This is a genomic window from Streptomyces sp. NPDC048461, assembly GCF_055587105.1.
Window position 1 is genome coordinate 168082 of the sequence record NZ_JBVJGW010000011.1, and the last position, 57671, is coordinate 225752.

A 57671-nucleotide genomic window follows, 5' to 3' on the forward strand; every position below is an offset into this window, starting at 1 on the left:
GTAGTGGACGTCGAGGGCCGGGCCGTCGGGGGAGAGGAGGCCGGGGTCGGCGACGCCGGTCTCGTACTGGAAGCGGGTGCCCTCCGCGGTGAACAGGCCGCGGACGCGCTCCTCGTCGCCCGGGACCTCGCGGCGCAGGCCGGCGAAGCCGCGGGCCGCGTCCGAGAGGCCCTCCTCGTAGGCGTTGCCGTTCTGCACGATCAGGCCCGTCACCCGCTCCGGCCGCCGGGCGGCGACCCGGAGGCCGACGGGCGCGCCGAAGTCGAAGACGTACAGGGCGAACCGGTCCAGGCCGAGGGCGTCGGCGAAGCCCTCCACGACGTCGGCGAGCCGGTCGAAGGAGTACGTGAAACCGGCCGGGGCCTCGGTGCGGCCGGAGCCGGGGTAGTCGGGTGCGATCAGCCGGTGGGGGGTGTCGCCGAGGGCGTCCATCAGGCGGGCGAACTGGTGGGAGGAGGTGGGGAACCCGTGCAGGAGCAGCAGGACCGGGCCGTCGGCGGGGCCGCTCTCGCGGTAGGCGACGCGGACGCCGTCCACCTCGACGGTGCGGTGCCGGACGGACGGAACGGCGGTGCGGAGTGCGGTGCGAAGTGCGGTCATCACATGGCTCCTCGGGTCTTGTTCCCATTAGTCTCGCCCGCTTCCTGCTAATGGGTCAAGGGGGAGGGGTAGCATTAGTCGGGTGACAGTGACCTTCCCGCTCACCGGTGAGCCCCTCGCGCTGGACCTCCTCAACACCCGCACCGCGCAGGACGACCTCGTCGCGGGGCCCTCCGCTCTCGCCGCCTGGCTGGCGGCGCAGGCCGGGCGGCTGACCCCGGTCGCCGCCGTGGGCCCGGCCGAGGTGGCCGCCGTGGCGGGCGTGCGGGAGGCCGCCCGCCCGGCGCTGGAGGCCGTGCGCCACGGCGGGCGTCCGCCGGCCGGAGCCCTGCGCGCGCTGAACGCCGCCCTGGCGGCCGCCCCGGTCCGCCGCGAGCTGCTCTGGGACGCGGAGGCGGGCCCGGCGGCGGTGTCGCGCCGGGACGCCGCGCCGGCCCTGCGGCTCGCCGCCGAGCTGGCCGAGGCGGTCGCCGAACTGCTGACCGACCCCCGGGTGGCGGCGGTGCGGGCGTGCGAGGCCCCGGACTGCGTGCTGCTGTTCCTGCCCGCGCATCCGCGCCGGCGCTGGTGCGTGGCGGCGGCGTGCGGCAACCGGGCCCGGGTGGCCCGCTATTACGCCCGCCACAAGTAGCCGCCGCGCGGGGCCGCGGCCGCCCGCGGAGGGGCACCCCTAGGGAGCCGGGGCGGCCTGCGCCGGAGTCCCCTCGTAGCAGTACGGGTCGCTGCGCAGGCCGCGGGCCGTGACGACCACCGTGAACGGCGCCGCCGCGGCGCCCGGGAGCGGAGCCGTCAGGGCGCCCGTCAGCGGGTCCGCCGCCGCCGGGAGCACGGTGTCGTCCACCGTGACCCGGGTCGCCTGGCCCGCCGGGCCGGGGGCGAAGCCGCCGCCCTCGACGGTGAGCAGCCCGTCGTGGACGCGCACGTCGGTGATCACCGGAGTGGCCCGGGTGGCCAGCTTGTTCACCAGGTACGCCCCCGCGGGTGCGCCGGTCAGCGCCCAGATCTCGTGGGGCAGGCGCGGCAGTCCGCCGCCGACGTCGGAGAGGAAGAAGAGCACCACGTAGAGCATGGTGACGGCGCTGAGCGCGACGTACTGCAGGTCGACGAGGTCGGTGCGACCGCTGTCGTTCGCGATGAGCTCCCGCAGCGGGCGCCGTCCCGACGCGATCGGCTTGGGGGCCGGCTTGGCCATGGTGCCGTTCTCCACGCGCAGGCCCACGACCGTCTTCGCGGCGATCATCGCCACGTACGGGCCGCCGAGCAGCGGCAGGTACACCGACGTCAGGGTGGACAGCGGGCCGTGCTCGCCCTGGAACCAGCCGATGCCGCCGCCCGCCGTGAGCCCGTACGCGAGGAGGGCGAGGAGCAGCCAGAGCAGGATCACCGTCCAGGCCAGGGCCAGCACGGTGGAGGTGGAGAGCCGGCCGTCGCGGCCGGTGACGAAGCCCGGACTGCGGCGCAGCCGCAGGGCGAGCGGCCCGGCGAGCGCGACGAGCAGCGCAAGGGCGAAGAGTGCGGAAGCCATGTGATCCCCCCGGAAAACGGTCCTGGGCACGAGGGTCACCCATCGGATCGGTTCATGACAACCCGCACCGCCGTGCGCCGGCCCCTTCAGTCCTCCGGGAGGACGGGGAACCTCCGCGGGGCCGCCAGCAGCAGGATCAGCAGCGCGACGAGGGCGGCCACGGCCGCCCCGAGGAAGATGTGGTCGACGGCGGCGGCCACGGCCGCGCGCAGCTCGCCGGCGGCGGCCGGGGGGAGCAGCTCCGGCCGCTCCAGCGCCTTCGCCACGTCGTCCAGGCCGTCCGGCAGCCCGGGGGCGGAGGCGTCCGCCAGCCGGGACGCGAGGGTGGCGTTGGCGACGGCCGCGAGCAGGGCCGCCCCGACGCTCTGGCCGACCTGCCGGCAGAACAGCACCGAGGCGGTGGTGGTGCCCCGCTCCGCCCAGCCCACGGTGGCCTGCACCCCGATCATCAGCGGCAGTTGGAAGAGCCCGAGGGCCGCCCCCAGCACCAGCATGACCAGCGCGGGCTGCCAGGGGCGGGCGGGGTGCGGGAGCAGGGTGAAGGAGTACAGGATCACGGCGGCCAGGGAGATCCCCACGGCGGCGGTGTTCCGGAACCCGATGCGCCGGTACACGTGCTGGCTCAGGGCGGCGGACAGCGGCCAGCTCAGGGTCATCACGGACATCACGAACCCGGCGGCGATCGGGCCGAGCCCCAGCACGGACTGGGCGTACGTCGGCATGAACACCATCGGGGCGACCATCAGCAGCCCGAACACCGCCATCGCCAGGTTCACGGCGGCGATCGTGCGCCGCCGCCACACCCAGCCGGGCAGGATCGGCTCCGCCGCCCGGCGCTCCACCCACACCACCACCGCGGCCAGCACCGCGCTCCCGGCCAGCAGGCCCAGCGAGGGCGCGGACAGCCAGGGCCAGGCCACCCCGCCCTGGACCAGCGCGAAGAGCAGCACCCCGCCGCAGGCGAACACGGCGAGCGCCCCGGCCCAGTCGACCGGGCCCCGGCGCCCGGGGGACCGTACGGGCTCCACCAGGTGGCGGGCGACCATCCACAGGGCGAGCGCGGCCAGCGGCAGGTTGAGCAGGAAGATCCAGCGCCAGTGGGCGTACGCGGCGAGCAGCCCGCCGACCGCCGGCCCGGCCACGGAGGAGGCGGCCCACACGGTGGACATGCGGGCCTGGATCCGCGGCCGGTCCTTCAGCGGGTAGAGGTCGGCGGCCAGGGTCTGGACGGTGCCCTGGAGGGCTCCGCCGCCCAGCCCCTGGACGATCCGGAAGGCGATCAGGGCGCCCATGTTCCAGGCGAGCCCGCACAGCAGCGAGCCGGCGAGGAAGAGGCCGATCCCGAAGAGCAGCACCGGCTTGCGGCCGAAGGTGTCCGCCAGCTTCCCGTACACCGGCAGGGTGACGGTGACCGCCAGCAGGTAGCCGGAGAACAGCCAGGAGAAGACGGAGAAGCCGCCGAGGTCGCCGACGATCTGCGGGACGGCGGTCGCGACGATGGTGCTGTCCAGGGCGACCAGGGACATGCACAGCATCAGCGAGGCGACCACCGCCGACGGCGGCCGGCCCGCGGCCGTCCCCGCCGACGCCCCGCCCGCGGCCGTCCCCGCCGCGGCGGCGGCCGCGCGCTCCCCTGACCCCACCGGATTCCTTCCCCCTGCACACAGTTGCGGGGAACACCTTCTCACCGGCGGCGTACCGGGCGGTATCCCCCAGACTCCCTCCGCCGCAGGGCGGAGAACCCCTAGGGGGCGCTCCGCAGAAGGGGCCAGGGGTCTTTCGTCCCGGCGGATGAGGTCCGGGTCCCCGCAGCGTCCTTAACTGGTTCACATGGGCCGGGAGCCCCGGGGGGTGGGGTTAACCCCCGGGCGGATACGGCAACGGGCACCAGCGCGCCGCACCCCCGGCCCCACCAGACTTCACGACGGCGACGCAGTATGCGGACGACGCACATCTACCGAGGAGAAACACCGTGACAACGGCTATGACCGAGACCAGGCACGGGGGCACTGGAGGGCATGAAGCCGTCGCGGCCCGGGCGCGGAAGGTCGTCAAGGCCTACGGCTCCGGCGAGACGCGCGTCGTCGCCCTCGACGAGGTGGACGTCGACATCCGCCGCGGCCAGTTCACCGCGATCATGGGCCCCTCGGGGTCCGGCAAGTCCACGCTGATGCACTGCCTCGCCGGACTCGACACGGTGACCAGCGGTCAGATCCACCTCGACGACACCGAGATCACCGGCCTCAAGGACAAGAAGCTCACGCAGCTGCGGCGCGACCGGATCGGCTTCATCTTCCAGGCCTTCAACCTGCTGCCCACGCTGAACGCCCTGGAGAACATCACCCTCCCCATGGACATCGCGGGACGCCGTCCCGACGCGGAGTGGCTGAACCGGGTCGTGGAGACCGTGGGGCTCGCCGGGCGGCTGAAGCACCGGCCCACCGAGCTCTCCGGCGGCCAGCAGCAGCGCGTGGCCGTCGCCCGCGCCCTCGCCGCCCGGCCGCAGATCATCTTCGGCGACGAGCCGACCGGAAACCTGGACTCCCGGGCCGGCGCCGAGGTCCTCGGCTTCCTGCGCCGCTCGGTCGACGAGCTCGGCCAGACCATCGTCATGGTCACGCACGACCCGGTCGCCGCCTCCTACGCGGACCGCGTCGTCTTCCTCGCCGACGGCCGCATCGTCGACGAGATGTACGGGCCCACCGCCGAGCAGGTCCTCGACCGCATGAAGGACTTCGACGCGCGCGGGCGGACCTCATGAGCGGCATGGTCCTGAAGACCTCGCGGCGCAACTTCGTCGCGCACAAGGGGCGGATGGCGCTCTCCGCCGTCGCGGTCCTGCTGTCCGTCGCCTTCGTCTGCGGCACGCTGGTGTTCACCGACACGATGAACACCACCTTCGACAAGCTCTTCGCCGTCACCAACTCCGACGTGACCGTCAGCCCGAAGTCGGCCGTCGACGGGGAGGAGACCCCCGACCGCGGCAAGCCCGAGGTGCTGGACGGCGCGGTCGTCGGGAAGGTCGCCGCGGCCGAGGGCGTCGAGAGCGCCGAGGGCGGCGTCCTGTCGATGTCCGTCACGGTGGTCAACTCCAAGAACGAGAACATGGGCTCGACCACCGGCGCCCCGACCATCGCGGGCAACTGGAACGACAACGAGCTCAAGTCCATGAAGATCACCGCCGGTCACGCGCCGCGCGGCCCCACCGAGGTGATGGTCGACGCCGACACCGCGAAGAAGCACGGCCTGGGGATCGGCGACGAGCTGCGCACCATCGCCGTCACCGGTGACGTCCGCGCCACCATCACCGGCCTCGCCGCCTTCACCGTCACCAACCCCGGTGCGGCCGTCGTCTACTTCGACACCGCCACCGCGCAGCAGCAGCTGCTCGGCGCCGCCGGCGCCTTCACCCACGTCAACGTCACCGCGAAGGACGGGGTGAGCGACGAGCAGCTCAAGGCGAACGTCGCCGCCGCCGTCGGCGCGGACACCTACAAGCTGCAGACCTCCCAGGAGGCCGCGGACGCCAACCGCAAGGACGTCGGCGCCTTCCTCGACGTCATGAAGTACGTGATGCTCGGCTTCGCCGGGATCGCCTTCCTCGTCGGCATCTTCCTCATCTTCAACACCTTCTCGATGCTGGTCGCCCAGCGGACCCGCGAGATCGGGCTGATGCGCGCCATCGGCGCCGACAGCGGACAGGTCCTCAAGTCCGTCGTGGTCGAGGCCTTCCTCCTCGGCGTCGTGGGCTCCGTCCTGGGCGTCGGCGCGGGCGTGGGCCTGGCCGTCGGACTCATGAAGCTCATGGGCCAGATGGGCATGCACCTGTCCACCGACGACCTGACCGTCGCCTGGACCACCCCGGCCATCGGCGTCTTCCTCGGCGTCGTCGTCACCGTCGTCGCCGCCTTCGTCCCGGCCCGCCGGGCCGGCAAGGTCTCCCCGATGGCCGCCCTGCGCGAGTCCGGCACCCCCGGCGACCGCAAGGCCGGCATCGTCCGGGCCGTCCTCGGCCTGACCCTCACCGGCATCGGCGGCGCCGCGCTGTACCTCACCACCGCCGCCGACGAGGCCGGACCCGGATCGATGTGGCTCGGCCTGGGCGTCGTCCTCACCCTCGTCGGCTTCATCGTCATCGGACCGCTCCTCGCCGCCGGCGTGGTGCGGGTGCTCTCCGGCGCCGTCCTGCGGCCCTTCGGCTCCGTGGGCCGCCTCGCCGAGCGCAACGCCCTGCGCAACCCGCGCCGCACCGGCGCCACCGCCGCCGCGCTGATGATCGGCCTGGCCCTGGTCGCCTGCCTGTCGGTGGTCGGCTCCTCGATGGTGGCCTCCGCCACCGACGAACTCGACAAGTCGGTCGGCGCGGACTACGTCGTCAACTCCATGACCGGGCAGCCCGTCATGCCCCAGGCCGAAGCGGCGCTGCGCGCCGCCCCGGGCCTGGACCACGTCACCGCCTACCGCGAGGTCGAGGCCGCGGTCACCGCCCCGGACGGCACCACCGAGACGGACGGGCTCGGCGCCACCGACCCGGCGTACGCCCGGGACATCCGGCGCACGATGGTCGCCGGCGAGCACGCGGCGGCGTACGGCAAGGACTCCATGTCGGTCGGCTCGGAGTACGCCACCGCGCACGGGATCCGGCTCGGCGACGCGCTGACGGTCGCCTTCACCGGCGGGAGCACCGTCACGCTCAAGGTCGCCGCGATCACCAGCGACGAGGGCAACCTCGACAAGGGCATGAAGTACATCAGCACCGCCGTCGCCGAGGCCAACGTCCCGGCCGACCGGATGCCGCGCCCCTTCATGCTGCTCGCCAGCGCCAAGGACGGGCAGTCCGACGCGGCCGCCTACAAGGAGGTCAAGGCGGCGCTCGCGCAGTACCCGCAGTACGAGGTGCTCAACCAGGCCGACTACAAGCAGGCCCTGAAGGACCAGGTCGGCCAGCTGCTGAACATGGTCTACGGGCTGCTCGGCCTCGCCATCGTCGTCGCCGTCCTCGGCGTCGTGAACACCCTCGCCCTGTCGGTCGTCGAGCGGACCCGCGAGATCGGCCTGATGCGCGCCATCGGCCTCTCCCGCCGCCAGCTGCGCCGCATGATCCGCCTGGAGTCCGTCGTCATCGCCCTCTTCGGCGCCCTGCTGGGCCTCGGACTGGGCATGGGCTGGGGGGCCAGTGCGCAGCAGCTGCTCGCGCTGGAGGGCCTGAACGTGCTGGAGATCCCCTGGCCGACGATCCTCGGCGTGTTCGCCGCCTCGGCCCTCGTGGGCCTGTTCGCCGCGCTGGTGCCGGCCTTCCGGGCCGGGCGGATGAACGTACTGAACGCGATCGCGAGCGAGTAACACCGCCGCGCGGTCGTACGGGGGAGACAACGGGGGACGGCCCCGGACCCGCCCGCGAGGGCCGGTCCGGGGCCGCGCCGCGTCCGGGCCGGCTCACCGTCCGGGCCCCGCCCGCCCGTCCCGGACGGTGCGCCGGGCGGCCGCGCCGTCAGCCGCGGCGCATCAGGACGACGCCCTCCGCCTCGCCCACGACGGTGAACCGCTCGCCGGGGTGCAGCTGGGCGGCGTAGACGGTCGGGTCCTCGCCGGCCCACTTGGAGGCGTTGTCGATGGTGATCCAGTCCGGGACCACGCCCCGGGTGCCGCCGATCCAGAACACGCGGCAGCGGGAGGTCAGCCGGGTCAGCGGCGTGGTGTCCGCCTCGACGCTCGCCCCGTCGGGGATCCGCTCCAGGAGCCGCTCGATCGCGCCGACGCGGGCCGGCCGCTCGTACGTACGGCCCTCCATCAGCTTGGCGGTGGGCATGCTGGTCGCGGCCAGGGCCAGGCCGGCGGCGAGCACGGCGGTCGGCAGCTGGAGCGCGTACGCCCGCAGCCACGGGCGCTCGCCGCGCCGGACGGTGTCGACGGCGTCGACGAGGGCCAGGGTCACCACGGGCATCAGCACGGCGCTGTAGTGCCAGTCGGTGGACCAGTAGTGGTCGTCCCCGGACAGGAAGCGCCAGCCGAGGGTGGGGGCGGCGACCAGCAGCAGCGGCGAGCGCAGCGCGAGCAGTCCGGCGGTGGGGATCAGGACCCAGCCCAGGGTGGCGAGCTTCGTGCCGAGACCCGCCAGCGGACCGGCGCCGTCGATCTTGTCCCAGTAGCCGTAGCCCGCGGTGGCGAAGGCCGGGACGATGACGGTGAACACCAGGACCGCGAAGACCACGGCCCCCGCGGCGACGCCGAGCGCCAGGCGCACGGCCCGCCGGTCGGTGGGCCGTGCCCGCCAGGCCACCACCACGGCCAGGGCGGCCAGCGTGAACCCGAGGTCCTCCTTCACCAGGACCAGCGGCAGCCCCCACAGCAGGGCGGCCCGCCAGCGCCGCGCCAGGACCGCCTCCAGGGCGAAGGCGATCATCGGCACGGCGAAGGCGATCTCGTGGAAGTCGAACTCGACGGCCCGCTGGACGCCCCAGGACAGCCCGTACGCCACCCCGAGCGCGACCCCGCGCGGCCGGCCCAGCAGCCGCCCCGCGGCCCGGGTGACCGGTACGGCGGAGAGCGCGAACAGCGCGGCCTGCACGACGAGCAGGGTCACGGGCCCGGGGAAGACCCGGTAGACGGGGGCGACGAGCGCGATGACCGGGCTGAAGTGGTCCCCGAGGATGTTGGCCCCGGGCCCCTTCAGGTCGGCGACGGGCTCCTGGAGGTGGGCGTAGGCGCGGATGGCCTGCTCGAAGATCCCCAGGTCCCAGGAGGCCCAGTCCATCCGGCGGAACCGCCCGACGGACAGGATCAGGTAGACGGGGAACAGCCCGGCGGCGACCGCGTACGGACCGGCCCACCCGGCCCTGACCTGCCCCACCGCGGCCGGGGCCGCGGGTGCAGGTCGGGTTATCGCGTCGCTCGTCACGGTCTCGTGCTCCTCGGCCGGGCGGCGTGAACTCTGCGGACGGTGGCGCGGCGAGCTCAGACGGTCAATGCGGTCGTTACGGGGACATCGTAGAGCGGCGGCCCGCCGGCCCGGATCCCCCGTGCACCCCCGCACGGGGGCGTCCGCGCGCCACTCCCGCGGCGTCCTGAATCCCCCGCGCACGGGGACGGCACGCGTCGTAGGGTGGGAACCCCCGGCCCGTTCGACGTGTCGGGCCCTTCGCGTTGCGCCCCTGACGCCCTCCACCGGACGGAAAGCCCTTTCCCATGAGCCTGCACGGACTGCTCGACGCCGTCACCCGGGACCCCGCCCTCGCCGAGGCGGTCACCGCGGCCGGGGACGGCAACCGCATGTACGTGGACCTCGTCGGCCCGCCCGCCGCGCGGCCGTTCGCGATCGCCGCGCTGGCCCGGCGGACCGAGCGGACCGTCCTCGCGGTCACCGCCACCGGCCGCGAGGCCGAGGACCTGGCGGCCGCCCTGCGCTCGCTGCTGCCGCCCGACGAGGTCGTGGACTACCCGTCCTGGGAGACGCTGCCGCACGAACGGCTCAGCCCGCGCAGCGACACCGTGGGGCGCCGCATCGCCGTCCTGCGCCGGCTCGCGCACCCCAGCAAGGACGACCCCGCCGCGGGTCCCGTCAGCGTCGTGGTCGCCCCCATCCGCTCCGTGCTCCAGCCGCAGGTCAAGGGGCTCGGGGACCTCGTGCCGGTGAGCCTGCGCCAGGGGCAGAGCGCCGACCTCGGCGCGATCACCTCCGCCCTGGCGGCGGCCGCGTACGCGCGCGTGGAGCTGGTCGAGAAGCGCGGCGAGTTCGCCGTGCGCGGCGGCATCCTCGACGTGTTCCCGCCCACCGAGGAGCACCCGCTGCGCGTGGAGTTCTGGGGCGACGACGTCGAGGAGATCCGCTACTTCAAGGTCGCCGACCAGCGGTCCCTGGAGATCGCCGAGCACGGGCTGTGGGCCCCGCCCTGCCGCGAGCTGCTGCTGACCGACGAGGTCCGGGAGCGGGCCGCGGCCCTCGCCGAGGCCCACCCCGAGCTCGGCGAGCTGCTGAACAAGATCGCCGAGGGGATCGCCGTCGAGGGCATGGAGTCCCTCGCGCCGGTCCTCGTCGACGACATGGAACTGCTGATCGACGTGCTGCCCGCCGGGGCGATGGCCGTGGTCTGCGACCCCGAGCGGGTCCGCACCCGCGCCTCCGACCTGGTGGCGACCTCGCAGGAGTTCCTGATGGCCTCCTGGGCGGCCACCGCCGGCGGCGGCGAGGCCCCCATCGACGTCGGCGCGGCCTCCCTGCGCGGGATCGCGGACGTCCGCGAGCACGCCCGCGAGCTCGGCATGATGTGGTGGTCGGTGTCCCCCTTCGCCGCCGACGAGGACGTATCCGGCTCGGACACCCTCAAGCTCGGCATGCACGCCCCGGAGGCCTACCGCGGCGACACCCCCCGGGCGCTCGCCGACACCAAGGCGTGGATCGCCGACGGCTGGCACACCGTCTACCTCACCGAGGGCCACGGACCGGCCGCGCGCACCGTCGAGGTCCTCGGCGGCGAGGGCATCCCGGCCCGGCTGGAGGCGGACCTGCGCGTCCTGGAGCCCTCGCTCGTCCACGTCGCCTGCGGCTCGATCGTGGGCGGCTTCGTCGACCCGGCGCTGAAACTGGCCGTGCTGACCGAGACCGACCTGACCGGGCAGCGCACCGCCACCAAGGACCTCGGCCGGATGCCGACCCGGCGCCGCAAGTCGGTCGACCCGCTGACCCTGGAGGCCGGCGACTACATCGTCCACGAGCAGCACGGCGTCGGCCGCTACATCGAGATGGTGCAGCGCACCGTCCAGGGCGCCACCCGCGAGTACCTGCTCGTCGAGTACGCCCCCGCCAAGCGCGGCCAGCCCGGCGACCGGCTCTACATCCCGACCGACCAGCTGGAGCAGGTCACCAAGTACGTCGGCGGCGAGTCCCCGACCCTGCACCGGCTCGGCGGCGCCGACTGGACCAAGACCAAGGCGCGCGCGAAGAAGGCGGTCAAGGAGATCGCCGCCGACCTCATCAAGCTCTACAGCGCCCGCATGGCGGCCCCCGGGCACACCTTCGGCCCGGACACCCCCTGGCAGCGCGAGCTGGAGGACGCCTTCCCGTACGCGGAGACGCCCGACCAGCTCACCACCATCGCCGAGGTCAAGGAGGACATGGAGAAGTCCGTCCCGATGGACCGGCTGATCTGCGGCGACGTCGGCTACGGCAAGACCGAGATCGCGGTCCGCGCCGCGTTCAAGGCGGTCCAGGACGGCAAGCAGGTCGCCGTCCTCGTCCCGACGACCCTCCTGGTCCAGCAGCACTTCGGCACCTTCTCCGAGCGCTACAGCCAGTTCCCCGTCAACGTGCGGGCGCTCTCCCGCTTCCAGAGCGAGACCGAGTCCAAGGCCACCCTGGAGGGCCTGCGCGAGGGCACGGTCGACCTGGTCATCGGCACCCACCGGCTGTTCTCGCAGGAGACGAAGTTCAAGGACCTGGGCCTGGTCATCGTCGACGAGGAGCAGCGGTTCGGCGTCGAGCACAAGGAGCAGCTGAAGAAGCTCCGCGCCAACGTCGACGTGCTCACCATGTCCGCGACGCCCATCCCGCGCACCCTGGAGATGGCGGTGACCGGCATCCGCGAGATGTCGACGATCACCACCCCGCCGGAGGAGCGGCACCCGGTGCTCACGTTCGTCGGCCCGTACGAGGAGAAGCAGATCGGCGCGGCCGTCCGCCGCGAGCTGCTGCGCGAGGGCCAGTGCTTCTACATCCACAACCGGGTCGAGTCGATCGACCGGGCGGCCGCCAGGCTGCGGGAGATCGTGCCCGAGGCGCGGATCGCGACCGCCCACGGCCAGATGTCCGAACAGGCCCTGGAACAGGTCGTCGTGGACTTCTGGGAGAAGAAGTTCGACGTGCTGGTGTCGACCACGATCGTCGAGTCCGGCATCGACATCTCCAACGCCAACACGCTGATCGTGGAACGCGGCGACACCTTCGGCCTCTCCCAGCTGCACCAGCTCCGCGGCCGCGTGGGCCGAGGCCGCGAGCGCGGGTACTCCTACTTCCTGTACCCGCCGGAGAAGCCGCTGACGGAGACCGCGCACGAGCGGCTCGCGACGATCGCCCAGCACACCGAGATGGGCGCCGGCATGTACGTGGCCATGAAGGACCTGGAGATCCGCGGCGCCGGCAACCTGCTCGGCGGCGAGCAGTCCGGCCACATCGCGGGCGTCGGCTTCGACCTGTACATCCGCATGGTCGGCGCCGCCGTCGCCGACTACCGGGCGGCCGTCGAGGGCGGGGCGGAGGAGGAGCCCGCACTGGACGTCAAGATCGAGCTGCCCGTCGACGCGCACGTCCCGCACGACTACGCGCCCGGCGAGCGGCTGCGCCTGCAGGCCTACCGGTCGATCGCGGCCGCCGCCTCCGAGGCCGACATCAAGGCCGTCCGGGAGGAGCTGACCGACCGCTACGGCAAGCTGCCGGAACCGGTGGAGAACCTGCTCATGGTGGCCGGGCTCCGGATGCTCGCGCGCGCCTGCGGCGTCGGCGACATCACCCTCCAGGGCCCCAACATCCGCTTCGGACCGGTGGAGTTGCGCGAGTCGCAGGAGCTGCGGCTGAAGCGGCTGTACCCGGGGGCGGTCCTCAAGCCGGCCACCTCGCAGGTGCTGATCCCGCGCCCGAAGACCGCCAGGGTCGGCGGGAAGCCGCTGGTCGGACGGGAACTGCTGGCCTGGACGGGGGAGTTCCTCACCACCATCCTCGGCTCCTGAGCACGGCGGAGGCCGGCAGTCCGCCCGGGCTGCCGGCCTCCGCCGCGTGCCGGGCCCCGGGACGGGGCCGTCCGGCTGTGAACCGGGTCAACACGTACCGGGCGTGTTCTCGCGTCAACACCGCGAACGCGACTCCGGGCGGTACACGGGTATGCTCCCCGGCATGTCCGAGGAGAGCGCCGCCGGCGCAGAGGTCACCGCCGCCGAGGTCGCCCGCCTGGCCGGCGTCGGCCGCGCCGCCGTGAGCAACTGGCGGCGCCGCCACGCCGACTTCCCCAAGCCCGCCGCCGGCACCGAGACCAGCCCCTCCTTCGCCCTCGCCGAAGTCGAGGACTGGCTCCGGGCCCAGGGCAAGCTCGTCGAGGTCCCGCTGCGCGAACGGGTCTGGCAGCACGTCTGCGCCCACCCCGGCGGGGCCGTGCCCGCGCTCGTCGAAGCCGGCGCCGCGCTGCTCGTCGTACGCGACCGGCCCACCGACTGGCTGGAGCTGACCGCCGTCTCCGACGCGCGGATGGCCGTACTGCTGCGGCCCGTCCTCGGCCAGGTGCTCACCGCACGGCTCGGCGCCGGCCACCCGCTCGCCGCCGCGGCGCCCCCGCCGGCCGCGATGCCGCTGCTGCGCGCCGCCGCCCGGCTCGCCGCCGAACTCGGCGCCCGCAAGGCCTTCGAGTTCCTGCTCCGCCGCCACCTCGACGCCGCCACCCGCCCGTACCCGCTCACCCCCGACGGCCTGGCCGAGCTCATGGCCGCCCTCGCCGGACCCGGCGCCCGCACCGTGCTCGACCCCGCCTGCGGCACCGGCACCCTGCTGCGGGCCGTCCCCGGCGCCACCGCCCTGTACGCGCAGGACTCCTCGCCCGAACTCGCCGCCCTGGCCGCGCTGCGCCTCGCCCTGCACGGCCCCGCCCAGGTCCGCGCCACCGCCGCCGACAGCCTGCGCGACGGCGCGCACCCGCGGCCGCCCGTCGACGCCGTGCTCTGCCACCCGCCGTTCAACGAACGCAACTGGGGCCACGAGGAGCTGGCCTACGACCCCCGCTGGGAGTACGGCTTCCCGGCCCGCACCGAATCGGAACTCGCCTGGGTCCAGCACACCCTGGCCCACCTTCGCGAGGGCGGCACCGCCGTGCTCCTCCTGCCGCCCGCCGTCGCCGCCCGCCGCTCGGGCCGCCGCATCCGCGCCGACCTGCTGCGCCGCGGGGCGCTGCGGGCGGTCGTCGCGCTCCCCGCCGGCGCGGCCCCGCCGTACGGCATCCCCCTGCACCTGTGGGTGCTGCGCCGCCCCGCCCCGGTCGCGGCGCCCCCCGCCGGGCTGCTGCTCGTCGACACCGCCGCGGCCGCCGCTGCCGCGGCCGACGGTGGCTCCCGGACCGCGTGGCCCGCCGTGCACGGCGCGGCGGAGGCCGCCTGGTCCGCGTACGAGCGCACCGGCACGGTCGAGGAGGTGCCGGGCGTCAGCCGCGTCGTGCCCGTCATCGAGCTGCTGGACGACGACGTGGACCTCACCCCCGCCCGCCACCTCCCGCCGCCCGCGGCCGGCGGCGGAGCGGCCGGACTCGGCGCCGTGCGCGGCCGGCTCGACGAGACCCTGGCCCGCGCGGTGCGGCTCGCCCCGCCGCCCGCCGACCCGCCCGCCGGGGCGGCCGGCCGGCCGCCGCTGACCACCGTCGGTGAACTCGCCCGCGCCGGAGCCCTGTCGGTGCACACCGGCACCGGCAGCGGCACCGGGACGGCTCCCGTCCTCACCGCGCAGGACGTGTACGCCGGACGCGGCCCCTCCGGCACCCTGGCCGCCGGCGCCGACGCGCCCCTGCTGACCGCCCCCGGCGACGTCCTCGTCCCCGTCGCCGGCGGAGCCCGCGTCGTCCGCGTCGTGGACGCGGCCACCGCCGGCGCGGTGCCCGGCCGGGGCCTGCACCTGCTGCGCCCCGACCCCGGGGAGCTCGACCCCTGGTTCCTGGCCGGATTCCTGCGCGGCACCGCCAACCACCGCCGGGCCAGCAGCCACGCCTCCACGGCCACCCGCCTCGACGTCCGCCGGCTCCGGCTGCCCCGGCTGCCGCCGGCGCAGCAGCAGCGCTACGGCGACCGCTTCCGGGCGCTCGCCGAGTTCGAGGACGCGCTGCGCGAGGCCGGGCGGCTCGGGGAGCAACTCGTCCAGGGCCTCTACGACGGCCTCTCGGACGGCACTGTCACGCTGTAGCACCCGCTGTGCGGCGACCCTGCAACGGTTGGGGCCATCCCCTCACCGGTGGCAGGCAAGGCTGTATACCCTTCGATCCGAATCTTCTTCCGCACGGCCCGTCAGGAGCAGCGATGCACGGCCCCGGCCTCCCGCCGCAGCACGGTCACCAACCCAGTTCCGGGGGTGTCGTGACGCTGCGCGTGCTGTTCGCGCTGCTGCCCGTCCTGAGCTGCGGTTTTCTCGCCTGGGGGTCGATGCTGCGGCTCGCGCTGGTCACCCGCAAGCCCCGCGACTGGGTGCTGCTGCTCGTCAGCGGCGGCCTCGCCGTGCTCTGGATGACGCTGATCGGACTCGACCCCACCCCCGAGACCAACGGCTGGCAGGGCAACCTCGGCGCCGGCGGCTCCATCTTCACCGGCTTCGCGATCTGCGTGTACTTCCTCGTCGCCGACATCAAGCACTACGAGGCGAAGGCGGCGGACCGGTCCGCGCACTGGTACGGGGCGCAGTCGGCGCCCTACCTGCCGCCGCAGCCCCAGCAGACCCAGGGCTACGGCTACCCGCACCAGACCCCGGTCCCCCGCACGACCCGGCCTCAGCACCCCGCGCAGCCCCAGCAGCCGCCGCACGCCACCCCGCCGCCGCGGATCGGGCAGGTGCGGGCCGAACTCGACGAGCTCAGTGAGCTCCTGCGCAACCAGCCGCCCCGCGACGAGGATCCGACCAGGTGACAGAACGGCTCATCGGAGACCGCTACCAGCTCGCGACCATCCTGGGCCAGGGCGGCATGGGACAGGTCTGGACGGCCTACGACCAGACCCTGGACCGGCGGGTCGCCGTCAAACTGCTGCGCCCCGACAAGGTGGCCGGCCCCGGCACGGTCGCCGAGGAGCTGCGCCGCCGCTTCGTGCGCGAGTGCCGGGTCACGGCGCAGGTGGACCACCCCGGCCTGGTCACCGTGCACGACGCGGGCAGCGACGGCGACGAGCTCTTCCTGGTCATGGGCTACGTCGAGGGCGCCGACCTCGCCGACCACCTCGCGGAGCACGACCCGTACCCCTGGCCGTGGGCCGTCGCGATCGTCGCGCAGCTGTGCGCCGTCCTGTCGGCCGTGCACGCGGTGCCGATCGTCCACCGCGACCTGAAGCCGCGCAACGTCATGGTCCGGCCCGACGGCACCGTCCTGGTCCTGGACCTCGGCGTCGCCTCGGTGATGGACACCGACACCACCCGCCTCACCAGCACCGGAACGCCCATCGGCAGCCCCGCCTACATGGCCCCCGAGCAGGCGATGGGCGGCGCGGTCGGCCCGTACACCGACCTCTACGCCCTCGGCGTGCTGCTGTACGAACTCCTCAGCGGGAACGTCCCCTTCGCCGGGTCCACCGCGCTCGGCGTCCTGCACCGCCACCTGTACGAGCCCCCGCTCCCGGTCCGCCAGCTCCGCCCGGAGGTCCCGCCGGAGCTGGAGGCCGTGCTGCTGCACCTGCTCGCCAAGGACCCCCAGGACCGCCCCGCCTCCGCCCAGGAGGTGTACGAGGCCCTGGTGCCGCTGCTGCCCGCGCGCGGCAGCGCCGCCCCCTCCGGCCCGCTCGACCCCACGCGCCCGTTCCTGCGCCCCCACGCGCCCTGGCCGGACCGGGCCACGGTGATCCCGCCGCGGCCCGCCGACCCGCCGACGCCCCCGCGCCCGGACATCCCCGGCGCGGTGGACGAGGCCCGCAAGCTCCTGGACCAGGGGCAGCTGACCCAGGCCGTGGACATCCTCGGCGGCATCCTCCCGGCGGCCGTGGCCCAGCACGGCGAGCACTCCCCGGTGGTCCGCTCCCTGCGCAAGCAGTACGCGGCCACGCTGATGGACGACGGCCAGTACCGCCGGGCCCTGCCCGAACTGCGCCGCCTCGCCGACCAGTTCCCCGCCGGGGACCCCCAGTCCCTGCGCTTCCGCTACGACTCGGCGCAGTGCCTGGAGCAACTCGGCGAACCGGCCGCCGCCCTGGCGGAGTACCGCTCCCTGCTGCCCCTGTTCGAGAACCACTACGCCAACCCGGACCCCGGCCTCCCCCTGGAGGTCCGCCGCCGGATAGCGCACCTGCTGCTCTCCCTCGGCGACCGGCCCGCGGCCCACGCCACCCTGGTCCGGCTGCTGTTCGACGCGGACCGGCTGCACGGCCCGGCCCACCCCTTCCCGACGGAGGTCCGCCGCACCCTGCACTGGCTCGGTCAGGTCCGCTGACGGAGCCGGGCCCGGCGCACCCCGGCGAGCCCCGCCACCACCAGGGCCGCGGCCCCCGCGAGGGCCAGACCCGGGGCGAGGCCCGGCGGGCGGAAGGAACAGGCCACGGACCCCGTGCCGCCGTCGAGCGGTACGGCCACCAGGCCCAGGTACGCCGCCGCCGGGCGGCCGTTGCAGCTCCAGCCCGCGACCGCCGGGACGGAGAGGACCGCCGTGCCCGTGCTCCCCGGGGGCAGCTGTGCCCGGACGTCCGCGGAGCCCGCCCGCACCGACACCGCCCCCGAGGCCCGCAGGGCGGCCACCGCCGGCGCGAGCCGGGACCGGTCCAGGCAGGACAGCGCCCACCGGGCGGGCGGGGCCGCGTCGAAGACCAGCGCCGAGACGGCCCCCCGGGAGACGCCCAGCGGCTGCACGGCCGCCCGGTTGCGGGGGGCCGCGCCGTTCAGCCGGAACGGGGGCCCGTCCGCGCGCCGGGCCGTCGCGTCGTACTCCGGGGCCCACAGGAAGGCCTCGGTGCCCGCGCGGCACACCCCCGGCGCGACCGGGTCCTCGTACACCCGCGCGCCCAGCAGCGCCTCCTGGTTGGCGAACGGCGAGTCCCCGTACACCGGCACGGGGCCCGGCGGACGCACGGTGACCAGCGGCGGGACCTCGGCCCGGCCGACCGTGCCGTCCGGCCGCAGCCGCGCGCCGACGGCGAAGACCGCGTCCGTGACCGGGTTGTCGATGCTCTGGACGTTGCGCCCGCGCGAGGTCCAGCCCGCCCCGAGCGCCGCCATCGTGTCCGTGAACACCTTCGGCGTGTGGCTGCTGTAGTACGCGCCGCCCTCCCCGCCCAGCAGCATCGGGTCGTTGCCCGACAGGGCGGGCCGCCCCGCGTCGGTGCGGTACGCCGGCCAGCCCTCCGCGGCCGACAGCGCCGCGGCCCGCGCGGTGTGCGCCGCGCCCCACACGGGGTAGTCGTCCAGCCCGCCGAGCTTGCCCCGGTGGCCCTGGGCCCCCGTCGCGGCCGCCTGCGCGAGGAGCACGCCCGCCAGCAGCCCGGCGGCCGGCAGCAGCAGCCGCGGCCGCCGCAGCGCCCACCAGGCGAGGGCCGCCACCGCCAGCCCGCCGCAGAACAGCCCGTACCCCCAGGCCGTCGTCAGGGCGCTGCCGCGCGCCCACAGCGCCGCCGCCGCCAGCAGCCCGGCCCCGGCCGCGAGCGCCCGCGGGGACGGGGGACCCGCGGCCAGCCCGGTCCAGGCGGCGATCACGGCGATCCCGGCCAGCACGAAGGTCTGCCGGTACGGGCTCCCGTTGGGGGTCGCGAACAGGTGCCAGGCGAGGTGCGCCGGCGCCCACTGGAGGGACAGCGCCACCGCGACCGTCAGCCCCGCCCACCCCCACCGGGCCCGCGCGGGCACCCGCCGGTGGAACGGCAGCGCGGCGACCAGCAGCAGCGTGCCGGTGCCGACGAAGACCGCGGGGGAGGAGAAGGAGTAGGTGGCGGGCAGCAGCCGCGCGAAGACGTCCGCCCACGGCACCGGCCGGAACTCCCGCGACCACCCCGGGTACGCCTGCCCGGAGCTGAGGAACAGCGGGACCAGCACCGGCGCCGCCAGCGCCAGGCCCGCCGCGGCGCTCGCGGCGGCCCGCCCCGCCACCCGCAGCCGGGGCCCCGCGCCCTCCCGCGTCAGCACCACCCGTACGGCCAGGACCAGCACCGCGCCCAGGGTCGCCATGTACGCGGTGTAGAAGTTCGCCGTCCAGCACACCGCGACCACCAGCACCCCGAGGACGGGCCGGCGCCCCCGCAGGGCCCATTCACCCGTCAGACACAGGAGCGGGAAGGCGATCAGCCCGTCCAGCCACATCGGGTTGTACGAGGCCTCGACCACCGACCAGCCGCACAGCCCGTACGAGGCGCCCAGCAGCCCCGCCGCCCACCACGGGCCGCGGGCCTGCGTGCGCAGCAGCCAGGCCATCGCCGCCGCGGCCGCGGCCGTCTTCAGGAGGGTGAGCGCGTACACCGCGAGGTCGATGCGGTCGCGCGGGAAGACCCCGACGAGGAGGGCGAACGGACTGGTCAGGTAGGTACCGAGGTCGGGCAGGAAGCTCGTCCCGTACCCCGACTGCCAGTTGACCAGCAGCCCGCCCCGGGCCCGGCCGTGCAGCAGGTCCCACAGGTGCGCGTGGAAGGGGACGAACTGGTTGCCGAGGTCGTTGACGCTGCGGTGGCGCGGCCCGTACGGGAAGACGCGGGCGACGGCGTCCCCCGCGGCCACGGCCACCGCCGTGAGCAGGGCGGCGGCGGCCGAGCCGAGCAGGCTCCGGCGGCGCGGAGAGCGGTGCGGTGTCGACATGGTGGGCCGACCCTGGCAGCGCCGGAGGTCCGAAGGGTGGCCACCGGGTGAACACGCACCCCAACACCCCGGGAATCGTTGGTCGAACCGGTGGCCCGGACCACCCTGACTGCATACCATCGATCACCGCAAGGCTTGTGCACCGAAGCACAATCTCCCGGCCCTGGAGGCTCCTTTGCACCGTCGCGCAGCGCTCTCCGTCTCCGTCGCCCTGCTCCTGGCGGCCCCCCTGCTGTCCGCCTGTTCGGGTGGACAGCCCCACGCGGGCACCGCGGCCGTCGTGGGCGGGGAGCGGATCACCACCTCCGCGCTCCAGGCCCAGGTGAACGACGTGCGCGCCGCGCAGAACCGTTCCGGGCAGGCCGCCGCCGAACTCATCGCGGCGACCCCCAACCTGGAGCGGCTCAAGCTCGGCTCGATGCTCCAGAGCCGCATCATCGACAAGATGGCCGACTCCGCCGGCCTCGCGGCCACCACCAAGGAGATCGAGGCGGAGCGCAAGGCGTTCGCCGAGGGCAACGGCGGCGCCGCCCAGTTCGAGGCGCTGCTCCTGCAGAAGGCCGCGACCGCCCCCGGCCAGTCGGACCGGTTCCTCACCGACCGGGTGCTCCTCGCGAAGCTGAACGCCAAGTACGGCAACGGCAAGCTCGCCGCGCCCGCCGCGGCCGCCGCGAAGGCGCTCGACATCGAGGTGAACCCGCGCTACGGGGCGTGGGACGCCGCGCAGGTCCAGCTCGGCGAGGCGCAGACCCCCTGGATCACCCAGAAGACCCGTCCCGAGCAGGCCCCCGCCGGAGCCTGACCCCGGCCGCCGGGGGTAGGTTCGCCGGGTGACCGACCACGTACCCGCCGAGCCCGCCCCCGCCGAGCCCACCGGCCGCATCGTCCTGCTGACCACGAGCCACCGGGTCGCCCCCGGCGTGCTGTCCTGGCCCGCCTGGCAGGTCCTGCACGCCGCGGACCGGGTGCTGTGCGCCGATCCGGCCCACCCGCAGCTGCCGTACCTGCGGGACGCGGGCGTCGAGGTCGAGCATGCGGCCCCGGACGCGCAGGCGCTGGTCGAGGCCTGCGCCGGCGGGCGGACCGTCGTGGTGCTCCCGGGCGGCGAGGGCGACCGGCGGCTGACCGACGGCCTGGCCCGGCTCGCGGGTTCGGGCCGGGTCTCCATGCCGGACCTGGAACTGCTGCCGGGCTCGTACGACCTGCCGGGCGCGCGCCTGCTCGACCTGGTCCAGGTGATGGACCGGATCCGGCGCGACTGCCCGTGGTCCTCCCGCCAGACGCACCGGGGCCTGGCGAAGTACGGGATCGAGGAGGCGTACGAGCTCGTCGAGGCCATCGAGGACGGGGACCGGACGGAGCTGCGCGAGGAACTCGGCGACGTGCTCCTCCAGGTCGTCTTCCACGCGCGCATCGCCGAGGAGTACCGCGCGGACGCGGACCCGGACGGCGAGGACGGCCAGGACGGCGACGGGGAAGAGGCCGGGGAAGAGGACGTCCAGGGGCCGTTCTCCATCGACGACGTCGCCGCGACCCTCGTGGAGAAGCTGGTCCGCCGCCACCCGCACGTCTTCGGCGACGCGACGGCGGACACCCCGGAAGAGGTCAAGGCGCACTGGCTGCGGACCAAGGCGGTCGAGAAGCAGCGGGAGTCGCTCACCGACGGGATCCCGCTCGGGCAGCCCGGCCTGGCGCTCGCGGCCAAGCTCGCCGGACGGGTCCGGACGGCCGGGCTGGCCGTGCAGCCGCCCCGCGGCGAGGGCATCGGGTACGAGCTGCTGGAACTGGCGGCGCGCGCCGAGGCGGCGGGGACCGACCCCGAGACCGCCCTGCGCGCGGCGGCCCGCGCCTACCGGGACGCGATCCGGGCCGCCGAGGGCGTCGCACCGTAGACCGGTCGGGACCGCGGGAGCATCCTCACGGGCGCGGTGCGCGGCCCGAGGGGTTGTGCCAGTGCGGCGCCGGGCGGTTCAGGAACCACTCGCCGAAGCCCAGCGGGCGGCCGCCGGGGCCGTTGCCCCGGCCCGCGCCGGGCACCCTGTCGTGGAAGATCCGGCCGGGCCGGGCGCCCAGCTCCTCCAGCAGGTACGCGGTCTCCTCTATGAACGGGGCCGGTCCGCTGAGGTAGACGTCCTGGTCGGGCCAGAGCGCGCGGTTGCCGAGCGCGGTGGCCAGCCGGTCGGTGGCCTGGTTGCGGTGCTGCCCGGGGGCGGGCGTGATGTAGGTGACGCCGAGCCAGTCGCACGCCCCCGCGTACGCGTCGATGAGCGGCCGGTCGTAGAGGTGCGCGGAGTCCCGGGCGACGACGAAGAGGCGTACGTCCTGATCGGGCGGATGCTCCACGAGCTCCTCCAACAGGGCCCGGACCGGCGCCCAGCCGGTGCCGGCGGCGATGAGGCTGACGGGGCGGTCCTCGCGGCGCAGGACGAGCTGCCCTCCGGCGGCGCCGAGGCGCAGCACGTCGCCGGGCCGCGTGTCGCGGACCAGGGCGGTGCTGAGGCGGCCGTCCTCGATCCGGCTGACGTGGAGGTCGACGGTGCCGTCGGGGCGCGGGGCGTTGCCGAGGGAGTACGTGCGCCAGGTCGTCGGCACCCGCTCGCTGCTCACGCTCGCGTACTGGCCGGGGAGGTAGGGGAAGGGGAGCAGCGGCTTGAGGGTGACGACGCCGATGTCCTGCCCGTACCGGAGGTGGCGGACGACCTCCGCGTCCCACCAGGGCGGGTCGTCCCCGGCGTCGGCGCCCTCGGCCATGGCGTCGGCGATCATCTGGTACGCCTCGGTCCACGCCTTCTCCGCCCGCGGCGTCCAGGCGCTGCCGGAGGTCTCGGCGAGCGCGGCGACGAGGCTGGCGCCGACGGCCGCGTAGTGCTCGGGGCCGGCCAGGAACTTGCGGTGGTCGCGTCCGAGGTCGCGGAGGTAGGGGAGGAGGGCCTCGCTCTCCAGCTCGGCGACGACGTGCGTGAGGGCGGCGAAGAGCCGGTCCCGCTGGCGTTCCATGTCCTCGGCGGACGCGGGGAAGAGCGCGCGGATCCCGGGGTTGTGCCAGAACAGGTGGGAGTAGAAGAACTTGACCGCGTGCTCGGCCCTTCTCTCCACCACCGCGAAACTGCTCTTCAAGATCCTCACGTCCACAGAACCGAAAGTAGGAGGGGCCGCGCACCTGACGTCAAGTGATGGCTGATCTGCGGACAGCCGCGACGAAGCACCCATATGGGGTGGGGGGTCGGCGCCGGGATACGGTCGTCGGGTGCACGAGCAGACCCCCGCAACGCCAGCCGAGACCCCGTCCGCCCAGGGCCCGACCCTGTTCGACTGGGAGTTCGCGACCGATCCGTACCCGGCCTACGCATGGCTGCGCGAGCACTCCCCGGTGCACCGCACCACGCTTCCCAGCGGAGTCGAGGCCTGGCTGGTCACCCGCTACGCCGACGCCCGCCAGGCCCTCGCCGACCAGCGGCTCAGCAAGAACCCGGCGCACCACGCGGAGTCCCCTCACGCCAAGGGCAAGACGGGCATTCCGGGCGAGCGCAAGGCCGAGCTGATGACGCACCTGCTCAACATCGACCCGCCGGACCACACCCGGCTGCGGCGGCTGGTGTCGAAGGCGTTCACCCCGCGCAGGGTGGCCGAGTTCGCCCCGCGCGTGCAGGAGCTCACCGACCACCTCATCGACCGGATCGTGGAGAAGTCCCGGGGTGCGGCGACGGGGGAGGCCGACCTGATCCACGAGTTCGCCTTCCCGCTCCCCATCTACGCCATCTGCGAGATGCTCGGCGTCCCGCGCGAGGACCAGGACGACTTCCGCGACTGGGCCGGGATGATGATCCGGCACGGCGGGGGTCCGCGCGGCGGCGTGGGGCGCGCGGTCAAGCAGATGCGCACGTACCTCGGCGAGCTCATCCATCGAAAAAGGGACGATCTGGGCGACGACCTGATCTCCGACCTGATCCGGGCGAGCGACCACGGGGACCACCTGACGGAGGGTGAGGCCACCGCGATGGCGTTCATCCTGCTGTTCGCCGGGTTCGAGACGACCGTGAACCTGATCGGCAACGGCGTCCACTCCCTCTTCGCGAACCCGGACCAGCGCGAGCGCCTCCAGCGCTCCCTCGCCGCCGGGGAGCGCGGTCTGCTGGAGACCGGCGTCGAGGAGCTGCTGCGCTACGACGGGCCCGTGGAGCTGGCCACCTGGCGGTTCGCCACCGAGGCGCTGACCCTCGGCGGCCGGTCGGTGGAGGCGGGGGACCCGGTGCTCGTCGTCCTGGCGGCCGCCGACCGGGACCCCGACCGCTTCGCCGACCCGGACGCGCTCGACCTCTCGCGCACCGACAACCAGCACCTCGGATACGGCCACGGCATCCACTACTGCCTGGGTGCTCCGCTCGCCCGGCTGGAGGGTCAGACCGCGCTTGCGACTTTGCTGACGCGTCTGCCGGACCTGGAACTCGCCGTTCCGCCCGAGGAGCTGCGCTGGCGCGGCGGACTGATCATGCGTGGCCTGCGCACGCTTCCCGTCCGCTTCGCAGCCCCAAACATCGGAGGAACACCTGACGCTTAGTCGACTGCGGTCGGAACTTGTGACAATCGCTCAAAGGCCGCTAAGTTCTGCCGTTACCCCGCCGTTATGCGAAAGGTGCACCTACATGCGTTCCGGGAACGGCCGCCACAGACGCCCCCGCCAGGTCCCCGCGCTGGTAGTCACAGCCGGAGTCACTGGCTCAGCGCTGGCCCTGCCGCTGCTTGCAGCCACCAACGCCACGGCCGCCGACACCTCCACGTGGGACAGGGTCGCCGAGTGCGAGAGCGGCGGGAGCTGGAGCGCCAACTTCGGCAGCGGCGCGTACGGCGGGCTGCAGTTCACCCAGGACCAGTGGCGCGGCGCCGGCGGGCTCGACTTCGCCGAGCGGCCCGACCTCGCCAGCCGCTCGCAGCAGATCGCCGTCGCCGAACGGGTGCTGGCCTCCCAGGGCCCCCAGGCGTGGCCGCTGTGCGCGGCGTCCGCCGGGCTGGCCCAGCAGAGCCCCGCCGCGGAGGTGGACCCGGGCCTGCCCGGCCCCGCCGGGAGCGCGTCGCCGACGCCGAACCGGCCCGACGCCGAGGTGCCCGTCCACGGGTCCGACCCCGCCAGGGACTTCGGGGCGCCGACCCCGACCCCCTCCGACACCCCGGCGTTCGCCATCCCCGACGGCCCGCTCGCGCCGCCCGGCGGACTTCCCGTCATGCCGGCGCCGGACGACCCGTCGACGGCCCCGGCCGACCCGACGGCCCCCGTGACGCCCGGCGGCCCGGGAACGGCCCCCGCCGACCCGACGGCCCCTGTGGACCCCACGGCCCCCGCCGACCCCACCGCGCCGACCACCCCGGCCGACCCGACGGCGCCGGCGGGCCCGGGTGTGCCCACGGGCTCCGCTCCCGGCCCGTCCACGGGCCCGACGCCCCAGACGACTCCGGGCGCCTCCACCGACCCGTCGGTCCCGCCCGCCCTGCCGGTGGAGGGCAGCGGCAAGCACCGCGGAACGCCCGCCGTCGAGGCGCCCGGCGCGTCTGACGCCGCGTCGGAGCCCTCGTACACCGTGAAGTCGGGCGACAGCCTGACCGCCATCGCGGACGCCAACGGACTCAAGGGCGGCTGGAACGCGCTCTACGCCGCCAACGAGCAGGTCATCGGCGAAGACGCCAACCTGATCAAGCCCGGCCAGAACCTGGATCTAACCGCGAAATAGGGGCACTTCGGGCACCCTTTAAAGGGTTGATTGTCCGTTTTCTGTAAGTGAGACATGTGTCTCTTCGGGTCAACTGGCGTGTCCCGCCCCGGAGCTCGCGCAAACCCCGTCCTCACCTGCGCAAACGCTCCCGGGAAGGGCGCAAGTAGGGGCGTTTCTCCCCGATGTGGCGCGTTGAACATCGGGGAGGGAGCCGTCTACCTTCTGAATCGCTCGCCACCGCGGGCTCCTTCGACCGCATCGCCGAATCCTGCCGGCGGACGGGGGGAACAGTCGTCGCGCAAGCGCCGAAGGCAGGAGCGGGGGAACCAAGGTAGGCGCCGGGAGCGGCCGTTGAGAGACGGTCACGCCACCGGCTAGGGGTTAAGACGTGCGCAAGGTCGCACGGCCGGGCAACTCACTCGCCCGAACCCGACAGCTCACCTCGTAGGCGTCGGTGAGGAGAAACTCCATGCTGCTTTCCGGCAAGGGCAAGCACCGCCGCGGTTCCAAGGCCGTCCGCATCGTCACGCTCGCCGGTGTCGCCGGTGTGGCCGTGGCCGCCCCCCTGATGGCCGCCGGCTCCGCCAGCGCCGCCACCGCGTCCGAGTGGGACAAGGTCGCGCAGTGCGAGGCGGGCGGCAACTGGGCCATCAACACGGGCAACGGCTACTACGGCGGACTGCAGTTCTCGTCCTCCACGTGGGCCGCGTTCGGTGGCAAGTCGTACGCCGCCCAGGCCAACCAGGCCACGAAGTCGCAGCAGATAGCCATCGCGGAGAAGGTCCTCAAGGGCCAGGGCAAGGGCGCCTGGCCGTCCTGCGGCGTGGGCCTGTCGAACTCCTCCTACACGGGTGGCGGCTCGACGGAGACCCCGAAGCAGACCAAGAAGACCGAGACCAAGAAGACCGCGCCGAAGACCGAGGTCAAGAAGACCGCGCCGAAGGTCGAGACCAAGCGGTCCCAGGCCCCGACGACGCGCTCCGAGCGCTCCGAGGCCCCGGCCCCGGCCGCCAAGCCGAAGGCCCAGGCCCCGAAGACCGGCACCGGCTCGTACGAGGTCAAGTCCGGTGACACGCTGGGCACCATCGCCGAGGCCAACAACGTCCAGGGCGGCTGGGAGAAGGTCTTCGAGCTCAACAAGGACATCGTCTCGGACGCCGACCTGATCTTCCCGGGTCAGAAGCTCGACCTCAGCTGAACCCCGCGGCAACCGCCGCCGGAGCCCCCGCGCTCCGCCCGCTGAATCACGCAGGGTCCCACCGCCCGGCGCGCCTCCCCCCGCGCGCCGGGCGGTGGCGTGTGCGCCCACGGCGCGCGGATTCAAGAGACCTATGTCCTGGAAGAGGGGTATTCGGGCCCTTTTTCGTCCCAGGACCCGGGCGGTCGTCCGGCCCCGCGCCCGGAGCCGGTTAGGCTCTAGGCGGCAAGGCCATCCCACGGCCTGACACGCCACCGCACACCCAGCGTCACATCCCAGAAGGAGATGCTCGTGCCGTCCATCGACGTCGTCGTAGCCCGGGAAATCCTGGACTCCCGAGGCAACCCCACGGTCGAGGTCGAGGTGGGCCTCGACGATGGCAGCACCGGCCGTGCTGCCGTCCCGTCCGGCGCCTCCACCGGTGCATTCGAGGCCATCGAGCTCCGTGACGGTGACCCCAACCGTTACTTCGGCAAGGGTGTCGAGAAGGCCGTCCTCGCCGTCATCGAGCAGATCGGCCCGGAGCTCGTCGGCTACGACGCCACCGAGCAGCGCCTGATCGACCAGGCCATGTTCGACCTGGACGCCACCGACAACAAGGGCTCCCTCGGCGCCAACGCCATCCTCGGCGTGTCCCTCGCCGTCGCGCACGCCGCGTCCGAAGCCTCGGACCTGCCGCTCTTCCGCTACCTCGGCGGTCCGAACGCGCACCTGCTGCCCGTCCCGATGATGAACATCCTCAACGGTGGGTCGCACGCCGACTCCAACGTGGACATCCAGGAGTTCATGATCGCCCCGATCGGCGCGGAGTCCTTCTCCGAGGCGCTGCGCTGGGGCGCCGAGGTCTACCACACCCTCAAGAAGGTGCTCCACACCAAGGGCCTGTCCACCGGCCTCGGTGACGAGGGCGGCTTCGCCCCGAACCTGGAGTCCAACCGCGCCGCGCTCGACCTCATCGTCGAGGCCATCAAGCAGGCCGGCTACGTCCCGGGCAAGGACATCGCGCTCGCGCTCGACGTCGCCGCGTCCGAGTTCTACAAGGACGGCAAGTACGAGTTCGAGGGCCAGTCCCGCTCGGCCGCCGAGATGACCGAGTACTACGAGGAGCTCGTCTCCGCGTACCCGATGGTCTCCATCGAGGACCCGCTGTACGAGGACGACTGGGCCGGCTGGAAGACCCTCACCGACCGCCTGGGCTCCAAGGTCCAGATCGTCGGCGACGACCTCTTCGTCACCAACCCGGAGCGCCTGGCCCGCGGCATCGAGGAGGGCTCCGCGAACGCCCTGCTCGTGAAGGTGAACCAGATCGGTTCGCTGACCGAGACCCTCGACGCCGTCGAGATGGCCCAGCGCAACGGCTTCAAGTGCATGATGTCGCACCGCTCCGGCGAGACCGAGGACGTCACCATCGCCGACCTCGCCGTCGCCGTGAACTGCGGCCAGATCAAGACCGGCGCCCCGGCCCGCTCGGACCGCGTCGCCAAGTACAACCAGCTGCTGCGCATCGAGGAGATCCTCGACGACGCCGCCGTGTACGCGGGCCGCTCCGCCTTCCCGCGCTTCCGCCCCGGGAACTGATCCCGCGCGGCCGGGGCCGGCCGCCGCCCCCGCTTTTTGCGGCGCCCGCCTCCGTACGTCCCCGCACTCGGTCCCGTACCGTGTGCGGGGACGTATTGCGTAGTGCGTATATAGGGGAGGCGGGATCAATGGCCGGGAACCGGGATCGGTTCTCCACCTTCTCCACCGCGACCAGGCTCAAGCAGCTCGGCGAACGGACCGCGGCCCACGTCTACCGCTCGCAGTCGCGCCGCCAGGTCCGCCGCAGCCGGCTCACCGGCCGGGCCGCACTGCTGGTGCTGGTCCTCTGTACCCTGGTCGTCGCCCTCGCGTATCCGATGCGCCAGTACGTGTCCCAGCGCTCGGAGATCGCGGAGCAGCAGAAGGCGGCCGTCTCCGCGCGGCTCCGCCTGGAGCGGCTCCGCGACGAGAAGGCCCGCTGGCAGGACGACGCGTACGCGGTGCAGCAGGCGCGCAAGCACCTGCACTTCCTGCGCCCGGGGGAGATCGGCTACATCATGAGCGACCCCGGCGCCGCGGGCCGCGAACGGCCCCGGACCGGGCAGGCAGGCTCCGACCGGCCCTGGTACTCGAACGTCTGGGACGGCGTCGACAAGGCCGACCGACCCGGCGACTGACCGACCAGCACCACCCGTCAACGAACCGCGAACGAAGAGACTTCCTCCAGGCATGCAGACGCCCCCGCCCCAGACCGACCGGACCGAGCCGACCGACGCGGACATCGAGGCGTTCGAGCAGCAGCTCGGCCGCCCGCCGCGCGGGCTGCGCGCCATCGCGCACCGCTGCCCCTGCGGCCAGCCGGACGTGGTGGAGACCGCCCCGCGGCTCCCCGACGGCACCCCCTTCCCGACGCTGTACTACCTGACGTGCCCGCGCGCGGCCTCCGCGATCGGCACGCTGGAGGCCAACGGCGTCATGAAGGAGATGCAGGCCCGGCTCGCGGAGGACCCGGAGCTCGCCGCCGCCTACCAGGCCGCGCACGAGGACTACATCCGCCGCCGCGACGCCATCGACGTGCTCCAGGGCTTCCCGAGCGCCGGCGGGATGCCGGACCGCGTGAAATGCCTGCACGTCCTGGTCGGGCACTCGCTGGCCGCCGGCCCGGGCGTGAACCCGTTCGGCGACGAGGCCCTCGCGATGCTGCCGGAGTGGTGGGCCAAGGGTGCCTGCGTCACCCCGTGCGGGGAGCGGAAGGCCGGGGAGGAGTCCCGGTGACCCGGGTCGCGGCCGTCGACTGCGGTACGAACTCCATCCGCCTGCTGGTCGCCGACGTCGACCCGGCCACCGGCGAGCTGGCCGAGCTGGACCGGCGGATGACCGTCGTCCGGCTCGGGCAGGGCGTGGACCGGACCGGGCGCCTCGCCCCCGAGGCCCTGGAGCGCACCTTCGCGGCCTGCCGCGAGTACGCCGCGGTCATCAAGGAGCTCGGGGCGGAGCGCGTGCGCTTCGTGGCCACCTCGGCCTCCCGGGACGCCGAGAACCGGGACGACTTCGTCCGGGGCGTACTGGAGACCATCGGCGTCGAGCCCGAGGTGATCTCCGGCGACCAGGAGGCGGAGTTCTCCTTCACCGGAGCCACGAAGGAGCTCACCGGGCGCGACGACCTGCCCACGCCGTACCTGGTGGTGGACATCGGCGGCGGCTCGACCGAGTTCGTGGTCGGCGACGACCGGGTGCGGGCCGCCCGTTCCGTGGACGTCGGCTGCGTCCGGATGACCGAACGTCACCTGGTCGTGGACGGCGTGGTCACCGACCCGCCGACGCGGGAGCAGGTGGCGGCGGTGCGGGCCGACATCGAGGCGGCGCTGGACCAGGCCGCCGGGACGGTCCCGCTGGAGGAGGCGCGCACGCTGGTGGGCCTGGCCGGGTCGGTGACCACGGTCGCCGCGATCGCGCTCGGGCTGCCGGAGTACGACTCGGCGGCGATCCACCACTCCCGGATCTCCTACGACCGGGTCCGCGAGATCAGCGAGCGCATGCTGACGTCGACGCACGCCGAGCGCGCCGCGATCCCCTCCATGCACCCGGGCCGGGTCGACGTGATCGGGGCGGGCGCGCTCGTCCTGCTGGCGATCATGGAGCGGACCGGCGCCCGGGAGGTCGTGGTCTCGGAGCACGACATCCTCGACGGCATCGCGGTCAAGACCGCGGAAGAGGCCGAGGCCGGCGAGCCGCGGTCCTGACGCGGCGCCTCTGTCGCAGGCGGTGTCCCGGTCCGCCGACCGGGACACCGCCTTCGTCGTCCGCTGCCGCGTGGACCTCACGGCGGTCGCCACCGCCCGCCGCGGGGCGCTCAGGTGAGCGGGAGGTGCGCCCTTTGAATCCTTCGCGTACGCGGGCGACTTCAGAGGAAAGGGCGGACGCAGGGGCGCGGTCCGCCACCCGACAGGGGTTCTCTCACGGGTTCGGGGAAGGCATTCGGGGGTCTTTCGGCCCGTGATCCACACGAAGTTCGTGAAGTTCTTCACAAGGAAAAGACGCCCGATGCTCCAACCGGAGTGCCCCGAACGGCTTCCGGGGGCCCCTCGGGCCCCCTTCCGCGCCTGTTCGTACGAATGGCGGACCTGGTCGGTTCCGGCTCGGAGCATCGGACGAAGCCCGGTGGTCCAGTCCGGTTCGGGGCCTACGGGCCAGTTCAGGACGGGTGAACAACGATTCCCGTTGCGCGCTGGTTCCCGTCGCGGGCCATGACCTCGGTCACGTGGGCGGCGGAGTGTAGCAGAGGGCCCCGGACACCTTGTGAAGGGGCTCACGAGCGTCACCCCTGGGGGTGCTGGATACTCGTTCCATGAGCACCACGGAGCGTCCCAGGATCCTCGTTGTAGGAGGTGGGTACGTAGGCCTGTACGCAGCCAAGCGCATCATGAAGAAGATGCGCTACGGCGAGGCGACCGTCACGGTCGTCGACCCGCGCTCGTACATGACCTACCAGCCCTTCCTCCCCGAAGTGGCCGCAGGCAGCATCTCGCCTCGGCACGTCGTCGTCCCGCTGCGACGCGTGCTGCCCAAGGCAGAGGTCCTCACCGGCCGGGTCACGACCATCGACCAGGACCGCAAGGTCGCCGTCGTCACGCCGCTGGTCGGCGAGGCGTACGAGCTGCCCTTCGACTACCTGGTGATTGCGCTCGGAGCCGTTTCCCGCACCTTCCCGATCCCCGGCCTCGCCGAACAGGGCATCGGCATGAAGGGCGTCGAAGAGGGCATCGGCCTGCGCAACCACGTCCTCGAGCAGCTGGACAAGGCCGAGTCCACGACGGACGAGGACGTCCGCCGCAAGGCCCTCACCTTCGTCTTCGTCGGCGGCGGCTTCGCCGGCGCGGAGACCATCGGCGAGGTCGAGGACATGGCCCGCGACGCCGCGAAGTACTACTCCAGCATCAAGCGCGAGGACATGCGCTTCGTGCTGGTCGACGCGGCCGACAAGATCCTTCCCGAGGTCGGGCCCAAGCTCGGCACCTGGGGCAAGGAGCACCTCGAGTCCCGCGGCATCGAGATCTACCTCAACACCTCCATGGACTCCTGCGTGGACGGCCACGTGGTGCTGAAGAACGGCCTCGAGGTCGACTCCAACACCATCGTGTGGACCGCGGGCGTCAAGCCGAACCCGGCGCTGGCCCGCTACGGCCTGCCGCTGGGCCCTCGCGGCCACGTCGACGCCGAGCCGACCCTCCAGGTCAAGGGCACCGACTACATCTGGACCGCCGGCGACAACGCCCAGGTGCCGGACCTCGCCGCCCGCAAGGCCGGCGTGGAGAACGCCTGGTGCCCGCCGAACGCCCAGCACGCGCTGCGCCAGGCCAAGGTCCTCGGCGACAACGTCATCTCGGGCATGCGGGGCTTCCCCCAGTCTGAGTACTCGCACTCCAACAAGGGTGCGGTGGCGGGCCTCGGCCTCCACAAGGGCGTCGCGATGATCGTCATGGGCAAGATGAAGATCAAGCTCAAGGGCCGGCTCGCCTGGTACATGCACCGTGGCTACCACGGCATGGCCATGCCGACCTGGAACCGCAAGATCCGCGTCTTCGCCGACTGGACCCTCGGCATGTTCCTCAAGCGCGAGGTCGTCTCCCTCGGTGCGCTGGAGACCCCCCGCGAGGAGTTCTACGAGGCCGCCAAGCCGGCTCCGGCCGCCGCCGTCACGGCTCCGGCCCAGAAGGCCAAGGCGTCCTGACCCGGCACGCCGGGTGAGGCCCTGAGCCCGACCCGCAATACCCGTACGACCCGAAGGGGCCGTCCGCCATCCGTGGTGCGGACGGCCCCTTCGGCGTGCCCGGCCGCTTACTCGGGGTCCGGGTTGGGTAGACCGGGGGGTCGGAGCTTTGTGGAGGTGCGCCATGACCGACGCCGCGCCGCGGCTGGCCGCTGTTGCCGAGACCCTGTTGGGCACCCCCCTGCCGGTGCGCGTGCGCGCGTGGGACGGCAGCGAAGCGGGCCCGCCGGGGACCCCGATCCTCGTCGTCCACACCCGTCGGGCGCTGCGCCGCGTGCTCTGGAAGCCCGGCGAGATGGGCCTGGCCCGCGCCTGGGTGGCGGGGGAACTGACGGTCGACGGCGACCTGTTCGAACTGCTGGACCGGGTGGGGGGCGTGCTCTGGGAACGGGCGCCCGTGTCCGGACCCCCGCCGGGCACCGTCCCGCCGCGGGGGCCGGTCGCGCACCGCCCGCGGCGGCCCGACCGGCTCACCCGGGCCGCCGGCACCGCCGCCCTGCTGCGCGACCCGCGGGCGCGGGCCGCCGTACGGGAACTGGCCGCCCTGGCCCGGCCCTGGCCAGCTCCCGCCGCGCCCCCGGAGGAGGCGCACCGCCGCGACGGTGCGCGCCACACCAAGGGCAGCGACCGGCAGGCCGTCAGCCACCACTACGACGTCGGCAACGACTTCTACGAGCGGGTCCTCGGGCCCTCCATGGTCTACTCGTGCGCCTACTGGAGCCCCGGCGGGACCCTGGAGGAGGCCCAGCACGACAAGCTCGACCTCGTCTGCCGCAAGCTGGCCCTCAGACCCGGCGACCGGCTCCTCGACGTCGGCTGCGGCTGGGGCTCCATGGCCCTGCACGCCGCCCGCGAGTACGGCGTCAGGGTCACCGGCGTGACCCTCTCGCGCGAACAGGCGGCCTACGCCCGCAAGCGGGTCGCGGAGGAGGGCCTCGCCGACCTGGTCGAGATCCGGATCCAGGACTACCGGGACGTGGACGACGGCCCGTACGACGCCGTGTCCTCCATCGGGATGGCCGAGCACGTCGGCGCCGACCGCTACCGGGACTACGCCCGCGCCCTGTACGCCCTGCTGCGGCCCGGCGGACGGCTGCTGAACCACCAGATCGCCCGCCGGCCGGAGCCCGACGAAGAGGCGTACCGGATCGACGAGTTCATCGACGCGTACGTCTTCCCCGACGGGGAGCTGTCGCCGCTCGGCAGCACCGTGGGCGAGCTGGAACGGGCCGGCTTCGAGGTCCGGGACGTGGAGGCGCTGCGCGAGCACTACGCGCTCACCCTGCGGGCCTGGGTGGCGCGGCTGGAGGCCCACTGGGACGAGGCGGTCCGGCTGACCTCGCCGGGACGGGCCCGCGTCTGGCAGCTGTACATGGCGGCCTCGGCGCTCGCCTTCGAGCACGGCCGGCTCGGCGTCAACCAGGTGCTGGCCGTGAAGTCCGGGGCGGGTGGCGGCGCGGGGCTGCCGCTGCGGCTGCGCACCTGGGGCGGGGGGCCCTCGTAAGGTCCCGTCCGGGTACGGCGGAAGGGCCCTGGCAGACCGTCCGGTCTGCCAGGGCCCTTCCTTGTCCCGTGCTCCGTGTACCCGGCGCGGGGCCGGCTATTCGGTCTTGATGGCGGTGAGCATGTTCAGCCGGGCGGCGCTGCGGGCCGGCCACATGGCGGCGAGGACGCCGACCACTCCGGCGAGCAGGAGGAAGACGCCGATCCGGTCGAACGGCAGGACCAGTGCGTAGTCCGGGACCGTCTTGGAGACGGTGGTGCCGACGGCCCAGGCGAGGAAGACGCCGATGACGATGCCGAGGACCGCGCCGAAGAGCGAGATCACCACGGCCTCCAGACGGATCATGTTCTTCACCCGGCTGCGGTCGAGACCGATGGCGCGCAGCATCCCGATCTCCTGGGTCCGCTCGAAGACGGACATCGCCAGCGTGTTGACCACGCCGAGCACCGAGATGATGAGCGCCATGCCGAGCAGGCCGTACATGATGTTCAGCGCCATGTTGATCATGCCGCCCATCTCGTCCCGCATGTCCTGCCGGGTGGCGACGGTCATCGCCGGGTTCTTGCCGAGGGCGTCGACCACGGTCTGCTGGGCGGCCTTGGAGGCGCCGCCGTCGACGTTGACGTAGACCTCGCTGATGAACGGCTCGTCGGAGTGGGCGTTCAGGATCTTCTCGTCGATCACGTACGGGGAGAGCAGGCCCTCCAGGTCCTTGTAGACCGCCCCGACCTTCAGCGAGCCCTTCGAACCGTCGTCGTACTGGACCTGGAGCGGGGAGCCGACCGCGAGCTTCTGCGCCGTGGCCGTCTTCTCCGCCACGGCCACCTCGCCCTTGCCGAGGCTGTCGAGCGAGCCGCTGAGGACCTCGATGTTCAGCAGCTGCCCGATGGCACCCGGCGTGACGCCCGAGGCCGAGGCGAACTCGCCGCCGATCCGCAGCGAGCCCGCGACCTGCGGCGAGACCGCCTTGATGCCGGGGGCCTTGGCCAGCGCCTCGGGCACCGACTTGTCCAGGTAGCCCATGCCGCCGGACATGGAGACCTTGTAGTCGGCCTTGAGCTTGTCCGTGCTCATCCGGTCGACGGCCTGGCCCATGGTGACGCCGAGCACCGACAGGGTGGTGACCAGGGTCAGTCCGATGGCCAGCGAGGCGGCGGTGACGGCGGTGCGGCGCGGGTTGCGCACCGCGTTCTGCGCGGCCAGCTTGCCGGGGACCCCGAAGAGCTTCTGCAGGGCCGGGCGGATGGAGGCGATGACCGGCTTGGAGAGCAGCGGCAGCAGCACGATCATGCCGATGAGCATGAAGAACGCGCCGGCACCGATGACCATGCGGCCGTCGCCGCCCATGGACACGCCGAGCAGGACCACGCCGATGCCGAGGAGGCTGATGACGGAGCCGAGCACGTTGCGCAGGACCAGGGACTTGGAGCTGGCCGGCAGGTGGGCGCTGCCCATGGCGGCGACCGGGGCGATCCGGCCGGTGCGCCAGGCGGGGAGCACGGCGGCCAGGGTGGTGACCAGGATGCCGATGACCAGGGCCGCGACGACGGTGCCCGGGGCGATGACGAGGTCGCCGCCCGGGAGCTTGGCGCCGAAGGAGCCCATCACGGACCGCATGCCGACGGCCAGGCCGATGCCGCTGACCAGGCCGATGGCGGCGGACAGGGCGCCGACGACGAGGGCCTCGGCGAGGACCGAGCGCATGACCTGGCCGCGGTTGGCGCCGACGGCGCGCAGCAGGGCCAGCTCCTTGGTGCGCTGGGTGACCAGCATGGTGAAGGTGTTGTAGATGAGGAAGACGCCGACGAAGAGGGCGATGCCGGCGAAGGCGAGCAGCATGGTGCTCATGCCGCCCAGTTCCCGCTCGATGTCCTTGGCCTGCTCCCGGGCGAGCTCGGCGCCGGTCTGGGCCTTGGTGTGCTCGCCGCCGACGAGCGGCTTGATCTCGGCGAGCAGTTGGTCGGCGGAGGCGCCGGCCTTGGCGGACACCGAGAGCTCCTGGAAGAAGCCGGGCTTGAGGTAGAGCTCCTGGGCGACCTTGGTGTCGAAGAGCACCAGGCTGCCGCCGGCCTGGACGGCGCCGTCCTCGGTGGTGAAGACACCGGCGAGGGAGTACTCCTTGACGGGGCCGTTCGTGGCGACGCGGACCTTGTCGCCCACCGCGTACCCGCCCGCGTCCGCGGTCGCCCGGTCGAGGGCGATCTCGTCGGCCTTGGCCGGGCCGGCGCCGGTGGTGAAGGCGTAGCGGGGGTCCTTGCCGTCCTTGACGGGGGCGTAGTTGGAGCCCTTGTTGGACCAGCCGGAGCCGATCAGCTTGCCGTTCTCGTCGCCGACGCCGGCGAAGCCCTGGACGCGGCCGGAGACGGCGTCGACGCCGCCCAGGCCGCGGACCTTGTCGAGGGTCGCCTGGCTGATGCCCGGCTCGCCCTCCGGACGGCCCTCGTCGTCGCGGCCCTGGCCGTAGGAGGTGACGGAGACGGCGATGCCGTCGTAGCTCTTGGCGGACTGGCCGGAGAGGGACTTCTTGAGGGTGTCGGTGAAGACGAGGGTGCCGGAGACGAAGGCGACGCCGAGGGTGACGGCGAGCACCGTCATCAGCAGCCGGGCCTTGTGCGCGAGGACGTTGCGCAGGGCGGTACGGAACATGAGGGAAAGTCCAGGGGTTCGGTTGCGGTCAGCGGAGGCCGGGCGGGGGAGGCGGCCGCCTCAGCTGGTGCGGCCCTTGGCGTCGAACGCCTTCATGCGGTCCAGTACGCCGTCCGCGGTGGGCGCCGTCATCTGGTCGACGATGCTGCCGTCGGCGAGGAAGACGACCCGGTCCGCGTAGGCCGCGGCGACCGGGTCGTGGGTGACCATCACGACCGTCTGGCCGAGCTCGCGCACCGAGTTGCGCAGGAAGCCCAGGACCTCGGCGCCGGAGCGCGAGTCGAGGTTTCCGGTGGGCTCGTCGCCGAAGATGATCTCGGGGCGGGAGGCCAGGGCGCGGGCCACGGCCACGCGCTGCTGCTGGCCGCCGGAGAGCTGCGTCGGGCGGTGGCCGAGGCGGTCGGAGAGGCCCACCATGGCGATCACGGTGTCCAGCCACTGCTTGTCGGGCTTGCGCCCGGCGATGTCCATGGGGAGCGTGATGTTCTCCAGGGCCGTCAGGGTCGGCAGCAGGTTGAAGGCCTGGAAGATGAAGCCGATCTTGTCCCGGCGCAGCTGCGTGAGCTGCTTGTCCTTCAGGGAGCCCAGCTCGGTGTCGCCGATGCGCACGGAGCCGGAGGAGAAGGTGTCCAGTCCGGCGACGCAGTGCATCAGCGTGGACTTGCCGGAGCCCGAGGGGCCCATGATCGCGGTGAACTCGCCCTGGTTGAAGTCCACGCTGACGTTGTCCAGGGCGACCACCCGGGTCTCGCCCTGGCCGTACACCTTGGAGAGGCCGGTGGCGCGGGCGGCCACGGCCTGGGTGGTGTGCGGGGCGTAGTTCATGGTGGTCACGGGAGCGACTCCTGGGGCTGCGGACCGGCTGCGGTCTACGGATCGGAGGGACGTTCCCATCCTCACCGGGCGCACCCCCGCTCCGGATCAGCCGTGGTGCCCGTTCCCTGGCCCACCGCAGGTTGACCACGGGGCCGTCCGACTCCTCCTCTGGTATGACGGGAGTGCCCGCCGCGCGACGGACCCGCGGCGTGCGGCCCGGCCCCGGTGCGGGGTGGTCCGGGGGTGGCGGGGGGTGGCGCGCGGGGTGGCGGATGCCATCGAAATCCCGTCATTCCCACACGGGCCGCAACGGCCTTCCGGAAGGTGCCCACCGTGCGTTCTGGGGTCTGACGACCCCTCAAGCGCCAATAAAATCAGACAACATCGGATAGAGGCCCCGTTGGCGTCGATCGTCTTCCGGATAGGCTCGGCGCAGCGTTCAAGGCTTTTTCACGGGGCCGCCGCGCCTTGCCCGGATGGTGGAATGCAGACACGGCGAGCTTAAACCTCGCTGGCCCTCGGGCCGTGCCGGTTCAAGTCCGGCTCCGGGCACTCCGCGCTGCAGCGAAGCCCCGCCGGTATATCCCCTGCGCTTCGCCATGCCGTCTCCTAAGATCCTCCTCCAGCAGTAGGGTGCTTTCTTTGCGAGCGCATTACTCTTGAGTCAAGGCCGCGCTCGGTGGCCACGGAGGAGTGAGATGAGGAGCAGTAACCCGGTCTTCTCGCGACGGGGGTTCAGCCGCGACAACGGTGGCCATGCGGGCTTCGACGCCCAGCAGCAGCACCAGCAGGCCGGGGCCGCGACCAACCCGTACGCGACGAACCCGTATGCGACCGACCCGGCCACGGGTATGCCGCAGGCGCCGGCCCGCACCAATGTGATGACCATCGACGACGTCGTGAGCCGTACGGCCATGACGCTCGGCACGGTCATCCTGACGGCGACGCTCGCCTGGGTCCTGCTGCCCGTCGACCCGGCCAACATCGGCACGTCCTACGGCATCGCGATCGGCGCGGCCCTGGTCGCGTTCGTCCTGGCCATGGTCCAGTCGTTCAAGCAGAAGGCCTCGCCGCCGGTCATCCTGGCCTACGCGGCCTTCGAGGGCGTCTTCCTCGGCGTGATCAGCGCGGCCGTCAGCACCTACCTGGGCGCCGGCGTCGTCGTGCAGGCCGTGATGGGCACGATGTGCGTCTTCGCCGCCGTGCTCTTCGCGTACAAGATGCGCTGGATCCGCGTGAACCGGCGCTTCACCGGTTTCGTGATGGCCGCCGCCATGGGCTTCATGCTGCTCATGCTGGCGAACCTGCTGTTCTCGGTCTTCGCCGGCGGTGACGGCCTCGGCTTCCGCAGCGGCGGCCTCGGCATCCTGTTCGGCGTCATCGGCGTCATCCTGGGCGCCTGCTTCCTCGCCCTGGACTTCAAGCAGGTCGAGGACGGCGTGGCGTACGGCGCCCCGCGCGAGGAGGCGTGGCTGGCGGCCTTCGGCCTCACCATGACCCTCGTGTGGATCTACCTGGAGATGCTCCGCCTCTTCTCGATCCTCTCGGGCGACGACTAGCAGGACCGGCAGCCGTCCCGGCTGTCCACGACGCAGGGGGAAGGCCCCGCGAGCACTGCGCTCGCGGGGCCTTCCCGCGTTCGTAGGGGACAGGGGTCGGGAACGGGATCCTCAGGGCTCAGCCGAAGCGGCGCGCGGCCCTGCGCAGGTCGTACTCGTGGATGATCGCCTTGGCCTGGCCGTACGACAGCTCGTGCGCGCCGCGCAGCCAGCCGACCTTCTCCTCGAACCGGACGAGGGAGGGGCCCTCGTCGACGGTGCGGAGCCAGTCGGAGAGTTCACGACCGGTGGTCTGGGGGATTCTGTCGATCATGTTGCGGTGGGTCTGCTCGGAGAACTCTACGGACATATGGGCGCCTCCGGAGGTATCGCCGTGCTGTTCTCTTCACGACACCGTGCCGCAGAGTCCGCCCGTTGGCAATGGCGCCCGGGCGGCGCGTAAGGTCGGCCGGGTGCTTGATACTTCGCCCCTGACCGCCGCCGTGGAACGCTTCGCCGACCGGCTGCGGGCCGCTCCGCAGAGCCGTCTGCAGCAGGGCGCGGCCGCCGTGGCCCTCGAACTGGCCCGCGAGCTCTCCGTCCGGGCGCAGCGCCTGGAGGGGGCGTCCGGGCCGGAGCGGGAGATGCCGGACGCGGGGATCTTCGTCGTCGGCGATCAGGTGGCCGTGGCCGGGCTGGACCTCGCCGAGGCACTGCGCGGCGCGGCGGGATCCGCGACGGGGACGAGGGACGGCACGAAGGCCCCGTCCGTGGTGCTGGACGAGGCCGTGCGGCTGGTGGAGCGGGCGGACGTCAGAGCGAGGCGATGACGCGGTCCGCGAGGATGTAGACGTTGCTGTCGGCGTCCTCGGCGTCGCCGCAGGAGAAGGTCAGGGCGTACGCCCCGGAGATGCCCGAGCCGCCCAGCAGGACCGGCGCGGTGCCCGAGCGCAGGGCCTCGGCGAGGCGCTCCGCGGTCTCCCGGTGGCCGGGGGTCATGCAGAGCGTGGTGCCGTCGGTGAAGACGTACACGTCGAGCGTGCCCAGGGGGCCCGGGCGGACGTCCGCGAGGGCCGTACGGGCCTCCGCGAGCTCCTCCAGGCGGCTGACGGTGCGCTCGTGGTCGGCGCCCGGGTGCGAGGCCTGGGCCGGTACGAAGTCGGGGTGCGAGGGGTGGCGCCGGCGGGCGGCGGCCAGCTCGGCCGAATCCTCCGGGTAGCCGGTGTACTCCTCGTAGGACTCCTCGCCGAGCACCGCCTCCAGGCCCACCAGGTCGGCCTGCCGGGGCAGGAAGACCGGGCTGTCGTCGCCGAGCCCGGGCAGCCCGCCCAGCAGCGACGGGGCGTCGGCGGCGTCGCGGGCCTCCTGCGCGGCCCAGAAGGCCCGCGCCTCGGCCAGCTCGCGCTCGCGCTCCTCTGCGAGGGCCTCGGCGACGGCGGCTCGTATTTCCGCGGCGGGGGACTCCACGGCGCTGCGGGCGTGCGGCACGGTCGCACCACGGAGGTGGGCCGGGGCCGACAGCTCACTGCGCAGGGCCGTGACCTGCTTGCGCAGGCCGTGGACGGCGTGCAGCGCAGCAGCGCCCACGGCCGTGGCAGCGGCCGTGGTCAGCAGCAGGGCAAGAGACATGGCGCTCACTGGCTAACTCCCGATTGTTTCGATCCCCCGACTTCCTACATCAGAGTGTCCCGACCTGGGAATGGCGTGCAGTGCATTACGTCACGAATTGGACAGGGCTTTCGTCCCGAGGGCCCCGATCGCACACCAGCTGACCTGGGCATATGGCGATCCCCCAGGACAAAGGTCACATCCTGGGGGAGATTCGGTCACAGGTCGGCCGCGACGGGGTTAGAACCGGCGTCAGTACGGGACGCGTGACCGCGCCGGATCCCTTGCGGCGCCCGGGCTCCGCGCGGTCGGGGCCGCTCCCCGCCGCGATCCCACCCGATCGGCCGAGCGACGCTCCCCCTACCCTCCGCTACGACCCGACCGGGACGTCATAGCCCGGTTTCGGGGTGCCGGGGGGCCGCCCCTCGTTCCTCGGGGCGACCCCTACCCTCCGCTGCGGCTCAGCTCAGCCGCTCCGCTCTCGTGGTCGCGCTGAGCTTCGCCTCCGCTGCGGGCAGGCGCCGCCCCTCGTTCCTCGGGGCGACCCCTACCCTCCGCTGCGGCTCAGCTCAGCCGCTCGATGACCATGGCCATGCCCTGGCCGCCGCCGACGCACATCGTCTCCAGGCCGAACTGCTTGTCGTGGAACTGCAGGCCGTTGATCAGGGTGCCGGTGATCCGGGCACCGGTCATCCCGAACGGGTGACCGACGGCGATGGCCCCGCCGTTGACGTTCAGCTTGTCCAGCGGGATCTCCAGGTCCCGGTAGGACGGGATGACCTGCGCCGCGAAGGCCTCGTTGATCTCGAACAGGTCGATGTCCCCGACGGTCAGGCCGGCCCGCTTCAGGGCCTGCTTGGACGCCTCGACCGGGCCGAGGCCCATGATCTCCGGGGAGAGGCCGGTGACGCCGGTGGAGACGATCCGCGCCAGCGGCGTCAGGCCCAGGTCCCGCGCCTTGGTGTCGCTCATGATGACCAGCGCGGCGGCGCCGTCGTTGAGCGGGCAGCAGTTGGCGGCCGTGATCAGGCCGTCGGGGCGGAACACGGGCTTGAGGCCCTGGACGCCCTCCAGGGTCACGCCCGCGCGCGGGCCGTCGTCGGCGGAGACGACCGTCCCGTCCGGCGTCGTGACCGGGGTGATCTCGCGCTCCCAGAAGCCGTTCTTGATCGCGGCCTCGGCCAGGTTCTGCGAGCGGACGCCGAACTCGTCCATGTCCTGGCGGGTCACGCCCTTCAGGCGGGCCAGGTTCTCGGCGGTCTGGCCCATCGAGATGTACGCGTCCGGGACCAGGCCGTCCTCGCGCGGGTCGTGCCAGGAGGCGCCCTCGCTCTGCGCGACGGCGGCCGTACGGGCCTCCGCGTCGGCGAAGAACGGGTTGTGGGTGCCCGGCATGCCGTCCGAGGAGCCGTTGGCGAACCGGGAGACGGTCTCGACGCCCGCCGAGATGAAGACGTCGCCCTCGCCCGCCTTGATGGCGTGCAGGGCCATCCGGGAGGTCTGCAGGGACGAGGAGCAGTAGCGGGTGACCGTCAGGCCCGGCAGGTGGTCCATGCCCATCTGCACGGCCACGATGCGGCCCAGGTTGTGGCCCTGCTCGCCGCCCGGGAGGCCGCAGCCGAGCATCAGGTCGTCGATCTCGCGCGGGTCCAGCCCGGGCACCTTGGCGAGCGCGGCCTGGATGATCTGCGCGGTCAGGTCGTCCGGGCGGACGTCCTTGAGCGACCCCTTGCCGGCGCGCCCGATGGGAGAACGGGCGGTGGAAACGATGACGGCTTCGGGCATCGGGACTCCAAGGGGTGCGTCGTTGCGGGACCGCATGCGAAGTTACCGCCCCGTACGGTCGAGGTCACCGGCCTTGCGGTGTGATGCCGGTCGCTCCCGCGCGGGCGCCGGCTCACGGCCGGGGTGCCGGAGGCCGCGGGCCCGCCGCCCGGGGGAGCCGGGTCCGCGGGGGCGGGAGCGGGCCGCCGGCCGGTTCCCCTCCCGCTCCCTTCCCGGGCGCCCGGCGCTCAAGCGGTACCGGAGACCGCCTCGGCGTCCGGCGTGCCCGTGGAGCCCGTCCCGGCGCGGGCGGACGGCTCCGGCTCCTCGCCCGGGACCCGCCGGCGGCGGCGGTGCTTGAGCAGGGCCCAGGGCCCGCGGGCCGCGGTGACCTCCGTGCCCGCCTCGCCGGCGGCCGCCGACGCGGCCTTGGCCACCGGGAGCATGTCCTCGTCCCGGGACATGTCCAGCCGGTCCGACTCGGGCCACACGCCGAGCGCCGCGCACAGCGTGGGGAGGACCGCCATCGCGGCCGTCGCGTACCCCTCCGCCGACGGGTGGTAGGAGTCCGGGCCGAACATCTCGCGCGGATTCGCGGCGAACTCGGGGCCCAGCAGGTCCCCCATGGAGACCGTACGGGCGCCCAGTGCGACCACCCCTATGGTCTGGGCCGCCGCCAGCTGGCGCGAGACCCGCCGGGCCACCCACCGCAGCGGCTGGTACACCGGCTCGATCGTGCCCAGGTCCGGGCAGGTGCCCACGACGACCTCGGCGCCCGCCAGCCGCAGCCGCCGTACGGCCGAGGTCAGGCACCGCACCGAGTGGGTCGGCGGCATCCGCCGGGTCACGTCGTTCGCGCCGATCATGATCACGCAGACGTCCGGCGGGGGCACCTCCTGCCCCTCCGGCCCGTCGAGCAGCAGGCCCACCTGCCGGTCCAGGTCGTCCGACATCGCCCCCGACAGGGCCACGTTGCGCAGCTCCACCGGCCGCTCGGCCACCGCCGCCAGCCCGGACGCCAGCAGCGCCGCCGGCGTCTGCCGGGCCCGCCGCACGCCCAGGCCCGCGGCCGTGGAGTCGCCCAGCATGCCCAGCCGCAGCGGCCCCGGGCTCAGCTCGGGTCCGCCGAACTCGCTCCCGTACAGCCCGTCCGCGCGCGGCGGATCCGGCAGCCCGGTCCCCACCGTCCGCTTCGCGAACTGGACCTCCGCCAGCACCAGGCCCACCGTCGCGGCCCCGACCAGCCCGAGGCCGCCTCCGCCGTACGCCGCTCCCGCCGCGATCCGGCGGGCCGTTCTCGCCCTCGACACGCTTCAGGCCACCTCCTCGTCCCTTCGACGACCTACCTGCCCCGTACGTACGGTCGTCCAATCCCTTTCGGCATACCCTGGCCGGACCTCCCGGAGAACCCGTGGAGTCCCCTCCTTGGAGAACATGGTGCAATTCCACGACTCGATGATCAGCCTCGTCGGCAACACCCCGCTGGTGAAGCTCAACCGTGTGACCGAAGGCCTGCAGGCCACCGTCCTTGCGAAGGTCGAGTACTTCAACCCCGGCGGGTCGGTGAAGGACCGCATCGCCGTACGGATGATCGAGGCCGCCGAGCAGAGCGGAGCCCTCAAGCCCGGTGGCACCATCGTGGAGCCCACCAGCGGCAACACCGGTGTAGGACTCGCCATCGTGGCCCAGCAGAAGGGCTACAAGTGCATCTTCGTCTGTCCTGACAAGGTGTCCATGGACAAGATCAACGTCATGCGCGCGTACGGTGCCGAGGTCGTGGTCTGCCCGACCGCCGTCGACCCCGAGCACCCGGACTCGTACTACAACGTGTCCGACCGCCTCGCACGCGAGCCCGGCGCCTGGAAGCCCGACCAGTACAGCAACCCGAACAACCCCCGTTCGCACTACGAGACCACCGGTCCCGAGCTCTGGGAGCAGACGGACGGGAAGATCACCCACTTCGTCGCGGGCGTCGGCACGGGCGGCACGATCTCGGGCACGGGCAACTACCTCAAGGAGGTGTCCGGCGGGAAGGTCAAGGTCATCGGCGCCGACCCCGAGGGCTCGGTCTACTCCGGCGGCTCCGGCCGCCCCTACCTCGTCGAGGGTGTCGGCGAGGACTTCTGGCCGACCGCCTACGACCCGGACGTGACGGACGAGATCATCGCGGTGTCCGACAAGGACTCCTTCCAGATGACCCGCCGCCTCGCCAAGGAGGAGGGCCTGCTCGTCGGCGGCTCCTGCGGCATGGCGGTCGTGGCGGCCCTGCGCGCCGCCGAGGGCCTGGGACCGGACGACGTCGTCGTCGTCCTGCTGCCGGACAGCGGCCGCGGCTACCTCAGCAAGATCTTCAGTGACGAGTGGATGGCGGGCCACGGCTTCCTGGAGGAGGCGGGCCCCTCCGCGCGCATCGGCGACGTGCTGAACGACAAGGAGGGCGGCATCCCCTCCCTCGTCCACATGCACCCCGAGGAGACCGTCGGCCAGGCCATCGAGGTCCTGCGCGAGTACGGCGTCTCCCAGATGCCGATCGTCAAGCCGGGCGCCGGCCACCCCGACGTCATGGCCGCCGAGGTCATCGGCTCCGTCGTGGAGAAGGAGCTGCTGGCCGCGCTGTTCGCCCAGCGCGCCTCGCTCAGCGACCCGCTGGAGAAGCACATGAGCGCGCCGCTGCCGCAGGTCGGCTCCGGCGAGCCGGTCTCCGAGCTGATGTCCGTGCTCGGCGAGGCCGACGCGGCGATCGTGCTGGTCGAGGGCAAGCCGACCGGCGTCGTCAGCCGCCAGGACCTGCTGGCCTTCCTGGCCAAGGGCGCCAAGTAGCCGCCGCGGTGCGCCGGCCGTTCCGGCCGCGCACCGCCGCCGCGTCCGTGCGCGCGCCCGACGCGCAATCGGTACGGGCCCGACACGTGGGCGCAGCACCGGCTTAACACGGCTCCGGCACAGTGGTGGTCGTCGGCAGGGAAGACCGGGAGACCGGAAACCCGGCCGGCACCACGAACGGCGTTGCGCGACTCCGGAGCGGCTCCCGGACCGCGTGCGCCACGGACGCGGACGGCCCTGACCCGGCCCGTGTCCTCGCGGGGACCGCCGTCGTCCCGCCCCCGGGCAACCGGGGTGCGGCGGTCCCCGCCTAATTCTTTTCCGGACCCGCCGGCCCGTCGGCCCCCGTCAGTCGAGCGGTTCGCGGTTCCCGCGGCCGCCGAAGGGCTTGTGGGCGTGGACGAAGTTCACCGCCACGATGCCCGCCCAGACCACCAGCAGCCCGCTCAGGCGGGCGTGCGCGGCGCCGATCGCCGAGAGCGGGATCGCCAGGACCAGCGTGACGACGGCGAAGCCGAACCGCTCCCCGAACGCGGCCGCGGGCGACGCGGCGCCGCCGCCCGGCCCGCCGCGGGCCGCCCGCAGACGTTCCTCGGCCAGCCGCCGCCTGACCTGTGTGTCGACCTTCTCGACGAACGAGTCCACCAGCTCGGCCTCGTACTCCGGGCCCAGCTCCCGCCGGGCGTCCAGGGTGGCGTCGAATTCCTTCTTCAGCTCTCGGGCATGCGCGTCCATGCCCCCACGGTAGGAAGCGCCGTGCTCCCGGGCACTGGGGCTATCCCCCCGATTCCGCGCCCGCCGGACGCCGCCCGCCCGGCCGCGCCCCCTCCGCATCGTGGGCGCGGGTTGCCCCGCTGCATAACCGCATGCAGAGTGCTCCGTGACTGAATATCTCAACCGGGGACGGGATGGAGGGGACGGCCATGAGCGACGGCCCGGCCGCACGGCTGCAGACGCTGTTCGAAGGGCACCGGCTGACGCCGACCCAGCGGCGGATCGCGCACTGCATGGTGCGCGGGGCGGCCGAGGTGCCGTTCCTGTCGAGCGTGGAGCTCGCCGAACTCGCGGGGGTGAGCCAGCCCTCCGTGACCCGGTTCGCGGTGGCGCTCGGCTTCGACGGGTACCCCGCGCTGCGCCGGCACCTGCGCGAGGTGGCGCCCGCCGAGCGGGCGGGGGCCGAGGACGGGGACGCGTACAACGAGTACCAGCAGGCCGTCCAGGGCGAGATCGAGAACCTGCGGCAGCTGTCGGCGATGCTCGCCGATCCGGCGCCGGTCCAGGAGGCGGGCCGGCTGCTCGCCGCCTCGGTGCCGCTGCCGGTGCTCGGGCTGCGGGCGGCGTCCTCGCAGGCGCGCGGGTTCGCGTACTTCGCCGGCAAGGTGCACCCGGACGTACGGCTGCTCGACGAGGGCGGCTCGATGCTGGAGGACCGCATCGACGCGGCCCGCTACGAGGGGGCCACCGCGCTGCTGTGCTTCGCGCTGCCCCGCCACCCCCGGGAGGTCGTGGACACCCTGGAGCGCTCCCGGCGGGCCGGGCTGACCGTCGTCACCGTGGCGGACTCGGCGTTCGCGCCGGTCGCCCGCCACTCGGACCTGCTGATCCCGGCCCCCGTCGGCACCGGCCTGGCCTTCGACACGGCCTGCGCCCCGATGCTGCTGGGCCGGGTGCTGCTGGAGGCGATGGCGGACGCGCTGCCGGACGCGCAGGCGCGGCTGGAGGCCTTCGACGCGCGGGCCGCGGCGCGGGGGCTGTTCGTGGAGTGAGCACGCCGCGACCGCGGGCCGCCGCGCTCCCCGGCCGTCAGCGGTAGTCCAGCTCGGCCAGCTCGGTGGCGAGGCGCTCGCGCAGGGCCGGGACGCGGGAGAGCAGGGGGAGCGCGGTGTTGCGCACGCGGCGCAGCAGCGGGTTGCGGGTGGTGGCGACGCGGGTCATCCGGTCGGTCAGCGCGACCACGCGCAGGGCCACGGGCCGGCGGCGGGCCTCGTAGCCGTCGGGGCCGTCGAGCGGGCCGGCCGTCAGCGCCCGGCCGAGGGCGTGGCCGTCCTGGATGCCGGTGTTCATGCCCTGCCCGCCGGCCGGGCTGTGCACGTGGGCGGCGTCCCCGGCGAGCAGCAGCCTGCCGGCCCGGTACCGGTCGGCGACGCGGTGGTGGATCCGGAACCGGGACGACCAGACGAGTTCCGCGACGGTGGCCTGGCCGGGGGCGCGCTCGGCCAGCAGCGCCCGTACGTAGGCCAGGTCCGGCGAGGCCGGGGCCTCCTCGGCGGTGGCGACGACCCGGTAGCGGCCTCCCGCGGCCCCTCCGGACCCGGAGGGGCCGGAGGCCGGCAGGGGCGCGACCACGGTGAGACCGGCGGGGCCGAAGGCGAGCGAGACCTCATGGGGGCCCGGGGTCCAGTCCATGACGACGTCGGCGAGGACGAAGGACTCCTCGTACGGCTTGCCGGTGAAGCCGATCCCGGCGGCCGCGCGGACGGTGCTGTGCATGCCGTCGGCCCCGACCGCACGGGCCGCGCGCAGGGTCTCGCCGGAGGCGGTGGTGAGGGTGACCCCGTCCGCGTCCTGGACGACGCCGGTGACCTCGTACGGCCGGTGGACCTCGCCGCCGAGGGCGCGCAGCCGCCGGAGCAGCACGGCCTCGGTCTCGTACTGGGGGACCATCAGCGCGTACGGGTGGGGCGTGCGCAGCCCGCCGAAGTCGACCGCGGCCAGCGGGCGGGCGCCGTCGCGGACCTGGAACCGGGTGACGCGCAGGCCGCGGCCGATCAGGTCGGCGGACAGGGCCCCGGAGGGGTCCATCTCGTCGAGGACCTCCAGGGTGCGGGCGTGCACGACGGCGGCGCGCGAGGTGTTGGCCCCCTCGGCCTGCCGGTCGAGGAGCACGAAGTCGACGCCGGCCTGCGCGAGCGTCGCGGCGAGGGCGAGCCCGGTGGGGCCCGCGCCGACGATCGCGACCTCGGTGCGGCCGGGGAGCGGGAGCGCGGCGGTGCTGGTCATGACGGCCTCCTGCAAAAATGCCAACGGTTGTTGGCCAACGTCTGTGGGCAACAGCATGCGCCTGCGGCCCTGGCGTGTCAACGCATGTTGGCCTACGGTTGTTGGCATGACGGTACGCAGATCGGATCAGACCAGGACGGCCATCCTGCGCGCGGCGCGCGAGCGATTCGCCGCGCAGGGGTACGAGCGCACCACCATCCGCGCCGTCGCGGGGGACGCGGGGATCGATCCCTCCATGGTCATGCGCTACTACGGCAGCAAGGAGGGGCTCTTCGACGCGGCCCTCGCGGTCGACCTGCGCCTGCCGGACCTCGCGGCCGTACCGGCGCGGGAGCTCCCCGCGGCCCTCGTGCGGCACTTCGTCGAGCGGTGGGAGGGCGACCCGGCCGACGACGCGCTGCTCGTGCTGCTCCGCTCGGCGGTGACCAACGAGCGGGCGGCCGCCCGCATGCGGGAGGTGTTCGCGGCCCAGGTCGCCCCCGCGCTGGCGGCGGCCCTCGGCCCGGAGCGGGCCGCCCGCACGGCCGGCCTGGTCTCCGCCCAGCTGCTGGGCCTGGCCCTGAGCCGCTACCTGCTGCGGCTGCCGGCGGTGACCGCCCTGACCCCGGACGACCTGGTCGCCGGCCTCGCCCCGGCCCTCGCGGCCACCCTGACCCACGAGCCGTAGGCGGCCCCGCGGGGACTCCGGCGCCGGCCGGACGTCTCCTACAGCAGGGCGTCGCGGTGGGCGGCGCCGGCTTCCGCCACGAGGGTCGCGAGGTCCTGCGCCCCGCGGGCCGGGGCGAAGCGGATGCCTCCGTCCGGGCCGGCCGCGTACCCGTGGACCGCGGGGCGGGGCAGGCTGTTGTAGCCGTAGTGCGCGGTGAAGAAGTACGCGCCCGTGTCCGGCACCCCGACCAGGTCGCCCGGGGCCAGCAGGGGCAGCTCCCGGGCCGTGGCGAGCAGGTCGCCCGCGAAGCAGGCCGGCCCGGCGACGTCCTGGGCCACCGGATCGCCGGTCTTCGGAGCGCCCTTCGCGTCGTACGCCAGGACGCGGACCGGCCAGGCGGCCGGCGCGTACACGGTCCGGGTGGCCAGCTGGACCCCGGCGTGCGTGACGGCGATCGGGCGGCCCCCGGTGGTCTTGGTGTACTCGACCCGCGCGAGGACCAGCCCGTGCTTGGCCAGCAGGGCCCGGCCGAACTCCGTCACCAGGCCGTACGAGCCGTCGAAGAGTCCGGGCACCGCCGCGCGCAGGGCGGCGGCGTACTCCGCGAAGGCCGGGGCCTCCTCGTCCGAGGAGAAGTCCACCGGCAGCCCGCCGCCGATGTCGAGGGTGTCGACCTGGCGGCGCCCGGCCGCCGCGTTGATCTCCTCGGCCAGCGCGTGCAGCTCCCGCACGCCCCGTGCGAGCAGGGGGAGCGGGACCCCCTGCGAGCCGGAGTGGGTGTGCAGGCGCGTCAGCCACGGCCGGTCCAGGAAGGCCCGCACGAGCCGGGCGCGGGCGCCCGGGTCGCGCAGGGCCACGCCGAACTTCGAGGTGGCGGTGGCGGTGGAGAGGGCGCCGATCGTGCCCGCGCCCGTCTGGGGGTTGATCCGGACGCCGATCGGGGAGGCGGTGGGGGCCGCCGCGACCAGGGCGTCGAGGCGCTCCAGCTCCTGGTGGTTGTCGGCGTTGACGGCGATCCCGAGGGCGAGGGCCTCCCGCAGCTCGGCGGTCGTCTTGGCGGGGGAGTCCAGGACGGTGTGCTCCGGCAGGGTCCCGGCCGCCCGGGCCAGTGCCAGCTCGCCGGCGCTCGCCACCTCGCAGCCGATCCCGCAGTCCGCGAGCAGCCGCAGGACCGGTACGAGCGGGGCCGCCTTGACGGCGAAGGCGTGCAGGACCGGCGTGCCGGGCGGCAGCGCCGCCGCGAACGCCCCGGTCAGGGCGGCCGCCGAGGCCCGGATCCCGGCGGTGTCCAGCAGGCAGACCAGCGGCTCGGAGTCGAGCAGCCCCTGCCGGACGGCGGCCCGCACGGCCAGGTCCCGCCGCCGGACCCGGACCGCCGCGGCCCCGGTCCCCGGCCCGGCCCCCGGCCCAGCCCCAGCCCCGGCCCCCGCCCCCGGCCCCGCCCCCCGATCGGCGCCCTCGGGCCGGCCCGCGCCGGCCTGCGTGCCCGTCTGCGCGTTCCTGTCGGCAGCCATGCCGCCATCCCACCACCACACCGACCCGCCCGCAGCTGTTGACTGAATCTATTCATGGGGACAGGATGTGAATGGATTGACCAACATCGGAGGAGGCACAGCCATGTCAGGACCTCGCCCCGTACGGGCCTCGCGCGGTACCGCACTCAGCACCCTGGGATGGCAGCAGGAGGCCGCGCTGCGGATGCTCCAGAACAACCTCGACCCCGAGGTCGCCGAGCACCCCGACAAGCTCGTCGTCTACGGCGGCACCGGCAAGGCCGCCCGCGACTGGCGCTCGTACGACGCCATGGTGCGCACCCTCCAGACCCTCAAGCAGGACGAGACGATGCTCGTCCAGTCCGGCCGCCCGGTCGGCGTGATGCAGACCCACGAGTGGGCGCCGCGCGTCCTGCTCGCCAACTCCAACCTCGTCGGCGACTGGGCCAACTGGGAGGAGTTCCGCCGCCTGGAGAACCTCGGCCTGACCATGTACGGCCAGATGACGGCCGGCTCGTGGATCTACATCGGCACCCAGGGCATCCTCCAGGGCACCTACGAGACCTTCGCCGCCGTCGCCGCCAAGAAGTTCGGGGGCACCCTCGCCGGCACCATCACCCTCACCGCCGGCCTCGGCGGCATGGGCGGCGCCCAGCCGCTGGCCGTGACGATGAACGACGGCGTCGCGATCTGCATCGACGTCGACCCGCGCGCCATCGACCGCCGCATCGAGCACCGCTACCTGGACGTCAAGGCGGACGACCTGCGCCACGCCCTCCAGCTCGCCGTCGAGGCCCGCGACGCCCGCAAGCCGCTCTCCATCGGCCTCCTCGGCAACGCCGCCGACCTGCTCCCGCAGATGCTGGCCGAAGGCGCGCCGGTCGACATCGTCACCGACCAGACGAGCGCCCACGACCCGCTCGCCTACCTCCCCGTCGGCGTCGACTTCGACGACATGGCCTCCTACGCGGCCAAGGACCCGGCGGGCTTCACCACCCGCGCCCGCGAGTCCATGGCGACGCACGTCGAGGCCATGGTCGGCTTCATGGACGCCGGCGCCGAGGTCTTCGACTACGGCAACTCCATCCGCGGCGAGGCCCAGCTGGCCGGCTACGACCGCGCCTTCGCCTTCCCCGGCTTCGTCCCCGCCTACATCCGGCCGCTGTTCTGCGAGGGCAAGGGCCCCTTCCGCTGGGCGGCCCTGTCCGGCGAGGCCTCCGACATCCACAAGACCGACAAGGCGATGCTGGAGCTCTTCCCGGAGAACGAGTCCCTGCACCGCTGGATCAAGATGGCCGGCGAGCGCGTCCACTTCCAGGGCCTGCCCGCCCGCATCTGCTGGCTCGGCTACGGCGAGCGCGACAAGGCCGGCGAGCGCTTCAACGACATGGTCGCGAGCGGCGAACTGGCCGCCCCGCTGGTCATCGGCCGGGACCACCTCGACTGCGGCTCGGTGGCCTCCCCGTACCGCGAGACCGAGGCCATGCTCGACGGCTCCGACGCCATCGCCGACTGGCCGCTGCTCAACGCCATGGTCAACGTCGCCTCCGGCGCCTCCTGGGTCTCCATCCACCACGGCGGCGGCGTCGGCATGGGCCGCTCCATCCACGCGGGCCAGGTCACGGTCGCCGACGGCACCCCGCTGGCAGGCGAGAAGATCCGCCGCGTCCTCACCAACGACCCGGGCATGGGCGTCATCCGCCACGTCGACGCCGGCTACGACATCGCCGAGACGGTCGCCGACGAGCGCGACGTCCGCATCCCCATGCGCGAGGGTGACGACGCGTGAGCGAGGCCTCCACCTTCCACGGCATGTGGGCGCAGCTCGCGCCCGTCGGCCGGGACGCCGGCAGCGGCGGCTACCGCCGCTACGCCTGGACCGGCGCCGACGCCGACTGCCGGACCTGGTTCCAGGAGCAGGCCGAGGCGCGCGGTCTGGCGTACGAGACCGACCGCAACGGCAACCAGTGGGCCTGGCTCGGCGACCCCCTCGCCGGGGACGCCGTCGTCACCGGCTCCCACCTGGACTCCGTCCCCGACGGCGGGGCCTTCGACGGCCCCCTCGGGGTGGTGTCCTCCTTCGCGGCCCTGGACGAACTCCGCAGGAGGGGAGCGGAGTTCGCCCGGCCCCTGGCCATCACCAACTTCGGCGACGAGGAAGGGGCCCGCTTCGGGCTGGCCTGCGTCGGCTCCCGGCTCGCGGCCGGGCAGCTGACCAAGGAGAAGGCGTACGAGCTGCGCGACGCCGACGGGATCACCCTGCCCCGGGCCATGGAAGCCGCCGGGTACGACCCCGACACCATCGGGGCCGACCCCGAACGCCTCGCCCGGATCGGCGCGTTCGTCGAACTCCACGTGGAGCAGGGACGGGCCCTGGACCTGTCCGGCGACCGGGTCGGGATCGCCTCCGCGATCTGGCCGCACGGCCGCTGGCGGTTCGACTTCCGCGGCGAGGCCAACCACGCGGGCACCACCCGCCTGGTGGACCGCCGCGACCCGATGCTCACGTACGCGGCGACCGTGCTGGCCGCCCGGACCGAGGCCGCGCTCGCCGGGGCCGTCGCCACCTTCGGGAAGATCGCCGTCGAGCCCAACGGGGTCAACGCCATCCCCTCGCTGGTGCGCGGCTGGCTCGACTCCCGCGCCGCCGACCAGGCGACCCTGGACACCGTCGTCACCGCCATCGAGAAGGCCGCCCGCGAGCGCGCCGACCAGGACGGCATCGACCTCGGCATCGTCCGGGAGTCCTTCACGCCGGTCGTCGAGTTCGAGCACGCCCTGCGCGACGAGATGAACCGGATCCTGGGCGGGTCCGTGCCCGTCCTCGGCACGGGGGCGGGACACGACGCCGGAATCCTCTCCGCGGCCGTCCCGACCGCGATGCTGTTCGTACGGAACCCGACCGGCGTCTCCCACTCCCCGCGGGAGTTCGCCGCCGAGGACGACTGCGTGGCCGGAGTCCTCGCCCTCGCCGACGTACTGGAAGGCCTCGCATGCCGCTCGACCCGCACGCCGTGACGACGTACTGGCTGGAGCACGCCTGGCTCGGCACCCACGTCGAACCGGGCGTCGCCCTCGACGTGACGGCCGACGGCCGCATCGCCGCCCTGCGCACCGGGGCGGCGACGCCCCCGCCCGGCGCGGAGGTGCTGCGCGGCCTCACCCTCCCCGGTCTGGCCAACGCGCACTCCCACGCCTTCCACCGGGCCCTGCGCGGAACGGTCCAGGTCGGCTCGGGCACCTTCTGGACCTGGCGCGACTTCATGTACAAGGCCGCCCAGAAACTCACCCCCGACTCGTACTTCGCGCTCGGGCGCGCGGTGTACGCCGAGATGGCGCTGGCCGGCATCACGAACGTCGGCGAGTTCCACTACGTCCACCACGCCCCCGGCGGCGTCCCCTACGCCGACCCGAACGCCATGGGCGAGGCCCTGATCGAGGCCGCCGCCGCGGCCGGCATCCGGATCACCCTGCTGGACACGGCGTACCTGGCGTCGGGCTTCGGCGACGCCCCGAACCCGCACCAGCTGCGGTTCTCCGACGGCACCGCCGACGCCTGGGCCGAGCGGGCCTCCGCCCTGAAGCCCCGCGGGCACGCCCTGATCGGCGCCGCGATCCACTCGGTGCGCGCCGTGCCCGCCGACCAGCTGGCCACCGTCGCCCGCTGGGCCGAGGAGCGCCGCGCCCCGCTGCACGTCCACCTCTCGGAACAGACCGCCGAGAACGACGCGTGCCGGGCCGCCCACGGGCGTACGCCGACCCGGCTGCTCGCCGACCACGGGGTGCTCGGTCCGCGCACCACCGGCGTCCACAACACGCACCTCACCGACGCCGACATCGCCCTGCTCGGCGGCAGCGCCACCGGCACCTGCATGTGCCCCACCACCGAACGCGACCTCGCCGACGGCATCGGCCCGGCCGTCCGCCTCCAGCACGCGGGCAGCCCGCTGTCCCTGGGCAGCGACAGCCACGCCGTGGTCGACCTGCTCGAAGAGGCCCGCGCCATGGAGCTGAACGAGCGCCTGCGCAGCCGCACCCGCGGCCACTGGACGGCGAACGCGCTGCTCACCGCCGCCACCGAGGACGGACACGCGGCCCTCGGCCGGACCGACGCGGGGCGCCTGGAGGCGGGCGCGCTCGCGGACTTCACCACCGTCGCCCTGGACTCCGTACGGACGGCGGGCACCCTGCCCCGCCTCGGCGCCGAGACGGCGGTCTTCGCCGCCACGGCCGCCGACGTCCGCCACACGGTGGTCGGCGGCCGCCACGTCGTCCGCGACGGCCACCACACCCTGGTCGAGGACGTCCCGTCCGCCCTGGCCGACGCCATCGCGGCGCTGCGGTCCTGACCGGTGCACGGGGTCCGGAGCGGGGCCCCGGGCCACCCCCGAGAGGAATCATGACCACCACCGTCATCACCCACATCGGCAGCCTCGTCACCAACGACCCGTCCGCCGGCGACGGTTCCCCCCTCGGGCTGATCCGGGACGCGGCCGTCGTCATCGAGGACGACACGATCGCCTGGGTCGGTCCCGCGACCGGGGCCCCGGCCGCGGACGAGGCCTTCGACGCGCAGGGCCGCGCCGTCATCCCCGGCTTCGTCGACTCCCACTCCCACCTGGTCTTCGCGGGCGACCGCACCGCCGAGTTCAACGCCCGCATGTCCGGGCGCAGTTACTCGGCCGGCGGCATCCGCACCACCGTCGCCGCGACCCGCGCCGCCACCGACGACGAGCTGGAGGCCAACCTGCTGCGCCACCTCCGCGAGGCCCGGCGCCAGGGCACCACCACCTTCGAGACCAAGTCCGGATACGGCCTCACCGTCGCCGACGAGGCCCGCGCCCTGCGGATCGCCGCCGCGCACACCGAGGAGGTCACCTACCTCGGCGCGCACATCGTCTCCCCCGACTACGCCGACGACCCGGCCGGCTACGTCGACCTCGTCACCGGCGACATGCTGGCCGCCTGCGCCCCGTACGCCCGCTGGGTGGACGTCTTCTGCGAGAAGGGGGCCTTCGACGGCGACCAGGCCCGCGCGATCCTCACCGCCGGCGCCGGCGCCGGGCTGATCCCGCGCATCCACGCCAACCAGCTCGGCCACGGCCCCGGCGTCCAGCTCGCCGTGGAGCTCGAAGCGGCCTCCGCCGACCACTGCACCCACCTCACCGACGCCGACGTCGACGCCCTCGGCCAGGCCGCGGCCACGACGGTGGCCACCCTGCTGCCCGGAGCCGAGTTCTCCACCCGCGCCCAGTGGCCCGACGCGCGCCGGCTGATCGGGGCGGGCGCGACCGTGGCCCTGTCCACGGACTGCAACCCCGGTTCCTCCTACACGAGTTCCATGCCGTTCTGCATCGCGCTCGCCGTCCGGGACATGGGGATGACCCCCGACGAAGCCCTCTGGTCCGCCACGGCCGGCGGCGCCCGCGCCCTGCGCCGCACCGACATCGGCACGCTCGCCCCCGGCGCCCGCGCCGACCTGGCGGTGCTGGACGCGCCCAGCCACGTGCACCTGGCGTACCGCCCGGGCGTCCCGCTCGTCTCGGCCGTCTGGCAGCGCGGGGTCCGCGCGTCCTGACCCGCCCGGGGGCGGCCGGCCGGCTCGGGGAAGACGGGCCGGGCCGGCCGGCCGCCCCCAGCCCGCCGCCCGAACCGGTCGGGCGCCCCCGCCGGACCGGCCGAAACAGCGCGGCCGAAAGCCCGTTGATCCGGGCCGTCCCGTGTCTTCCCTCCTCAAGGCCCCCGGCGTACCTTGAGCCACCAATCTGATGTGTCGTCAGTAACTTGTGGCCCGAGGGGAAGACGAAGGTGTCCAACCGGAAACGCTCCACCGCGCTCGCGCTGGCCTCCGCGCTGGCCGGATCGGCGGTACTGCTGGCCGCCCCCGCAGCCCGCGCGGCCGTCGTCGACGTGGCCTACGACTGCAAGACCCCCATCGGGGACAAGTCGGCCGTGTCGCCCATCGACATCAAGGCGGTCAAGGAGGGCGACGCCTACAGGCTGACGATGTCCTTCCAGAAGGGGGTCTCGTCCAGCCCCATCGAACTCGGCAAGGGCGCGATGACGCCCAGCGCCGTCATCCTCGTCGACGGCGCCGAGAAGGTGTCCGTGCCGGTATCCGGCCCTCCCAACGCCGAGGCGGCGCCCGCCGACACCCCCATCAAGATCAGCGACCTGTCGGGCACCTACACGCCCAAGAAGAGCGGCAAGGTCACCTTCACCGCCGGCGTGCTCACCATCAAGGCGATGGGCACCACCACCACCTGCACCCCCGGCAACAGCCCCGGACCCTCCCTGGAACTGGAGGTCACCGCCCCCGCGGGCAGCGCCCCCCAGTCCGGCGGCGGCGCCGGAGGCGGCGAGGAGACCCTGCCGCAGACCGGGCCCACCGACTCCGCCCTCGCCCTCGGCACCCTCGGCGGCACCGTGCTGCTCTCCGGCGCCGCCGGCGTGCTCTGGCTGACCCGGCGCGGCCAGCGGGCCCGGTCCTGAACGGAGCACCCCGGCCATGTCCGTGCTCCACACCCCCGGGAGGACCGCCCGCCTCGGCGCGGCCCTCCTCACCGCCGCCGCCCTGTACGCGGGCTCCGCGCACCCGGCCGTCGCCGACGAGCCCGGCTGGACCGCCGAGCCCGCCGCCGGGAGCGCCGCCCGCCCCGGCGGCGCGCGCCCGTACTACTACCTGGCCGGCACCCCCGGCACGGTGCTGGAGGACCGCCTCGCCCTCGCCAACACCACCGACCGGGAGCTCACCGTCACCCTGCGCGGGGCCGACGCCTACAACACCGCCGACGGCGCCTTCGCCGTGCGCCCCGCCCGGGAGTCGGCCGGGGCCGGGTCGTGGATCAGCTTCGGCGCCGGCTCCGCGGTGAAGATCCCGCCCCGCACCCGCGCGGTGGTTCCCTTCACCGTCACCGTGCCGCCCGCCTCCCCGCCCGGGGACCACCCCGCCGCCGTGGTCGCCGCCGAGGGGGGCCGCGAAGCGGGCGTACGGGTCCACCTGCGGGTCAGCGGTCCGACGCTGGCCGCCCTCACCGTCGAGGACGTCTCCGTGCGCGGCCGGGGCGCCGCCGCGGAGGTCGCGTACGCCCTGGTCAACCGGGGGAACGTGGCCCTCGCCCCCGAGGTGTCCCTGCGCGCCGAGGGCCGCTTCGGCGAGGTCCCCGGCCGCACCGCCCGCGCGCTGCCGCTGGAACTGCTCCCGGGGCAGCGGGTCGAGCTGACCGAACCCTGGCCCGGCGCCCCCGCCCTCGACCACGTCCGCCTCACCCTGACCGCCACCGCGCCCGGCGGCGCCCGCGCCACGGCGGAGGCCTCCGCGTGGTTCGTGCCGTGGCGGGTGGCCGGCTGGACGGGCGCCGGGCTGCTCCTCCTCGGCGGGACCGCGATGGCCGCGCTGTTCCTCGTACGCGGCCGGCGGGGGCGGGGCGCGGACGGCGGGACCGACGGCGGCGGGACGGCGGACGCCGGGACGACCGGCGGGCCCGGCCAGGCCCGCGCACCGGAACACGAACTGACGGGAGCCTCCACGTGAG

The 57671-nt window shown here is 73.9% G+C and carries 44 protein-coding genes, 1 tRNA gene and 1 riboswitch (1 of these 46 running past the window's edge); of the genes, 30 read left to right on the plus strand and 15 right to left on the minus strand.

What is annotated here, in order from left to right; translation table 11 throughout:
* A protein-coding gene (locus ACZ6S8_RS20725; RefSeq protein WP_469457728.1) for an alpha/beta fold hydrolase crosses the window boundary here: on the minus strand, positions 1–600 show its 5' portion. It extends 291 nt beyond the left edge of the window; the window shows 600 of its 891 coding nt (coding positions 1–600); it begins with the start codon at positions 598–600; the stop codon falls past the left edge of the window.
* 82 nt (positions 601–682) lie between these two features.
* On the opposite strand from ACZ6S8_RS20725, the gene ACZ6S8_RS20730 reads away from it, so the two are divergent.
* Complete coding sequence (locus ACZ6S8_RS20730; protein WP_469457730.1) at positions 683–1231, plus strand: CGNR zinc finger domain-containing protein; 549 nt, start codon at positions 683–685, stop codon at positions 1229–1231.
* Positions 1232–1270: 39 nt separating this feature from the next.
* Here ACZ6S8_RS20730 and ACZ6S8_RS20735 read toward each other — a convergent pair whose 3' ends face one another.
* Both ACZ6S8_RS20735 and ACZ6S8_RS20740 read right to left on the minus strand, forming a co-directional pair.
* Positions 1271–2125: a hypothetical protein gene (locus ACZ6S8_RS20735; RefSeq protein WP_469457732.1), complete on the minus strand. Its 855-nt coding sequence runs from the start codon at positions 2123–2125 to the stop codon at positions 1271–1273.
* An 86-nt stretch (positions 2126–2211) separates the two neighbouring features.
* Positions 2212–3768 carry an MFS transporter gene (locus ACZ6S8_RS20740; RefSeq protein ID WP_469457734.1) on the minus strand — a complete coding sequence of 519 codons (1557 nt, stop codon included), beginning with the start codon at positions 3766–3768 and terminating at the stop codon, positions 2212–2214.
* Positions 3769–4109: 341 nt separating this feature from the next.
* On the opposite strand from ACZ6S8_RS20740, the gene ACZ6S8_RS20745 reads away from it, so the two are divergent.
* Entirely contained in the window at positions 4110–4886 is a 777-nt protein-coding gene (locus ACZ6S8_RS20745) for an ABC transporter ATP-binding protein (RefSeq protein WP_469457736.1), read from the plus strand.
* The gene (locus tag ACZ6S8_RS20750) at positions 4883–7468 is read left to right on the plus strand and encodes an ABC transporter permease (protein ID WP_469457738.1); all 2586 of its coding nucleotides are present in this window, start codon (positions 4883–4885) and stop codon (positions 7466–7468) included. Before ACZ6S8_RS20745 ends, ACZ6S8_RS20750 begins: the two co-directional genes overlap by 4 nt.
* A 148-nt stretch (positions 7469–7616) precedes the next feature.
* Here the strand turns inward: ACZ6S8_RS20750 and ACZ6S8_RS20755 are convergent, their stop codons facing one another.
* Positions 7617–9023 (minus strand): DUF2079 domain-containing protein, encoded by a 1407-nt coding sequence (locus ACZ6S8_RS20755; protein WP_469457740.1) that lies wholly within the window; start codon positions 9021–9023, stop codon positions 7617–7619.
* Positions 9024–9310: 287 nt separating this feature from the next.
* Between ACZ6S8_RS20755 and mfd the strand changes: the two genes are divergently transcribed.
* The 4 genes from mfd (at position 9311) to ACZ6S8_RS20775 (ending at position 17265) form a co-directional block, all read left to right on the plus strand.
* Positions 9311–12844 carry a transcription-repair coupling factor gene (gene mfd / locus ACZ6S8_RS20760; protein ID WP_469457742.1) on the plus strand — a complete coding sequence of 1178 codons (3534 nt, stop codon included), beginning with the start codon at positions 9311–9313 and terminating at the stop codon, positions 12842–12844.
* Positions 12845–13007: 163 nt separating this feature from the next.
* Positions 13008–15047 carry an N-6 DNA methylase gene (locus tag ACZ6S8_RS20765; protein WP_469457743.1) on the plus strand — a complete coding sequence of 680 codons (2040 nt, stop codon included), beginning with the start codon at positions 13008–13010 and terminating at the stop codon, positions 15045–15047.
* Between the two features lie 170 nt (positions 15048–15217).
* Entirely contained in the window at positions 15218–15760 is a 543-nt protein-coding gene (locus tag ACZ6S8_RS20770; protein ID WP_469457745.1) for a hypothetical protein, read from the plus strand.
* Positions 15757–17265 (plus strand): protein kinase domain-containing protein, encoded by a 1509-nt coding sequence (locus tag ACZ6S8_RS20775; RefSeq protein WP_469457747.1) that lies wholly within the window; start codon positions 15757–15759, stop codon positions 17263–17265. Before ACZ6S8_RS20770 ends, ACZ6S8_RS20775 begins: the two co-directional genes overlap by 4 nt.
* Here the strand turns inward: ACZ6S8_RS20775 and ACZ6S8_RS20780 are convergent.
* A complete protein-coding gene (locus ACZ6S8_RS20780) occupies positions 17253–19607 on the minus strand; it encodes a YfhO family protein (RefSeq protein WP_469457749.1) in 2355 nt (784 codons plus the stop codon). The two genes, ACZ6S8_RS20775 and ACZ6S8_RS20780, sit on opposite strands and share 13 nt — an antisense overlap.
* A 175-nt stretch (positions 19608–19782) precedes the next feature.
* Between ACZ6S8_RS20780 and ACZ6S8_RS20785 the strand changes: the two genes are divergently transcribed.
* Both ACZ6S8_RS20785 and ACZ6S8_RS20790 read left to right on the plus strand, forming a co-directional pair.
* The gene (locus tag ACZ6S8_RS20785; protein ID WP_469457751.1) at positions 19783–20409 is read left to right on the plus strand and encodes a SurA N-terminal domain-containing protein; all 627 of its coding nucleotides are present in this window, start codon (positions 19783–19785) and stop codon (positions 20407–20409) included.
* 28 nt (positions 20410–20437) lie between these two features.
* A complete protein-coding gene (locus tag ACZ6S8_RS20790; RefSeq protein WP_469457753.1) occupies positions 20438–21499 on the plus strand; it encodes a nucleoside triphosphate pyrophosphohydrolase in 1062 nt (353 codons plus the stop codon).
* Between the two features lie 25 nt (positions 21500–21524).
* Here the strand turns inward: ACZ6S8_RS20790 and ACZ6S8_RS20795 are convergent, their stop codons facing one another.
* Complete coding sequence (locus tag ACZ6S8_RS20795) at positions 21525–22733, minus strand: globin domain-containing protein (RefSeq protein ID WP_469457755.1); 1209 nt, start codon at positions 22731–22733, stop codon at positions 21525–21527.
* A 121-nt stretch (positions 22734–22854) separates the two neighbouring features.
* Between ACZ6S8_RS20795 and ACZ6S8_RS20800 the strand changes: the two genes are divergently transcribed.
* The 9 genes from ACZ6S8_RS20800 to ACZ6S8_RS20840 all read left to right on the plus strand — a co-directional run bounded on the left by ACZ6S8_RS20800 (position 22855) and on the right by ACZ6S8_RS20840 (position 33802).
* On the plus strand, positions 22855–24165 hold the full coding sequence (locus ACZ6S8_RS20800) for a cytochrome P450 family protein (protein WP_469457757.1): 1311 nt from the start codon (positions 22855–22857) through the stop codon (positions 24163–24165).
* A gap of 85 nt (positions 24166–24250) precedes the next feature.
* Complete coding sequence (locus ACZ6S8_RS20805; RefSeq protein ID WP_469457759.1) at positions 24251–25330, plus strand: LysM peptidoglycan-binding domain-containing protein; 1080 nt, start codon at positions 24251–24253, stop codon at positions 25328–25330.
* 275 nt (positions 25331–25605) lie between these two features.
* Positions 25606–25778, plus strand: a riboswitch (cyclic di-AMP (ydaO/yuaA leader).
* A 3-nt stretch (positions 25779–25781) separates the two neighbouring features.
* Positions 25782–26510, plus strand: coding sequence for a transglycosylase family protein (locus tag ACZ6S8_RS20810; RefSeq protein ID WP_469457761.1), 729 nt, complete (start codon positions 25782–25784; stop codon positions 26508–26510).
* A 285-nt stretch (positions 26511–26795) separates the two neighbouring features.
* Positions 26796–28088: a phosphopyruvate hydratase gene (gene eno, locus ACZ6S8_RS20815; RefSeq protein WP_469457763.1), complete on the plus strand. Its 1293-nt coding sequence runs from the start codon at positions 26796–26798 to the stop codon at positions 28086–28088.
* A 128-nt stretch (positions 28089–28216) separates the two neighbouring features.
* Positions 28217–28705 (plus strand): FtsB family cell division protein, encoded by a 489-nt coding sequence (locus ACZ6S8_RS20820; RefSeq protein WP_469457765.1) that lies wholly within the window; start codon positions 28217–28219, stop codon positions 28703–28705.
* Between the two features lie 52 nt (positions 28706–28757).
* Positions 28758–29303, plus strand: coding sequence for a DUF501 domain-containing protein (locus tag ACZ6S8_RS20825; protein WP_469457767.1), 546 nt, complete (start codon positions 28758–28760; stop codon positions 29301–29303).
* Positions 29300–30271 carry a Ppx/GppA phosphatase family protein gene (locus tag ACZ6S8_RS20830; protein WP_469457769.1) on the plus strand — a complete coding sequence of 324 codons (972 nt, stop codon included), beginning with the start codon at positions 29300–29302 and terminating at the stop codon, positions 30269–30271. Before ACZ6S8_RS20825 ends, ACZ6S8_RS20830 begins: the two co-directional genes overlap by 4 nt.
* Positions 30272–30876: 605 nt before the next feature.
* Positions 30877–32259: an NAD(P)/FAD-dependent oxidoreductase gene (locus ACZ6S8_RS20835; RefSeq protein WP_469457771.1), complete on the plus strand. Its 1383-nt coding sequence runs from the start codon at positions 30877–30879 to the stop codon at positions 32257–32259.
* A 163-nt stretch (positions 32260–32422) separates the two neighbouring features.
* Positions 32423–33802, plus strand: a complete 1380-nt coding sequence (locus ACZ6S8_RS20840) for a class I SAM-dependent methyltransferase (RefSeq protein WP_469457773.1) — start codon at positions 32423–32425, stop codon at positions 33800–33802.
* Positions 33803–33898: 96 nt separating this feature from the next.
* On the opposite strand, the gene ACZ6S8_RS20845 is transcribed toward ACZ6S8_RS20840, so the two are convergent.
* Both ACZ6S8_RS20845 and ACZ6S8_RS20850 read right to left on the minus strand, forming a co-directional pair.
* Positions 33899–36448, minus strand: a complete 2550-nt coding sequence (locus tag ACZ6S8_RS20845; RefSeq protein WP_469457775.1) for an ABC transporter permease — start codon at positions 36446–36448, stop codon at positions 33899–33901.
* Between the two features lie 60 nt (positions 36449–36508).
* Complete coding sequence (locus tag ACZ6S8_RS20850) at positions 36509–37273, minus strand: ABC transporter ATP-binding protein (protein WP_469457900.1); 765 nt, start codon at positions 37271–37273, stop codon at positions 36509–36511.
* Between the two features lie 461 nt (positions 37274–37734).
* Here ACZ6S8_RS20850 and ACZ6S8_RS20855 point away from each other — a divergent pair.
* Positions 37735–37816, plus strand: a tRNA-Leu gene (locus ACZ6S8_RS20855).
* A 146-nt stretch (positions 37817–37962) separates the two neighbouring features.
* Complete coding sequence (locus ACZ6S8_RS20860; RefSeq protein ID WP_469457777.1) at positions 37963–38823, plus strand: Bax inhibitor-1/YccA family protein; 861 nt, start codon at positions 37963–37965, stop codon at positions 38821–38823.
* 118 nt (positions 38824–38941) lie between these two features.
* Here ACZ6S8_RS20860 and ACZ6S8_RS20865 read toward each other — a convergent pair whose 3' ends face one another.
* The gene (locus ACZ6S8_RS20865) at positions 38942–39172 is read right to left on the minus strand and encodes a DUF4287 domain-containing protein (protein ID WP_267721830.1); all 231 of its coding nucleotides are present in this window, start codon (positions 39170–39172) and stop codon (positions 38942–38944) included.
* Between the two features lie 103 nt (positions 39173–39275).
* Between ACZ6S8_RS20865 and ACZ6S8_RS20870 the strand changes: the two genes are divergently transcribed.
* On the plus strand, positions 39276–39632 hold the full coding sequence (locus ACZ6S8_RS20870; protein WP_469457779.1) for a hypothetical protein: 357 nt from the start codon (positions 39276–39278) through the stop codon (positions 39630–39632).
* Here ACZ6S8_RS20870 and ACZ6S8_RS20875 read toward each other — a convergent pair.
* From ACZ6S8_RS20875 to ACZ6S8_RS20885, 3 genes are all read right to left on the minus strand, one after another.
* The gene (locus ACZ6S8_RS20875; protein ID WP_469457781.1) at positions 39616–40431 is read right to left on the minus strand and encodes a hypothetical protein; all 816 of its coding nucleotides are present in this window, start codon (positions 40429–40431) and stop codon (positions 39616–39618) included. The genes ACZ6S8_RS20870 and ACZ6S8_RS20875 overlap by 17 nt on opposite strands.
* Before the next feature lie 543 nt (positions 40432–40974).
* Complete coding sequence (locus ACZ6S8_RS20880; protein WP_469457783.1) at positions 40975–42195, minus strand: acetyl-CoA C-acetyltransferase; 1221 nt, start codon at positions 42193–42195, stop codon at positions 40975–40977.
* A 227-nt stretch (positions 42196–42422) separates the two neighbouring features.
* Positions 42423–43484, minus strand: coding sequence for an SGNH/GDSL hydrolase family protein (locus ACZ6S8_RS20885; protein ID WP_469457785.1), 1062 nt, complete (start codon positions 43482–43484; stop codon positions 42423–42425).
* 127 nt (positions 43485–43611) lie between these two features.
* Between ACZ6S8_RS20885 and ACZ6S8_RS20890 the strand changes: the two genes are divergently transcribed.
* Positions 43612–44994: a cystathionine beta-synthase gene (locus ACZ6S8_RS20890; RefSeq protein ID WP_469457902.1), complete on the plus strand. Its 1383-nt coding sequence runs from the start codon at positions 43612–43614 to the stop codon at positions 44992–44994.
* A gap of 348 nt (positions 44995–45342) precedes the next feature.
* Here ACZ6S8_RS20890 and ACZ6S8_RS20895 read toward each other — a convergent pair whose 3' ends face one another.
* Positions 45343–45729: a hypothetical protein gene (locus ACZ6S8_RS20895; RefSeq protein WP_469457787.1), complete on the minus strand. Its 387-nt coding sequence runs from the start codon at positions 45727–45729 to the stop codon at positions 45343–45345.
* A 188-nt stretch (positions 45730–45917) separates the two neighbouring features.
* Between ACZ6S8_RS20895 and ACZ6S8_RS20900 the strand changes: the two genes are divergently transcribed.
* On the plus strand, positions 45918–46760 hold the full coding sequence (locus ACZ6S8_RS20900) for a MurR/RpiR family transcriptional regulator (protein WP_469457789.1): 843 nt from the start codon (positions 45918–45920) through the stop codon (positions 46758–46760).
* 37 nt (positions 46761–46797) lie between these two features.
* Here ACZ6S8_RS20900 and ACZ6S8_RS20905 read toward each other — a convergent pair whose 3' ends face one another.
* On the minus strand, positions 46798–47994 hold the full coding sequence (locus ACZ6S8_RS20905) for an FAD-dependent oxidoreductase (protein WP_469457791.1): 1197 nt from the start codon (positions 47992–47994) through the stop codon (positions 46798–46800).
* A gap of 106 nt (positions 47995–48100) precedes the next feature.
* On the opposite strand from ACZ6S8_RS20905, the gene ACZ6S8_RS20910 reads away from it, so the two are divergent.
* On the plus strand, positions 48101–48661 hold the full coding sequence (locus ACZ6S8_RS20910) for a TetR/AcrR family transcriptional regulator (protein ID WP_469457793.1): 561 nt from the start codon (positions 48101–48103) through the stop codon (positions 48659–48661).
* Positions 48662–48699: 38 nt separating this feature from the next.
* Here ACZ6S8_RS20910 and ACZ6S8_RS20915 read toward each other — a convergent pair whose 3' ends face one another.
* On the minus strand, positions 48700–50157 hold the full coding sequence (locus ACZ6S8_RS20915; protein ID WP_469457796.1) for a type III PLP-dependent enzyme domain-containing protein: 1458 nt from the start codon (positions 50155–50157) through the stop codon (positions 48700–48702).
* A 103-nt stretch (positions 50158–50260) separates the two neighbouring features.
* On the opposite strand from ACZ6S8_RS20915, the gene hutU reads away from it, so the two are divergent.
* The 6 genes from hutU to ACZ6S8_RS20945 all read left to right on the plus strand — a co-directional run bounded on the left by hutU (position 50261) and on the right by ACZ6S8_RS20945 (position 57670).
* Positions 50261–51925 (plus strand): urocanate hydratase, encoded by a 1665-nt coding sequence (gene hutU / locus ACZ6S8_RS20920; protein WP_469457798.1) that lies wholly within the window; start codon positions 50261–50263, stop codon positions 51923–51925.
* 23 nt (positions 51926–51948) lie between these two features.
* Positions 51949–53154 (plus strand): allantoate amidohydrolase, encoded by a 1206-nt coding sequence (locus ACZ6S8_RS20925; protein ID WP_469457904.1) that lies wholly within the window; start codon positions 51949–51951, stop codon positions 53152–53154.
* Positions 53130–54485: a formimidoylglutamate deiminase gene (locus ACZ6S8_RS20930; RefSeq protein WP_469457800.1), complete on the plus strand. Its 1356-nt coding sequence runs from the start codon at positions 53130–53132 to the stop codon at positions 54483–54485. The genes ACZ6S8_RS20925 and ACZ6S8_RS20930 overlap by 25 nt, the downstream gene beginning before the upstream one ends.
* A 50-nt stretch (positions 54486–54535) precedes the next feature.
* Positions 54536–55714, plus strand: a complete 1179-nt coding sequence (gene hutI / locus ACZ6S8_RS20935; protein WP_469457801.1) for an imidazolonepropionase — start codon at positions 54536–54538, stop codon at positions 55712–55714.
* Positions 55715–55944: 230 nt separating this feature from the next.
* A complete protein-coding gene (locus ACZ6S8_RS20940; RefSeq protein WP_469457802.1) occupies positions 55945–56628 on the plus strand; it encodes an LPXTG cell wall anchor domain-containing protein in 684 nt (227 codons plus the stop codon).
* A 16-nt stretch (positions 56629–56644) separates the two neighbouring features.
* Complete coding sequence (locus ACZ6S8_RS20945; RefSeq protein WP_469457804.1) at positions 56645–57670, plus strand: COG1470 family protein; 1026 nt, start codon at positions 56645–56647, stop codon at positions 57668–57670.
* Position 57671 lies beyond the last annotated feature (1 nt).

Coding starts and splice junctions, on each gene's coding strand:
- ACZ6S8_RS20735 (WP_469457732.1), bottom strand. CDS start 2,125: ATGGCTTCCGCACTCTTCGCCCTTGCGCTGCTCGTCGCGCTCGCCGGG.
- ACZ6S8_RS20745 (WP_469457736.1), top strand. CDS start 4,110: ATGACCGAGACCAGGCACGGGGGCACTGGAGGGCATGAAGCCGTCGCG.
- ACZ6S8_RS20750 (WP_469457738.1), top strand. CDS start 4,883: ATGAGCGGCATGGTCCTGAAGACCTCGCGGCGCAACTTCGTCGCGCAC.
- mfd (WP_469457742.1), top strand. CDS start 9,311: ATGAGCCTGCACGGACTGCTCGACGCCGTCACCCGGGACCCCGCCCTC.
- ACZ6S8_RS20765 (WP_469457743.1), top strand. CDS start 13,008: ATGTCCGAGGAGAGCGCCGCCGGCGCAGAGGTCACCGCCGCCGAGGTC.
- ACZ6S8_RS20780 (WP_469457749.1), bottom strand. CDS start 19,607: ATGTCGACACCGCACCGCTCTCCGCGCCGCCGGAGCCTGCTCGGCTCG.
- ACZ6S8_RS20805 (WP_469457759.1), top strand. CDS start 24,251: ATGCGTTCCGGGAACGGCCGCCACAGACGCCCCCGCCAGGTCCCCGCG.
- ACZ6S8_RS20810 (WP_469457761.1), top strand. CDS start 25,782: ATGCTGCTTTCCGGCAAGGGCAAGCACCGCCGCGGTTCCAAGGCCGTC.
- eno (WP_469457763.1), top strand. CDS start 26,796: ATGCTCGTGCCGTCCATCGACGTCGTCGTAGCCCGGGAAATCCTGGAC.
- ACZ6S8_RS20820 (WP_469457765.1), top strand. CDS start 28,217: ATGGCCGGGAACCGGGATCGGTTCTCCACCTTCTCCACCGCGACCAGG.
- ACZ6S8_RS20825 (WP_469457767.1), top strand. CDS start 28,758: ATGCAGACGCCCCCGCCCCAGACCGACCGGACCGAGCCGACCGACGCG.
- ACZ6S8_RS20835 (WP_469457771.1), top strand. CDS start 30,877: ATGAGCACCACGGAGCGTCCCAGGATCCTCGTTGTAGGAGGTGGGTAC.
- ACZ6S8_RS20840 (WP_469457773.1), top strand. CDS start 32,423: ATGACCGACGCCGCGCCGCGGCTGGCCGCTGTTGCCGAGACCCTGTTG.
- ACZ6S8_RS20845 (WP_469457775.1), bottom strand. CDS start 36,448: ATGTTCCGTACCGCCCTGCGCAACGTCCTCGCGCACAAGGCCCGGCTG.
- ACZ6S8_RS20850 (WP_469457900.1), bottom strand. CDS start 37,273: ATGAACTACGCCCCGCACACCACCCAGGCCGTGGCCGCCCGCGCCACC.
- ACZ6S8_RS20860 (WP_469457777.1), top strand. CDS start 37,963: ATGAGGAGCAGTAACCCGGTCTTCTCGCGACGGGGGTTCAGCCGCGAC.
- ACZ6S8_RS20865 (WP_267721830.1), bottom strand. CDS start 39,172: ATGTCCGTAGAGTTCTCCGAGCAGACCCACCGCAACATGATCGACAGA.
- ACZ6S8_RS20875 (WP_469457781.1), bottom strand. CDS start 40,431: ATGTCTCTTGCCCTGCTGCTGACCACGGCCGCTGCCACGGCCGTGGGC.
- ACZ6S8_RS20880 (WP_469457783.1), bottom strand. CDS start 42,195: ATGCCCGAAGCCGTCATCGTTTCCACCGCCCGTTCTCCCATCGGGCGC.
- ACZ6S8_RS20895 (WP_469457787.1), bottom strand. CDS start 45,729: ATGGACGCGCATGCCCGAGAGCTGAAGAAGGAATTCGACGCCACCCTG.
- ACZ6S8_RS20900 (WP_469457789.1), top strand. CDS start 45,918: ATGAGCGACGGCCCGGCCGCACGGCTGCAGACGCTGTTCGAAGGGCAC.
- ACZ6S8_RS20905 (WP_469457791.1), bottom strand. CDS start 47,994: ATGACCAGCACCGCCGCGCTCCCGCTCCCCGGCCGCACCGAGGTCGCG.
- ACZ6S8_RS20910 (WP_469457793.1), top strand. CDS start 48,101: ATGACGGTACGCAGATCGGATCAGACCAGGACGGCCATCCTGCGCGCG.
- ACZ6S8_RS20915 (WP_469457796.1), bottom strand. CDS start 50,157: ATGGCTGCCGACAGGAACGCGCAGACGGGCACGCAGGCCGGCGCGGGC.
- hutU (WP_469457798.1), top strand. CDS start 50,261: ATGTCAGGACCTCGCCCCGTACGGGCCTCGCGCGGTACCGCACTCAGC.
- ACZ6S8_RS20925 (WP_469457904.1), top strand. CDS start 51,949: ATGTGGGCGCAGCTCGCGCCCGTCGGCCGGGACGCCGGCAGCGGCGGC.
- ACZ6S8_RS20930 (WP_469457800.1), top strand. CDS start 53,130: ATGCCGCTCGACCCGCACGCCGTGACGACGTACTGGCTGGAGCACGCC.
- hutI (WP_469457801.1), top strand. CDS start 54,536: ATGACCACCACCGTCATCACCCACATCGGCAGCCTCGTCACCAACGAC.
- ACZ6S8_RS20945 (WP_469457804.1), top strand. CDS start 56,645: ATGTCCGTGCTCCACACCCCCGGGAGGACCGCCCGCCTCGGCGCGGCC.